General features: G+C 69.9%; 52 protein-coding genes, 2 tRNA genes and 1 riboswitch (1 of these 55 running past the window's edge). Of the genes, 22 read left to right on the top strand and 32 right to left on the bottom strand.

Annotated elements, in window-relative coordinates:
* The 3 genes from T398_RS13540 to T398_RS13530 form a co-directional block, all read right to left on the bottom strand.
* Window positions 1-404 carry the beginning of a HelD family protein gene (locus tag T398_RS13540; RefSeq protein ID WP_496447121.1) on the bottom strand. The gene continues 1,756 nt to the left of window position 1, outside the view, so only the first 404 of its 2,160 coding nucleotides appear in the window; it begins with the start codon at window positions 402-404; the stop codon falls past the left edge of the window.
* A gap of 279 nt (window positions 405-683) precedes the next feature.
* Window positions 684-1,937 carry a M23 family metallopeptidase gene (locus T398_RS13535; RefSeq protein ID WP_496447211.1) on the bottom strand — a complete coding sequence of 418 codons (1,254 nt, stop codon included), beginning with the start codon at window positions 1,935-1,937 and terminating at the stop codon, window positions 684-686.
* A gap of 58 nt (window positions 1,938-1,995) precedes the next feature.
* Window positions 1,996-2,154 carry a hypothetical protein gene (locus tag T398_RS13530; protein ID WP_496447119.1) on the bottom strand — a complete coding sequence of 53 codons (159 nt, stop codon included), beginning with the start codon at window positions 2,152-2,154 and terminating at the stop codon, window positions 1,996-1,998.
* A 291-nt stretch (window positions 2,155-2,445) separates the two neighbouring features.
* Here T398_RS13530 and T398_RS13525 point away from each other — a divergent pair, with 291 nt between their 5' ends.
* A complete protein-coding gene (locus T398_RS13525) occupies window positions 2,446-3,204 on the top strand; it encodes a VOC family protein (RefSeq protein ID WP_496447117.1) in 759 nt (252 codons plus the stop codon).
* Here the strand turns inward: T398_RS13525 and T398_RS13520 are convergent.
* The 7 genes from T398_RS13520 to mqnE form a co-directional block, all read right to left on the bottom strand.
* The gene (locus T398_RS13520; RefSeq protein ID WP_496447115.1) at window positions 3,191-4,006 is read right to left on the bottom strand and encodes an ABC transporter ATP-binding protein; all 816 of its coding nucleotides are present in this window, start codon (window positions 4,004-4,006) and stop codon (window positions 3,191-3,193) included. The two genes, T398_RS13525 and T398_RS13520, sit on opposite strands and share 14 nt — an antisense overlap.
* The gene (locus T398_RS13515; RefSeq protein WP_496447114.1) at window positions 4,003-5,112 is read right to left on the bottom strand and encodes a FecCD family ABC transporter permease; all 1,110 of its coding nucleotides are present in this window, start codon (window positions 5,110-5,112) and stop codon (window positions 4,003-4,005) included. The genes T398_RS13520 and T398_RS13515 overlap by 4 nt, the downstream gene beginning before the upstream one ends.
* Before the next feature lie 33 nt (window positions 5,113-5,145).
* Window positions 5,146-6,081: an ABC transporter substrate-binding protein gene (locus T398_RS13510; RefSeq protein WP_496447112.1), complete on the bottom strand. Its 936-nt coding sequence runs from the start codon at window positions 6,079-6,081 to the stop codon at window positions 5,146-5,148.
* 81 nt (window positions 6,082-6,162) lie between these two features.
* A riboswitch (cobalamin riboswitch) is annotated at window positions 6,163-6,286 on the bottom strand.
* Window positions 6,287-6,375: 89 nt separating this feature from the next.
* Window positions 6,376-8,256: a M14 family metallopeptidase gene (locus T398_RS13505; protein ID WP_496447110.1), complete on the bottom strand. Its 1,881-nt coding sequence runs from the start codon at window positions 8,254-8,256 to the stop codon at window positions 6,376-6,378.
* A 115-nt stretch (window positions 8,257-8,371) separates the two neighbouring features.
* Window positions 8,372-8,665: a DUF4229 domain-containing protein gene (locus T398_RS13500; RefSeq protein ID WP_496447108.1), complete on the bottom strand. Its 294-nt coding sequence runs from the start codon at window positions 8,663-8,665 to the stop codon at window positions 8,372-8,374.
* A gap of 35 nt (window positions 8,666-8,700) precedes the next feature.
* Window positions 8,701-9,123 carry a hypothetical protein gene (locus T398_RS13495; RefSeq protein ID WP_496447107.1) on the bottom strand — a complete coding sequence of 141 codons (423 nt, stop codon included), beginning with the start codon at window positions 9,121-9,123 and terminating at the stop codon, window positions 8,701-8,703.
* 37 nt (window positions 9,124-9,160) lie between these two features.
* Window positions 9,161-10,330, bottom strand: a complete 1,170-nt coding sequence (gene mqnE, locus T398_RS13490) for an aminofutalosine synthase MqnE (RefSeq protein ID WP_496447106.1) — start codon at window positions 10,328-10,330, stop codon at window positions 9,161-9,163.
* Window positions 10,331-10,595: 265 nt separating this feature from the next.
* On the opposite strand from mqnE, the gene T398_RS13485 reads away from it, so the two are divergent.
* The 3 genes from T398_RS13485 to T398_RS13475 all read left to right on the top strand — a co-directional run bounded on the left by T398_RS13485 (window position 10,596) and on the right by T398_RS13475 (window position 14,936).
* Window positions 10,596-12,176: a C40 family peptidase gene (locus T398_RS13485; protein WP_496447104.1), complete on the top strand. Its 1,581-nt coding sequence runs from the start codon at window positions 10,596-10,598 to the stop codon at window positions 12,174-12,176.
* A gap of 511 nt (window positions 12,177-12,687) precedes the next feature.
* Window positions 12,688-13,320: a hypothetical protein gene (locus tag T398_RS13480; RefSeq protein WP_496447102.1), complete on the top strand. Its 633-nt coding sequence runs from the start codon at window positions 12,688-12,690 to the stop codon at window positions 13,318-13,320.
* A 197-nt stretch (window positions 13,321-13,517) separates the two neighbouring features.
* On the top strand, window positions 13,518-14,936 hold the full coding sequence (locus T398_RS13475; protein WP_496447100.1) for a DEAD/DEAH box helicase: 1,419 nt from the start codon (window positions 13,518-13,520) through the stop codon (window positions 14,934-14,936).
* Between the two features lie 34 nt (window positions 14,937-14,970).
* On the opposite strand, the gene cds1 is transcribed toward T398_RS13475, so the two are convergent.
* Entirely contained in the window at window positions 14,971-16,071 is a 1,101-nt protein-coding gene (cds1, locus tag T398_RS13470; protein ID WP_496447098.1) for an L-cysteine desulfhydrase Cds1, read from the bottom strand.
* Between the two features lie 118 nt (window positions 16,072-16,189).
* Window positions 16,190-16,648: an Lrp/AsnC family transcriptional regulator gene (locus T398_RS13465; protein ID WP_018217205.1), complete on the bottom strand. Its 459-nt coding sequence runs from the start codon at window positions 16,646-16,648 to the stop codon at window positions 16,190-16,192.
* Window positions 16,649-16,917: 269 nt separating this feature from the next.
* On the opposite strand from T398_RS13465, the gene T398_RS13460 reads away from it, so the two are divergent.
* The gene (locus T398_RS13460; RefSeq protein WP_496447097.1) at window positions 16,918-17,190 is read left to right on the top strand and encodes a BldC family transcriptional regulator; all 273 of its coding nucleotides are present in this window, start codon (window positions 16,918-16,920) and stop codon (window positions 17,188-17,190) included.
* 102 nt (window positions 17,191-17,292) lie between these two features.
* Here T398_RS13460 and T398_RS13455 read toward each other — a convergent pair whose 3' ends face one another.
* From T398_RS13455 to T398_RS13440, 4 genes are all read right to left on the bottom strand, one after another.
* On the bottom strand, window positions 17,293-17,922 hold the full coding sequence (locus tag T398_RS13455; RefSeq protein ID WP_018217207.1) for a UbiX family flavin prenyltransferase: 630 nt from the start codon (window positions 17,920-17,922) through the stop codon (window positions 17,293-17,295).
* A gap of 55 nt (window positions 17,923-17,977) precedes the next feature.
* Window positions 17,978-18,958 (bottom strand): menaquinone biosynthesis prenyltransferase MqnP, encoded by a 981-nt coding sequence (mqnP, locus tag T398_RS13450; RefSeq protein WP_496447096.1) that lies wholly within the window; start codon window positions 18,956-18,958, stop codon window positions 17,978-17,980.
* Complete coding sequence (locus T398_RS13445; protein WP_496447094.1) at window positions 18,958-20,418, bottom strand: menaquinone biosynthesis decarboxylase; 1,461 nt, start codon at window positions 20,416-20,418, stop codon at window positions 18,958-18,960. Before T398_RS13445 ends, mqnP begins: the two co-directional genes overlap by 1 nt.
* A 98-nt stretch (window positions 20,419-20,516) precedes the next feature.
* Window positions 20,517-21,077 carry a carboxymuconolactone decarboxylase family protein gene (locus tag T398_RS13440; protein ID WP_496447092.1) on the bottom strand — a complete coding sequence of 187 codons (561 nt, stop codon included), beginning with the start codon at window positions 21,075-21,077 and terminating at the stop codon, window positions 20,517-20,519.
* A gap of 29 nt (window positions 21,078-21,106) precedes the next feature.
* On the opposite strand from T398_RS13440, the gene T398_RS13435 reads away from it, so the two are divergent.
* On the top strand, window positions 21,107-21,616 hold the full coding sequence (locus tag T398_RS13435; protein ID WP_496447091.1) for a MarR family winged helix-turn-helix transcriptional regulator: 510 nt from the start codon (window positions 21,107-21,109) through the stop codon (window positions 21,614-21,616).
* Window positions 21,617-21,650: 34 nt separating this feature from the next.
* Here the strand turns inward: T398_RS13435 and ccsB are convergent, their stop codons facing one another.
* From ccsB to hemL, 6 genes are read right to left on the bottom strand one after another with little or no spacing between them, the layout of a single operon-like run.
* Window positions 21,651-22,646, bottom strand: coding sequence for a c-type cytochrome biogenesis protein CcsB (gene ccsB, locus T398_RS13430; RefSeq protein ID WP_496447089.1), 996 nt, complete (start codon window positions 22,644-22,646; stop codon window positions 21,651-21,653).
* Window positions 22,646-24,283, bottom strand: a complete 1,638-nt coding sequence (gene resB, locus T398_RS13425; RefSeq protein WP_496447087.1) for a cytochrome c biogenesis protein ResB — start codon at window positions 24,281-24,283, stop codon at window positions 22,646-22,648. The genes ccsB and resB overlap by 1 nt, the downstream gene beginning before the upstream one ends.
* Entirely contained in the window at window positions 24,283-25,140 is an 858-nt protein-coding gene (locus tag T398_RS13420; RefSeq protein WP_496447085.1) for a cytochrome c biogenesis CcdA family protein, read from the bottom strand. Before T398_RS13420 ends, resB begins: the two co-directional genes overlap by 1 nt.
* The gene (locus T398_RS13415; protein WP_496447083.1) at window positions 25,140-25,715 is read right to left on the bottom strand and encodes a TlpA family protein disulfide reductase; all 576 of its coding nucleotides are present in this window, start codon (window positions 25,713-25,715) and stop codon (window positions 25,140-25,142) included. The genes T398_RS13420 and T398_RS13415 overlap by 1 nt, the downstream gene beginning before the upstream one ends.
* Window positions 25,715-26,368 (bottom strand): histidine phosphatase family protein, encoded by a 654-nt coding sequence (locus T398_RS13410; protein ID WP_496447081.1) that lies wholly within the window; start codon window positions 26,366-26,368, stop codon window positions 25,715-25,717. The genes T398_RS13415 and T398_RS13410 overlap by 1 nt, the downstream gene beginning before the upstream one ends.
* A complete protein-coding gene (gene hemL, locus T398_RS13405; RefSeq protein ID WP_496447079.1) occupies window positions 26,368-27,705 on the bottom strand; it encodes a glutamate-1-semialdehyde 2,1-aminomutase in 1,338 nt (445 codons plus the stop codon). The genes T398_RS13410 and hemL overlap by 1 nt, the downstream gene beginning before the upstream one ends.
* 137 nt (window positions 27,706-27,842) lie before the next feature.
* On the opposite strand from hemL, the gene T398_RS13400 reads away from it, so the two are divergent.
* Window positions 27,843-28,166, top strand: coding sequence for an STAS domain-containing protein (locus T398_RS13400; protein WP_496447077.1), 324 nt, complete (start codon window positions 27,843-27,845; stop codon window positions 28,164-28,166).
* A gap of 3 nt (window positions 28,167-28,169) precedes the next feature.
* On the opposite strand, the gene T398_RS13395 is transcribed toward T398_RS13400, so the two are convergent.
* Window positions 28,170-28,727, bottom strand: a complete 558-nt coding sequence (locus tag T398_RS13395) for a response regulator (RefSeq protein WP_180200694.1) — start codon at window positions 28,725-28,727, stop codon at window positions 28,170-28,172.
* Window positions 28,724-32,266, bottom strand: a complete 3,543-nt coding sequence (locus tag T398_RS13390) for a HAMP domain-containing protein (protein ID WP_496447075.1) — start codon at window positions 32,264-32,266, stop codon at window positions 28,724-28,726. Before T398_RS13390 ends, T398_RS13395 begins: the two co-directional genes overlap by 4 nt.
* A 181-nt stretch (window positions 32,267-32,447) precedes the next feature.
* Here T398_RS13390 and T398_RS13385 point away from each other — a divergent pair, with 181 nt between their 5' ends.
* Together T398_RS13385 and T398_RS13380 are read left to right on the top strand one after the other, a co-directional pair.
* Window positions 32,448-34,556 carry a SpoIIE family protein phosphatase gene (locus T398_RS13385; protein WP_496447073.1) on the top strand — a complete coding sequence of 703 codons (2,109 nt, stop codon included), beginning with the start codon at window positions 32,448-32,450 and terminating at the stop codon, window positions 34,554-34,556.
* Window positions 34,557-34,616: 60 nt separating this feature from the next.
* Complete coding sequence (locus T398_RS13380) at window positions 34,617-36,719, top strand: S9 family peptidase (protein WP_496447071.1); 2,103 nt, start codon at window positions 34,617-34,619, stop codon at window positions 36,717-36,719.
* Here T398_RS13380 and T398_RS13375 read toward each other — a convergent pair.
* Entirely contained in the window at window positions 36,716-37,660 is a 945-nt protein-coding gene (locus T398_RS13375) for a threonine ammonia-lyase (RefSeq protein WP_496447070.1), read from the bottom strand. The two genes, T398_RS13380 and T398_RS13375, sit on opposite strands and share 4 nt — an antisense overlap.
* 44 nt (window positions 37,661-37,704) lie before the next feature.
* Between T398_RS13375 and T398_RS13370 the strand changes: the two genes are divergently transcribed.
* Window positions 37,705-37,905, top strand: coding sequence for a hypothetical protein (locus T398_RS13370; RefSeq protein WP_496447068.1), 201 nt, complete (start codon window positions 37,705-37,707; stop codon window positions 37,903-37,905).
* Between the two features lie 242 nt (window positions 37,906-38,147).
* Here T398_RS13370 and T398_RS13365 read toward each other — a convergent pair whose 3' ends face one another.
* Complete coding sequence (locus T398_RS13365; protein WP_496447210.1) at window positions 38,148-39,410, bottom strand: MFS transporter; 1,263 nt, start codon at window positions 39,408-39,410, stop codon at window positions 38,148-38,150.
* A gap of 182 nt (window positions 39,411-39,592) precedes the next feature.
* Here T398_RS13365 and T398_RS13360 point away from each other — a divergent pair, with 182 nt between their 5' ends.
* From T398_RS13360 to T398_RS13345, 4 genes are all read left to right on the top strand, one after another.
* Window positions 39,593-40,276 carry a FadR/GntR family transcriptional regulator gene (locus T398_RS13360; RefSeq protein ID WP_496447066.1) on the top strand — a complete coding sequence of 228 codons (684 nt, stop codon included), beginning with the start codon at window positions 39,593-39,595 and terminating at the stop codon, window positions 40,274-40,276.
* Between the two features lie 82 nt (window positions 40,277-40,358).
* The gene (locus tag T398_RS13355; RefSeq protein WP_496447064.1) at window positions 40,359-40,604 is read left to right on the top strand and encodes a hypothetical protein; all 246 of its coding nucleotides are present in this window, start codon (window positions 40,359-40,361) and stop codon (window positions 40,602-40,604) included.
* A gap of 29 nt (window positions 40,605-40,633) precedes the next feature.
* A complete protein-coding gene (locus tag T398_RS13350) occupies window positions 40,634-40,990 on the top strand; it encodes a hypothetical protein (RefSeq protein WP_180200657.1) in 357 nt (118 codons plus the stop codon).
* 78 nt (window positions 40,991-41,068) lie between these two features.
* The gene (locus T398_RS13345; protein WP_496447063.1) at window positions 41,069-41,788 is read left to right on the top strand and encodes a PP2C family protein-serine/threonine phosphatase; all 720 of its coding nucleotides are present in this window, start codon (window positions 41,069-41,071) and stop codon (window positions 41,786-41,788) included.
* Between the two features lie 48 nt (window positions 41,789-41,836).
* Here T398_RS13345 and T398_RS13340 read toward each other — a convergent pair whose 3' ends face one another.
* On the bottom strand, window positions 41,837-43,279 hold the full coding sequence (locus T398_RS13340; RefSeq protein WP_496447208.1) for an MFS transporter: 1,443 nt from the start codon (window positions 43,277-43,279) through the stop codon (window positions 41,837-41,839).
* 140 nt (window positions 43,280-43,419) lie between these two features.
* Entirely contained in the window at window positions 43,420-44,895 is a 1,476-nt protein-coding gene (locus tag T398_RS13335; RefSeq protein ID WP_496447061.1) for an FAD-binding oxidoreductase, read from the bottom strand.
* Window positions 44,896-45,389: 494 nt separating this feature from the next.
* Between T398_RS13335 and T398_RS13330 the strand changes: the two genes are divergently transcribed.
* Entirely contained in the window at window positions 45,390-45,923 is a 534-nt protein-coding gene (locus T398_RS13330; RefSeq protein WP_496447059.1) for a YbhB/YbcL family Raf kinase inhibitor-like protein, read from the top strand.
* 99 nt (window positions 45,924-46,022) lie between these two features.
* Here T398_RS13330 and T398_RS13325 read toward each other — a convergent pair whose 3' ends face one another.
* Entirely contained in the window at window positions 46,023-46,736 is a 714-nt protein-coding gene (locus tag T398_RS13325; protein WP_496447057.1) for a class I SAM-dependent methyltransferase, read from the bottom strand.
* Between the two features lie 210 nt (window positions 46,737-46,946).
* Between T398_RS13325 and T398_RS13320 the strand changes: the two genes are divergently transcribed.
* On the top strand, window positions 46,947-48,758 hold the full coding sequence (locus T398_RS13320) for a DUF6311 domain-containing protein (protein WP_496447055.1): 1,812 nt from the start codon (window positions 46,947-46,949) through the stop codon (window positions 48,756-48,758).
* Window positions 48,759-48,806: 48 nt separating this feature from the next.
* Here T398_RS13320 and T398_RS13315 read toward each other — a convergent pair whose 3' ends face one another.
* Window positions 48,807-49,544 carry a hypothetical protein gene (locus T398_RS13315; protein ID WP_496447207.1) on the bottom strand — a complete coding sequence of 246 codons (738 nt, stop codon included), beginning with the start codon at window positions 49,542-49,544 and terminating at the stop codon, window positions 48,807-48,809.
* Window positions 49,545-49,893: 349 nt separating this feature from the next.
* Here T398_RS13315 and T398_RS13310 point away from each other — a divergent pair, with 349 nt between their 5' ends.
* Entirely contained in the window at window positions 49,894-51,414 is a 1,521-nt protein-coding gene (locus T398_RS13310) for a peptide deformylase (RefSeq protein ID WP_496447054.1), read from the top strand.
* 94 nt (window positions 51,415-51,508) lie between these two features.
* Here T398_RS13310 and T398_RS13305 read toward each other — a convergent pair whose 3' ends face one another.
* Window positions 51,509-52,627, bottom strand: coding sequence for a globin domain-containing protein (locus T398_RS13305; RefSeq protein WP_496447052.1), 1,119 nt, complete (start codon window positions 52,625-52,627; stop codon window positions 51,509-51,511).
* Between the two features lie 143 nt (window positions 52,628-52,770).
* Between T398_RS13305 and T398_RS13300 the strand changes: the two genes are divergently transcribed.
* From T398_RS13300 to T398_RS13285, 4 genes are all read left to right on the top strand, one after another.
* Window positions 52,771-53,541 (top strand): CPBP family intramembrane glutamic endopeptidase, encoded by a 771-nt coding sequence (locus T398_RS13300; RefSeq protein ID WP_496447050.1) that lies wholly within the window; start codon window positions 52,771-52,773, stop codon window positions 53,539-53,541.
* A gap of 218 nt (window positions 53,542-53,759) precedes the next feature.
* A tRNA-Ser gene (locus T398_RS13295) sits at window positions 53,760-53,850 on the top strand.
* 35 nt (window positions 53,851-53,885) lie between these two features.
* A tRNA-Arg gene (locus T398_RS13290) sits at window positions 53,886-53,958 on the top strand.
* A gap of 382 nt (window positions 53,959-54,340) precedes the next feature.
* Entirely contained in the window at window positions 54,341-55,786 is a 1,446-nt protein-coding gene (locus tag T398_RS13285; protein WP_496447049.1) for a helix-turn-helix domain-containing protein, read from the top strand.
* A 9-nt stretch (window positions 55,787-55,795) separates the two neighbouring features.
* On the opposite strand, the gene T398_RS13280 is transcribed toward T398_RS13285, so the two are convergent.
* Window positions 55,796-56,830, bottom strand: coding sequence for an NAD-dependent epimerase/dehydratase family protein (locus tag T398_RS13280; RefSeq protein WP_496447047.1), 1,035 nt, complete (start codon window positions 56,828-56,830; stop codon window positions 55,796-55,798).
* A gap of 492 nt (window positions 56,831-57,322) precedes the next feature.
* Between T398_RS13280 and T398_RS13275 the strand changes: the two genes are divergently transcribed.
* A partial coding sequence (locus tag T398_RS13275) for a transposase (protein WP_496447046.1) occupies window positions 57,323-57,671 on the top strand: 349 nt, incomplete at its 3' end.

The raw sequence follows: 57,671 nt of genomic DNA, 5'->3' as shown, positions 1-57,671 counted from the left end.
ACCAGCGGCTCACCGAGCTGGTCGGAAACGTGCCGCCGTCCGATGTGGTACCGGCCGGTCAACGACTCGCCTGCCGGCACCGCGACGCCGTCGAGGTCGAGGCGCCCGAAGAACAGTGGCGTACGGGGGTCGTCGGCGAGTTCGGCCACCCGCCGGGCCAACGCCACCCCGAGGGTCTCGGCGGAGAAGGGGTCCCCGGCGATCTTCGCGCCGACGGCGTACATGGCTTCGGCGTGCTCGCGCATCGCGTGCAGGGCGGCCCGCGACGCGGCCATGTGCGCGCGCTCGGTGTCGAGCTCAACAGTGAGGTCAGCGGTGCGGTCGGTAGTGCGGCCAGCGGTGCGGTCGGTAGTGCGGCCAGCGGTGCGGTCGGTAGTGCGGTCAACGGTGCGGTCGGCAGGCATGACGGCGGTTCCTCCGGGTCGACAGGGTGAGCTGGCCGCCCGGCCACCCACGTCGGGTACCGGCGTTGCCTCGGCGCGGCGCGGGAGCGCACGGATCGACCAGCCTAGCCCCTCCGACCGCTCCCATCGACAGGTTTCCGCCGGTGGTCGAGCCCGGCGAATCCGGCGAAAGCCCCGCTCGGGAGGTGCGGGTTGCGGCCCGATGCCCGCTGGTCAGGCGAGCACCGGGTCTCGTCTGGCAGCCGCCGTTGCCGATCGGAAGCCGCCGAAGCACATTCTTCAGAAGCCGAAGGGTTGGGCGGAGAGCAGGACCTCGGTCCAGCCGGAATCGGTCACCCCGCCCTGCCCGTACAGGTCGCTGCCGTTGTTGTCGTACGGGTTCCGGTCGCCGTATCGGTGCAGGGCACCATCGCTGGTACGGCCGTAGTAGATACCCGCGCCGGGAGACAGCAGGTGGGTGATGTTCTGCCGGGTGCTCGACTTGAGCTCGCCGGACTCCCAGCTACCCACTCCATTAATCTTGTACGACATCAATCGGCCATCCGAACCCGTACCGAGGATCCAGTCCGGCCCAGTCGTGGTCAGCGTTTTGAGGGTGAAACCACTGTCGATCGCCACCCAATTGACGATCTCACCACCAGTCGGCTTCGTCGCGGTCACTGCGTGGCGCTGCAACACCCCCGCCGAAGTGAGCCCATACAGACCCCCGGCACCGTCATAGGAAAGATGAGTGTGCGTCCATCCGCCACTGAGAATCTTCACCGGCGGATCGAACACCAACGACGCATTGTTCGCGACCACATCGACCCGATACAGGTCACCCTCCGTCGAGGTAAACAGAATCGTGTTGAAGTTCAGCGTCGCCATCGCCTGCGGCGTGAACCCCAGCGTCGCATCCGACGTCACATCCTTCAAGAACCGACCTGAACCCGACTCGACCAACGAATACGTAAGCCTACCATCCGGCAGGACCCCGTAGATGGAAATGTCGCCACAATTAGAACTAACGGCATTGACCGGTGGCGACAGCGGCTCCCCGGAGGGAAAACCGTCCGTCGTAATCTCCGAGCGGACGCCGTTGAAGTATGCCTCCACCGTGGCGCCGTCGCGCCGCTGCTCGTGATGCAGGTGAGGGGCGCTTGAGTTGCCGGTGCTGCCCACTGTGCCGAGCAGTTGCCCCTGCCGGACCCACTGTCCGGTGTAGACCAGCGGGGGTGACTCCATGTGCAGGTAGAGCGACTCCCAGCCCTCGCCGTGGTTGAGCCGGACGTGCCAGCCGCCGCCACTGTCCCAACCAGCATACGAGACGGTGCCGGCGGCGGCGGTCAGAATAGATCGGCCGGCCGTGTTGCCACTGTTCGCGAACATGTCGACGTCGTAGTCGTCATGACCGCGATAAGTGGAGATCTGCCATGATTCGCCACACGGGAATGGAAGCTGAAACGAAGGCCGCACACCGGCGGCCCGAGCCTCGGCCGGACGTACTGTCTCGACCATCACAGCACCGTTGACGGCGAGGGCCAGTGCGGCCAATGCCGCCGGGAGGGAGCGACGTATTCCAGTTTTCGAGGGCATGGGTCTCCTCGGGGGTTCACTGAGACGTGCTGGCATTGAAGCGGCCACGGTCATACACCCCCGCCGAAGTGATCCAATACAGACTCGCCGCCGCCCTCGGCGTCAGCCTGCCGTCTGACAACACCGACAACAGTGACGGCCAGCTGGCTTCAACGATGATCTCCGCGGCGCCCACCTACTTATGGTAGCGATCTGAGTACGCCGAGACCCTGCACAGCCTGACATAACTCACCCGACCGGGGCAGTCAGAGTTATTCGGAGACAGATTAAGCATTTTGCTCCGGAACACATTGGTGGCCCACGTGGGGTCCAGCCGCGGCGAAACCACCAGCAGCCAGGGCAGCGCGGAAGCCCGAGTCACCTCTTGGCGTTGACGTTTGCCCATTTCCCGCCGGATGGGCTGTGGCAGTGTCATCATGTCGTCCGGGGCGGGTCGCGGTGGCCGCCCCGGACGAGAGGGGTTGAGGTGGGCATCGTTCCGGCGGGCACCCCCTGCTGGGCTGACCTGGCCGCGCCGGACCTCGACGACGCGCGCCGCTTCTACCCGGAGCTGTTCGGCTGGACCGGCCGGATCGCGCCGGAGCCCGAGGCGAACGGTTACACCGACTTCCTCCGCCGCGGCCAGGCGGTGGCGGGTGCCGGGCTGCCGGCCATTCCCGAGCAGGTGCCGATCTGGTCGATCTACGTCGCCGCCGACGACGCCGACCTGGTGGCCGCGCGGGTCGAGGAGGCCGGCGGGCAGCTCGTGGTGCCCCCCTTCGACGTGTTCGACCGCGGTCGGATGGCGGTGTTGAGCGACCCGGCGGGCGCGACGCTGTGCGTGTGGCAGCCGTTCACGATGCCCGGCGGCGAGGTCTTCGGGGTGCCGGGGGCGATGAGCTGGACCGAACTGGTCACCCCCGACCCGGAGGGCGCGAAGGTCTTCTACGAGCTGGTCTTCGGCTGGCAGCCGGACGAGCCGCCAACCGGTCCGGCCGGGCACACCGGCTGGCGCCTCGGCAGCCAGATCGTCGCCGGGATGACCACACCGCTCGGCGACTACCCGGCCGGCGCGCCCGCGTACTGGTCGGTGTACTTCGGGGTGGCGGACGTGGACGCGACCGCAGCCCGGGCCGCCGCCCTGGGCGGGGCGATCCTCGTGCCGCCCCGCGAGACCGCGGCCGGTCGCTGCACGGCCCTGCGCGACCCACAGGGCGCGCTCTTCAACGCGATCACCCCGCCCTGATCTCCAGCATCCCGTCAGATGCGGAGGCGGGGCGGACGGGTACCACCAGCGGGCCGTGCTCGCCGTCGATCACCTTCACGGTGGCGCGGTAGTGGCGAGCCAGCAGCTCCGTCGTGAGCACCTCCCGAGGGCTGCCGGCAGCGGCCACGTGACCGTCTGCGAGGAGCACCATCCGGTCGGCGTACTCGCCGGCGATGGAGAGATCGTGCATGGTCGCCACCACGGTCAGGCCGTGCGCCCGGCGGAGCTGGTCGACCAGTTCGAGGACGTCCTGTTGGTGGCCGATGTCCAGCGCGCTGGTCGGTTCGTCGAGCAGCAGCAGGGTGGCGCCCTGGGCGAAGGCTCGGGCCAGGAAGACCCGCTGCCGCTCGCCACCGGAGAGGGTGGCCAGTTCCCGGGCGTGGAATCCGGTGAGGTCCAGCCGGTCCAGGACATCGTGCGCGGCGGCCAGGTCGGCGGTGGACTCCCGGCCCAGCGGCGCGATGTACGGGGTGCGGCCGAGCAGCACGTAGTCCAGGACCGACATCCCGGCGGGCACCACCGGCGACTGGGCGACCGTCGCCACCACCCGGGCCCGGTCCCGGCGACGCAGCTGCTGGATCGGCGTACCGAAGAGGGAGACCGCGCCCCCGGTGGGCAGCAGGCCGCCGACGGCGCGCAGCAGCGTCGACTTGCCGGCGCCGTTCGGGCCGATCACGGTCACCCACTCGCCGGCGGCGACGCTCAGGTCGACCCCGGTGAGGACGGGTACGCCGGCCAGCCGGACCCGCAGGTCGCGTACCGCCACCGCCGGTGCGCTCATCCCAGCACCCGCCGGGCGCTGCGCAGGACCAGGACGAAGAACGGGCCGCCGAGCAGGGCGGTCACCACGCCGATCGGGATCTCCTCGGGGGCGGCGGCGGTCCGGGCGACCACGTCGGTCAGCGCCAGGAACGCCCCGCCGAAGAGCATCGACAGCGGCAGGATCACCCGGTAGCTGGAGCCGGCGAGCAGTCGTACGGCGTGCGGCACGATGATCCCGACGAAGCCGATCAGCCCGGACGCGGAGACCGCGGCGGCGGTGCCGAGCGAGGCCGCGGCGATCAGCAGGTAGCGGGACCGTTGCGGGTGCAGGCCCAGGCTGGTCGCCTCGTCGTCACCGACCGAGAGGACGTCCAACTCCCGCCGGTGCAGCAGCACCACCACGGCGGTCAGCAGGAAGTACGGCAGGACCAGCCGTACGTCGTGCCAGCCGGCGGTGGCGAGCCGCCCGAGCAGCCAGGCGTAGACCTGTTGGATGCTGTCCGAGTTGCGTTGCAGCAGGTATGTCTGCCCGGCGGAGAGGAAGGCGGAGACCGCCACCCCGGCCAGGATCAGGGTCGCCGGTGATCGGCTTCGGCCGCCGGCGGAGCCGAGCAGGTAGGTCAGCGTGACCGCGCCGATCGCGCCGACGAACGCGGCCAGCGGGATGGTGACCGGCAGCCCGGTGACCGCCCCGCCGACCCCGCCAGCGGTGATCACCACGGTGACCGCGAACCCGGCGCCGGCCGCTACCCCGAGCAGGTACGGGTCGGCCAGCGGGTTGCGGAACACGCCCTGGTAGGCGCCGCCGGCCAGGGCGAGCAACCCGCCGACGAGCAGGCCGAGTACGGCCCGGGGCAGGCGCAGCTCGGTGATGATGGCGATCTCCCGCTCGGTGAGCCCGCTGTCGAGGCCGACCCCGGGGAGGAGGTTCAGCAGCTCGACCGCGACGCTGCCGGGTGGCAGGCTGACCGGGCCGAGGGAGACGCCCGCCACCAGGGCGACCAGGACCGCGGCCAGCCCGGCGACGAGCCAGCCGGGCCGCAGCCCGGCGGGCCGAGCCGCCGGCCCGCCGGAGGGGCGGCCGGAGGGGCGGCCGGAGGGGCGCTGGGTTACCACCTGCCGCATGGGGATGCCTCTGCTATCGCCACAGCTCCAACGTCACGCGGGGACCTTCGCGGTCGCCTCGATGATCGTGCGGAGCAGGTCGACGACGCGCGGGCCCCACCGGGAGGCGACGTCGTCGTCGAGCGCGACGACCTGGCCCTCCTGCACGGCGGTGATCGTCGCCCAGCCGGGTCGGGCCTGGACCGACGCGATGCTCTGCTGGCAGCACTTGGTGTCGGCGAGGAAGACGAAGTCCGGGTTGGCCTGGACGATGATCTCCTCGGAGAGCTGCGGGTAGCCACCGCTCGCGCCGTCCGCGTCGGCCGGGTCGGCGATGTTCTCGAGCCCGGCGAGCGCGTAGAGCGAGCCGATGAAGGTCTTGCTGGTGGCGGTGTACAGCTCGGGGCCGAGCTCGTGGAAGTAGGTGAGCTTCTCCGCCCGCTGGGGCAGGTCGGCGACCAACTCCGCGATGTCGTCCTGCATCTGGCTGACCACGTCGGCGGCCTCGGCGGGGTGCCCGGTCAGCGTGCCCACCTCGGTGAGCTGCCGATAGGTGTCGTCCAGCGTGGCCGCCGCCGGGGTGAGGAAAACCGGGATCTTCAGCGTGGTGAGCTGGTCCACGATCTTGTTCTGGTCGTCGGCGAGCAGGACCAGGTCGGGGTTCTGGGCGGCGATCGCCTCGGCGTTCGGCTGGAAGCCGGAGAGGTCGGTCCGCGGTGCCTCCGCCGGATAGTTGGAGTTGTCGTCGACCGCGACGACCTGCGGCCCCGCCCCGATCGCGAAGAGCACCTCGGTGGCGGTCGGCGACAGCGAGACGATCTTCTCCGGCTGCTCGTCCAGCGTGAGCGAGCCAACGGTTACCGGGAAGGTCGCGGCGCTGGACGCGCCGTCGTCAGCGGGGGAGTCCGTGGTCTTCTCGGCGCAGCCGGCGAGCGCGAGCGCGGCCACCGCGAGGGCCGCGGTGAAGAACCGGGGGGTACGTCTGGACATCGGGCCTCCTGTCGGTCGAGGAGTTGGTGCTTCGCCGACAGGGACCGAGGTGCCCGTCCACGAGGCACCCTTCCTCGAGAGCGCGTATCGCGACCGACCGCAGGCGACCTGACTCGTCCCCGGGACAAGCCCGGGGCATCACAGTTGCGGGACAGCGCCGGTTTCCCACCGGCTTCGCTGCGGGATGGTCGGTAGCACGGTAGCGCACGGTCGGGCCGGGGCCCGGAGTTGGCCGCAGACGTGTGACGAGGTGGGGAGGGGTGGGGGCCCCGGGAAAGGGCCCCCACCCCAGATTCAGGAGACGGTGATGGTGACGTTGTCGACTGCTGCCTCGACGAGGCTCCCGCCGGCGGCGTCCGCCGCCGCCACCTGGATCTGGATCGACTGGCCGGCGTACGGCGTCAGGTCGAGGTTGGCCACCGACCAGGAGGCGCTGCGGTTGGTCGCCGCGCCGGTCTGGTTGAGCAGGGTGGTGGTGCCGCCGCTGTGCACGACGCTGACCCGGAAGTAGTCGGCCGAGGAGGCGTTCGAGTAGTGCGCCAGGTACCAGGCCAACGAGAGCGTCAGCGTGCCGCTCGACGGCAGGGCCACCGCCGGGGAGCGGGCGCTGGTCGCGCCGCCGTCGATGTCGTGGGTGCCCACCGAGGAGCCGGCGAGCCGGCCGGTGACCAGGTCGTTACCGCCCGCGTACGGGGTGAGCTGCTTGGCGCCGGAGTAGCTGGTCGCCTGGGCGGCACCCCGCTCCCACTGGCCGGTGGTGGCGGTGTCGGTGCCGTTGGGGTTGATCGTCCAGCCGGTCGCGGTCTCGAAGGTGTCCGCCCAGACCGTCTCCCCGCCGCCGCCACCGCCGCAGTACTGGTCCTCCTTGCCGATCGCCCGGTACGGGCAGTCGGCGTACTCGGAGAGGAGCAGCACCGCTTCGCGGTTACGGGCGGTCTCCGCCGGGATGACCTCGTCGGGTGGGTAGAAGCCGCCGCCCGCGGCGGAGCCGGGGTACAGCTCGAAGGTGTACGCCCAGATCCCGTGCGCCCCCCACATCCAGTCGATGCTGCTGCCATCGGTGATGTAGAGGTCGCTGGACTGCTGCGGGGTGTAGCCGTTGGTGGCCGCCATCTCCCCGCCGATGGTGGCGAAGGTGTTGTACTGGTCGGCCGTCATCCCCGGGGCGGTGTTGCTGTACGTGTAGCCGAACGGCCAGAGCACCAGCTCGGAGTAGGTGTGGAAGTCGATGTTGGCCTTGATCTGCTGGACTCCGCCCACGACCCGGCTGTCCACGAAGTCGCGCACCGCATCGGTCTCCGGGGCGGAGAAGGGCGACGGGCCCCGGTAGGTGCTCGACGAGGTGGAGCCGGAGGAGCCGCCGCAGCAGCCCCAGAGGTAGTCCCAGTTGCGGTTCAGGTCGGTGCCGACCCAGGACGAGCCGCTGTTGGGCTGCCGATTCTTGCGCCACGACCGGTACGAGCCGGTGGCGATGTCGTACTCGCTGCCGTCCGGGTTCACGGTCGGGATGATCCACAGCTCCCGGCTGTTGACCACGTTGGTGACCCGGGAGTTACTGCCGTAGTTGTCGGTGAAGAGGTTTAGCAGGTAGATCGCCATCTCCACGGTCAGGTGCTCCCGAGCGTGCTGCTGGGAGTTGAAGAGGATTTCCGGCTCGTCCTCGTCGGTCCCGACGTTGTCGGAGATCTTCACCGCCATCAGGTCCCGGCCCTCGTGCGAGGTGCCGATGCTGATCTTCCGCGCGATGCTGGGGTGCTCCGCCACCACCTGGTTCACCACGGCCGTCAGTTCGGCGTAGTTGTGGTAGTCGGAGTCGGCGGGCGGGAAGTCGAAGATGCCGACGTCCCCGTGGTCGTGATCGTGGCCGGTGGGGGTTACCGGCACCTCCTCCAGCTCGAAGCCCAGCCGGGTGATCGCGGCGGCCTCGGCGGCGGTGGCGGTGACGTGCAGGACACCGTGCTCGGAGTAGTCGATCGCGGCGCCGGTGCTGGCGACCGCGCTGCGGTCGGTCACGGTACGCGGGCCGAGCACCCGGTACTGGACGGCGGCCGACTCACCGCTGGGCTCCGGCGTGGTGTTCGCGGAGACCGGGGACGCGGCGAAGGTGAGCAGGCCGAACCCCGCGGCGACGACGAGCGCGAGGCGGCGGCGAAGGGTGGGGGTGCGGAAGGCCATGGACAACCTCCTGACGAGCGCGGGAAACCTTTCCCGCCTGGTACCGCACACTCCACCACTCAACGCATGGTCATATCAATGTTCTTCCATGTGTAAATTTAATGGCGCCCGTGGATCAGGACTTCGGTGCGTCGCCGTCCCGCTCCGGCGAGTCCGTCCCGGCGTCGTCCTCGCCGGCCAGCGCCGAGCGCAGCCGCTCCTTCTCCGCGCGCCGCCGCTCGGTGGCGGCAGCCATCTCCTCGGCCATCTCCTCCCGCCACGGCCGCAGCAGGAAGAAGGAGAGCGCCGCCGAGAAGATCAACGCCACCATCAGTTTGATAAAGAGATTCAACTCCACGAACCAGAGGGCCGCCAGCACGACGACAAACAGCCCGATCCGGCCCAGCGTGTACTTGACCGCCGCGCTCATCTCCGTACTCCGTTCTCCGCCGTCGACGGGCGGCCTCAGCCCGTCCTCCGGGCGAGCCACCGCACCCCGTGGAACCACACCACCGCGTACCCGACGGTGAAGGCCGCCGCACCCAGCCCGCCGGAGACCACCGGCGGCAGGTCAGCGGTGAAACCGGCCACCACCAGGCCGAGGGTCAGCCCCACGGCTCCGGCCGCCAGGCCCGCCGCCACCCGGGCGGCGCCAAACCCCCAGGCGCGGAAGTCATCCCAGTAGAGCCAGGCCGGCAGGATCACTGCCAGCCACCCGTTGGCCTGGCCGAACTCCCCCGAACTGAGCGAGGTGAAGCCCAGGTCCAGGGTCGCCAACGCGAGCACCCCGACAACCCAGCCGGCCAGACTCACCCCGAGCAGGTCACCCAGGGTCAGTACCCGCCCCTCGGCATCTCGCCGGGGAATTCTGTTGCGCTGCTCGGTCATGGCCCTACGAGGGTACGCGAACCGCCGACCAGCACGATCAGGCCCACACCTGCTGCGGCTCGGCGCGACGCTCGGCGAGCGAGGGCGCGGCGTCGTACTCGCGCACGACGTCGTACCGGGTGTTGCGCTCGACCGGGCGGAACCCGGCGTCCCAGATCAGGTCCAGCAGGTCAGCCCGGTTCATGGTGCTCGGCGTGCCGTACGAGTCGGCGTCATGGGTGATCTTGTATTCCACCACCGAGCCGTCCAGGTCGTCCACGCCGAAGTTCAACGACAGCTGGGCGACCGACAGCCCGTGCATCACCCAGAAGCACTTCACGTGCGGGACGTTGTCGAAGAGCAGCCGGGAGACCGCGTACGTCTTCAGCGACTCCGCCGGCGAGGCCATCGTCGTCCGCGCCTGGATCTGGTTACGGATCTTGCCGTCCGCCGAGTCGACGAAGTCATGCTGGTAGCGCAGCGGAATGAAGACCACGAAGCCGTTGGTCTCGTCCTGCAGCTCCCGCAGCCGCAGCACGTGGTCAACCCGGTGCCGGGGTTCCTCGATGTGCCCGTACAGCATGGTTGCCGGGGTCTTCATGCCCTTGTTGTGCGCCAGCCGGTGGATCCGGGACCAGTCCTCCCAGTGGCAGGCGTGGTCCACGATGTGCTGCCGCACCTCCCAGTCGAAGATCTCCGCACCGCCGCCGGTCAGCGACTCCAGACCGGCGTCCATCAGCTCGTCCAGGATCTCGTCGGCGCTCAGGCCGCTGATCTTCTCGAACCACTGCACCTCGGTCGCGGTGAACGCCTTGAGCCGGACGTTCGGCAGCGCCGCCTTCAGCTCACGGAGCACCTTCGGGTAGTAGCGCCAGGGCAGGGTGGGGTGCAGCCCGTTGACGATGTGCAGCTCGGTGAGCTGCTCGTCCTCCATCTCCTTGGCCTTGCGGACCGCCTCGTCGATCCGCATCGTGTACGCGTCCTTCTCGCCCGGCTTGCGCTGGAACGAGCAGTACGCGCAGCTGGCGCTGCAGACGTTGGTCAGGTTCAGGTGCCGGTTGACGTTGAACATCACCCGGTCGCCGTTGCGCTCGGTCCGCCGGTGGTGGGCAAGCCGACCCAGCCAGGTCAGATCGTCGCTGTCGTAGAGGGCGATCCCGTCGGCGCGGGTCAGCCGCTCGCCGGCGTACACCTTCGCTTCGAGCTCGCGCTTGAGTCCGGCGTCCATCTCCAGCCCCGTCCCTTCCGCCTGCGGTCCCGGTCGAGCCTACGTGGGCCGGCGAACCAACGGTCAGCGCGGGCGGTGGGTCGCGACGAACCTCACCGCTCTCCACCGTCGCCGTTAGCCGAATTCTCAGCCACTCGTAACCCGGCCACACATCGACACTGCTGCCCGCATGCGATAAGACAGGGTAGGCCGGGCGCGACACACCACTGGTAGCGTCCGGGCACCGTGTGCACCCAATGCACGGATTGACCCAGACGGGAGCGGAATGGGCGACAGCGGCTACAGGCGGCGACCTCGACGAAACCCCGTGGTCTCGCCGGTGCTCCGTCCAAAGCTATGGTCCGCGTTGCTGGGCATCATCGCCGCCGGTGCGCTCAGCGCGCCGGTCTACGCCGATCCGCCACTGCCCAACACCGTGCCCGACAGCGGCGCCCGCCCCGTCCTGTCCGGCCCGCTCAGCCTGCCCGGCGGTGAACCACTCCCCCCGTCGGCCACAACGCCGGTCAACAACCTCATCAACGGGCCGCTCGCCGCCCAGATCTACGCGGCCGAGGCCCGCATCGGCCAGCTGAGCGACGAGCTACTTCTGCTGAAGCAGCAGCGCACCGAGGCGGAGGCACAGCTCGTCGCCGCCGAGCAGGAGCTGAACGTGGCCCTGACCGCGCTGGCCAAGGCCCAGTCGCGCGCCAATGCCGCAGCGGCCGACGCGCTCAAGGCGGCTGCGGCGCTGCCCTCCGCCCCCTTCGCCGACGATCTCCAGGATTTGAGCGAGATCTCCGGCCTCGCCCGGGGGAAGGACGTCGCCGGCGGGGAGACCACCGCGGCGACCCGAGAGCTCAACCGCGCCCGCACCGACGAGCAGGCCGCGCAGCAGGTGATGACGGCGGCGCAGTCGCGGCTACGTTCCGTCAACACCTCCTACGCCAGCACCGAGCAGGCGCTGCAGAGCGAGCAGGCGAAGCTCACCACTCTCCGCCAGGACAACGCCGCCCAGCTGCTGGAACTGGAGCGTCAGCAGGAGGCGGCGGAGCAGGCACTCGGCGCGCAGTGGGTCGCCAACGAAACCGCGAACGGGCTCGCGGCGCACCCCACCGCCCGCGCGGCGGTCAGCTACGCGCTGGACCAGCTCGGTGACCCGTACCTCTGGGCGGCCGAGGGACCGGACCGGTTCGACTGCTCGGGCCTGATCTGGGCCGCCTACCGCTCGGCCGGCTACCGCAACCTGCCCCGGGTCTCCCGCGACCAGTACTACGCGACCCGGCACCGCACCGTTCCCCGGACCGGCCTACTCCCCGGTGACCTTCTCTTCTTCGCCTCCGGCTCGAGCTGGACCAGCATCCACCACATCGGCATGTACATCGGCGGCGGGCGGATGGTCCACGCCCCGAGCAGCGGCGATGTGGTCAAGATCTCAACTGTGACCTGGTCGCGCCTCTATGCGGCGACACGAGTAGTCGACGGGGTCCCCGCGCCCACGCCAACCCCGAAGCCCACGCCGACCCCCTCGAAGCCGACACCGTCCCCCTCGGCCACGAGCACCCCATCGCCCACCACCAGCCCCAGCAACACCCCATCGCCCACCACCAGCCCCAGCGACACCCCGTCGCCCACCACCAGCCCCAGCAACACCCCATCGCCCACCACCAGCCCCAGCGACACCCCATCGCCCACCGCCTCGCCCTCGGCGTCTCCGACCACCACCTCGCCCTCGGCGTCTCCGACCACCACCTCATCCTCGGCATCCCCGTCCCCCACCGTCTCGTCCTCAGCGGTACCGAACAGCAGCTCATTCCTGCTGGGCTACGGCAGCCCATTCCGGCTGAGCTTCGGCTCCTTCCTGCCGTAGCCGACGCGACCGCGCCGCACAACCGGCCCTACGGTCAGCGCCGCACCCGTAGCCGGACACCCGGGGTGGCCCGGCAGACCGCCGGTAGCCCTGCTCCGGCTGTGCTCCCTGGACGGAATGTGGCACGGTGAGACCAGGCATTCCCGGCTCGGGTGGCACGAGTCCGGGTGCGAGCACGGCGCGGAGGGCGAACATGGCCGAGCAGAACGACCCGGTGGCCCCGTCCGCCGCCGACACGACGGTTATTCGGTCGGGGACGGGGCAGGCATGGGTTTACCACCAGGCTGGCCCTAGCGAGCCCGAGCCGGTGCAGCCACCCGAGCCGGTGCAACCACCCGAGCCCATGCAACCGCCCGAGCCCATGCAGCCACCCGAGCCGTCCGTTCCAGACCCGACTCCACCGGCACCCGAGCCGGCGCCGGTCCCCGGTCCCCACCCGCCGGGGCCGATCCGACCACAGCCGGCGCCACCTGCCCCGGCACCCCCCGCCCCGGCGCCACCTGGGCCGCCGGTGCCCGCGCCAACCGACCCGGCGCCGACCTCCCCGTTCCCGCCACCACCGGTCACCTCCGGCGGCAGTACCGGGCCGCTTGGGCGAGCCAATGCCCTCACGCCCGGCCCATTCCCCACCCCCCGTGCCGCGACGTCGCCGGTCTCCGAGATCCACCCGGAGTCACCACCGACGCCGGCCTCGGCCGCCAGCACCCAGGCCTTCCCCGCAACCGGCAACCAGCACCGCACCGCGGCCTCAGCCGCCACCCAGGCCTTCCCCGCAACCGGCAACCAGCACCCCACCGCGGCCTCAGCCGCCACCCAGGCCTTCCCCGCGACCGGCAACCAGCAACGGCCGGGCATCGGGCACCGAAAGCCGCACGAGGGTGACCTGAGCAGCCTCTACGCTGACGGGTCGGGCCTGTCCACCGTCGTCTTCCCGGTCAACCCGGTCGAGAACTCGGGATCCCTGACCGGGCACATCCTCGCCCAGGGCCGGACGGAGATATCGAACGAGCAACGTTCCAGCAATACCCGGGTGCTGGTCGCCCTAGCCGCCTCGCTCGCCCTGCTGGTGGCGATCGGTGTGCTGGTCGTCCTCATCGCCAACAATGCGTTGGACGGAGCGTTCCAGAACCTCTCCAACGGGTGAGCCCGCCCACTGTGCCGCGGCGGGTGTACGGCGCGGTGGGACATCGCCGTACACTGGCGCGGAAACTGACCTGGCGCGCCCCTTCGCGCGCCCATGGGCGATCTTGCGGGTGATCCGGCGGCATTCCGTCGCGGCGGCCATCGCGAAGATGCGCCCCACTCGAAAGGCCATTCTTGACCACGTCGATCGACCCTGGCATGCCCCCGTCCGCCCCCGAACTCGTCGACTTCGCCGCGCTCGGCCTGCCCCAACCCCTGGTCCGGACATTGGCCCGGCAGGGGATCACCACTCCGTTCGAAATCCAGCGCGCCACCATGCCGGATGCGCTCGCCGGCCGGGATGTTCTCGGCCGCGGCCAGACCGGCTCCGGAAAGACGCTGGCGTTCGGCCTCCCCCTGCTCGCCCGGATGGCGGACGGGGAACGGGCCCGCTCCCGACACCCGCGCGCGCTCGTGCTGGTACCGACTCGGGAGCTGGCTATGCAGGTCAGCGACGCTCTGTTCCCGCTCGGCCGGGCGGTCGGGGTATTCCTGCGGACCGCGGTCGGCGGAGTGCCCTACGACCGGCAGATCAGTGCCCTACGACGCGGCGTCGAGGTGCTGGTGGCCACACCTGGCCGGCTCGCTGACCTCATTGAGCGGGGCGTCTGCCGCCTCGACGACATTGAGGTCACCGTGCTGGACGAGGCGGACCAGATGGCCGACATGGGGTTCCTGCCCGAGGTCACCGAACTTCTGGCGAAGACCCCCGCCGACGCGCAGCGGCTCCTATTCTCGGCCACCCTGGACCGAGACGTGGACGCGCTGGTACGGCGCTTCATGACCGACCCGGTCACCCACTCGACCGCGCCACCGACGGCGGCGGTGGAAACGATGGATCATCACCTGCTGCTGATCCCACCGCAGGACAAGTTCTCGGTCGTCGCGTCGATCGCGGCCCGGGAAGGGCGGACGATGGTCTTCGCCCGGACCCAACTCGGCGTGGACCGACTCGTGGGGCAGCTCGCGGCAGTCGGGGTGCGCGCTGGCGGCCTGCACGGCGGCAAGACCCAGCGGATGCGTACCCGCACCCTGGCCGAGTTTCGGGAGGGCCGGACGAATGTCCTGGTCGCCACCGATGTGGCGGCCCGCGGCATCCACGTCGACGGCGTATCGCTGGTGCTGCACGTTGACCCGCCGAAGGATCCGAAGGACTACCTGCACCGAGCGGGGCGGACCGCACGGGCCGGCGAGACCGGCGCGGTGGCGACCCTGGCACTGCCGAAACAACGCCGCGGCACCCTCGCCATGCTGGAGAAGGCGGGTGTGGCCCCGGCACAGACCCGGGTACGAGCCGGCGACTCAGCGCTGGCCGAGCTGACCGGAGCGCGGGAACCGAGCGGCGTACCCATTCGGGACGAGCCCGAGCCCGAGCCGCGCCGACGCGCTGGCCGGCCAGACGGGGGTCGCCGGTTCCCGGACCGTCACCGCCGCGGCGAACCGGTACGTTCCGGCGATCGCCGCCACCCGGGCCGGTCGACGGAAGGCCGATCGGAGCGGCAGTCGACGGAAGGCCGATCGGAGCGGCGGTCGGGGGATCGGCGGTTCGGCGGCCGACCAGCCGCGAACACCTACTGACCCGGCCGGCGCCGGGCCGGCCGGAGGGCACTCCTCAGGCCGGCCAGGCGCCGCTGGCCAGGAACCGCTCGATGGTCGCCAGATGTGGGGCGAGATCCAGCCCTTGGGCGGCCACCCAGTCGTCGGCGTAGTAGGTGTCGGCGTAGCGGTCTCCAGCATCGCAGATCAAGGTGGCCACCGAGCCGGTCCTCCCCTCCGCGAGCATGCCGGCGATCAGGCCGAAGGCACCCCAGAGGTTGGTGCCGGTCGAGCCGCCGAGCCGGCGGCCGAGCACCGCGGAGCCGGCCCGCATCGCGGCCAGCGAGGCGGCGTCAGGCACCTGCACCATCCGGTCCACCACCGATGGCAGGAAGGATGCCTCCACCGTCGGCCGCCCGATGCCCTCGATTCGCGAGCCGCGGCCGGTGCACACCGACCAGTCGGATGCCTGCCAGGCCGGATAGAACGCCGAGTTCTCCGGGTCCACCACGCAGAGCTTCGTGGGCAGCCGCCGGAAGCGGGTGTACCGGCCGATGGTGGCGCTGGTGCCGCCGGTGCCGGCTCCGACCACGACCCACGCCGGCACCGGGTGCCGCTCCAACGCCAGCTGCGAAAAGATCGACTCGGCGATGTTGTTGTTGCCCCGCCAGTCAGTGGCCCGCTCGGCGTACGTGAACTGGTCCATGAAGTGGCCGCCCGTGTCCTCGGCCAGCCACCGTGCCTCGATGACCACCTTGGCCGGGTCGTCCACCAGGTGGCAGCGCCCCTCCTGGAACTCGATCTTCGCGATCTTCTCCGGCGAGGTGGACGCCGGCATCACCGCGATAAACGGCAGCCCCAGCATCCGGGCGAAGTATGCCTCGGAGACCGCCGTCGACCCCGAGGATGCCTCCACGATCGTGGTACCCGGGCCGATCCACCCGTTGCAGAGCCCGTAGAGGAACAGGGAACGGGCCAGCCGGTGCTTCAGGGAGCCGGTGGGATGCACCGACTCGTCCTTGAGGTAGAGGTCGATTCCCCACTGCCGGGGCAGGGGGAACGGCAGCAGATGGGTGTCGGCGGACCGGTTGGCGTCCGCCTCAACGGCGGCAATCGCCTCGGTCACCCACCCCCGGATTGCCTCGTCACACCGGTCCAGATGAGTCACGCCCAGCAACCTAGCAAGCCGGACCGGCGCGGCCTGATCCCGGCCCACGCGCAGTGGCCGAGCTTCGGGCGGGGGGTTCGACCGGGCCCGGCGGGCGGGTTTGACGTCGGCGGAGAGCCGGCCGGGGTCAGGCCGGCGGCGTACCGACGGGCTGGGGACGGTTCTCCCACTTGGTCGACAGGGCGATCCCGGTACGGGTGGAGGCGACACCGGGAGTACGGTTCAACCGTACGATCAGCGCCTCCAACTCCCCGATAGTGCCGACCCTCGCCTTGAGCAGGAACGACTCCACGCCGGCCATGAAGTAGCAGGACTCGATCTCCGGAATGGCGCGGAACGACTCCAGCACGTCGTCGGTGTCCGCGGCGGACTCCTCAATGATCTCGATCAGGGCGGTCACGCCCAGCCCGATGCTCTCCGGTTCAATCTCGGCTCGGTACGCACGGATGACTCCACTGGACTCCAGCTTGCCGACCCGCTCGTGCACTGCTGGTGCCGAGAGGCCCACCTGGCGGGCAAGCTCGGCGTACGAGAGGCGGGCGTTGCCCCGCAGCAGTTCGATAAGGTTCAGGTCGATCGCGTCCACGGACTGTAGACCCTAGTAGCACCGACCGGCCCTCGGGAGTCCGGTACCGAGGGTCGGCCCCGCGCCCTGTCATTGTTGACGAACCAACCGCAACAGGGCACAGCTGCGGGTACCATTGCCTACCTCCCGATCAGTGCTTTTCTCGCGTTCGGCGGACACGACTGGCTGCCGGTGCTGTAATTGCCATACGTCCCTCATGACGGCTCTGGGCTCGCACCGCCGGGGGCAGTGTGTTCAGCCGGGGGCTTCGTCGATGCGAGGAGGGGGCTGTGGACACTGGAGATCGCCTGCTGACACCGGGTGAGGTCGCCGCGCTGTTTCGGGTGGATCCGAAGACTGTCACCAGGTGGGCGGCGGCTGGCCGGATAGGCAGCATCCGAACTCCGGGCGGGCATCGCCGATTTCGAGAATCCGAAGTTCGGGCCCTGCTCGAGGGCGAGGGAATGCTGGACGAGGCGGAGGGGATGGAGCGACCGAACAACACTGGCCCCGCCGCCCCGACCGGCCCTGGACCTGGCCCGGCCAACGCCGGGATGTACTGAGGCGGTGGCCGGCGGCTGATCGCCGCCCGCTCCGGGACGCGCCACCGCCAGCTCGGGAACGCGCCGACACCGCCAGCTCGGGAACGCGCCGACACCGCCAGCTCAGGAACGCGCCGCTCCCAACTCACCCGCCCAGCGCCGGAAGAGCGTGTGCGGCACGCCCAGGGCGTCCAGCACCTTACCGGCGACGAAGTCGACCAGCTGGGCGGCCGAGGCATCCGCTCCCGCACCGTAGAAACCGGGGCTGGCGGGCAGCACCACCGCACCGGCGTCGTGCAACGCGATCAGGTGCTCCAGGTGGCTCCGAGTCACCGGTGTCTCCCGGGGCACGACGACCACCGGGCGGCGCTCCTTGAGGTTGACCTCGGCGGCGCGTTGCAACAGGTCCTTGGAGAGCCCGATGGAGATCCCGGCACAGGCCGCCGTGCTCGCCGGGACGACCGCCATCCCGCGCGCCCGGTAGGAGCCACTGCTCGGCCCGGCGGCGAGATCGCCGGCCGGCCAGTGCCGAAGATCGGCTCCGCTCAGGTCGCGCCCCAGCCAGGCGGCGAGGTCCTCCGCCCAGTGCCCGTCCCGAAACGACCGCCCGGTCTCGTCCAGGATGGTCAGCCGGGCCGCCCGGGACACGATCAGATCAACGGCTTCGCCCGCGTCAAGTAGGGCCCGCAGGACAGCAGCCGCGTACGGCGTGCCGGACGCTCCGGAGACACCAACCACCCATGGTTCACGCATGGTCCCAGCCTGCCTGGTCACCCGCGACCACCGACGGGCACCCCCGGTTCCCTGGTCAGGGCCGCAGCCCGAGGCGTACCACCAGGTCAAGCAGGGCGAAGCCGAAGAGCGCGATCCCGACGAAGCCGTTCGCGGTGAAGAAGGCCCGGTTGACCCGGCTCAGGTCGGTCGGGCTCACCACCACGTGTTGGTAGGCGAAGGCGACCGCGGTCAGCGCCAGCCCGATCCACCAGAGCCAGCCGAAGCCGATCAGGGCGCCGAACCAGACGAAGAGCACGAAGGTCACCACGTGCGCGACGGTGGACGCGTGCAACGCGAACCGCAGCCCGTACCGGGCCGGAACGCTGTGCACGCCGATCTCCCGGTCCACCTCGGCGTCCTGACAGGCGTAGATCAGGTCGAAACCGCCGATCCACAGCCCAACCGCCACCCCGAGCAGCCAGGCCGGCCCGGAGCCGGCGAAGGTGCCGGTCACCGCGAGCCACGCACCGACCGGGCCGACCGCCTGCGCCACCGCCAGGACCGCGTGTGGCCAGTTGGTGAACCGCTTCGCGTACGGGTAGCCGACCAGCGGTACGACCGCGAGCGGCGCCAGCACCAGACAGAGGGGGTTCAGCAGCGCGGCAGCGACCAGGAAGACCGCCAGGGCGACGCCCGCGCCAGCCCAGGCCGTACGCAGACTGACCGCCCCGGTCACCAGTTCCCGGTTGGCGGTGCGCGGGTTCAGCGCGTCGATCCGCCGGTCCAGGATCCGGTTGGCGGCCATCGCGAACGTCCGCGCCCCGACCATCGCCACGGTGATCAGCAACAGGTCGAGCCAGCGAACCTCACCGCCGTTGACCTGCATCGCGGTCAAGGCGGACAGGTAGGCGAAGGGCAGCGCGAAGACGGAGTGCTCGATCGCCACCAGGTCGAGGAACGCCCGGATCCGCCCGCGCGGTTCCGCGCTGGCCGATGCGGCGCTGGCCGATGCGGCACGGGCCGATGCGGCACGGGCCGAGACGGCGCGGTCCCGCGGATCGGAGGAGCCGGACATCAGATGCCGTACTCCTTCCAACGCTTGTCGACCAGCGACACCACCTCGGGGGACATGGTCATCTCCTCGGGCCAGCCCCGGGTGTAGCCCTCGCTGGGCAGCTTGCGGGTGGCGTCGACGCCGGCCTTGCCGCCCCAGAACTGCTGGTACGAGGCGTGGTCCAGGTGGTCCACCGGGCCTTCGGTGAGCAGCAGGTCCCGGGCGTAGTCCACGTTGCCGAAGGCCCGGAACGCGACCTCGTTGTAGTCGTGTACGTCGCAGTCCTCGTCCACGACCACGATCAGCTTGGTCATCGACATCAGGTGCGCACCCCAGATCGCGTTCATCACCTTCTGCGCGTGCTTCGGGTAGCGCTTCCGGATCGACACGATCGCGCAGTTGTGGAAGACCCCGGCGGCCGGCAGGTCGTAGTCGACGATGTCCGGGATGAGCAGCTTGAGCAGCGGCTGGAAGATCCGCTCGGTGGCCTTACCCAGGCCGTGGTCCTCCTGCGGCGGCTTCGAGGTGACGATCGAGTGGTAGACCGGGTTGCGCTGCATGGTCATCGTCTCGACGTGCAGGACCGGGAACGGCTCGACCGGCGTGTAGTAGCCGGTGTGGTCCCCGAACGGCCCCTCGGGCAGCCGCTCACCCGGCTCCAGGTAGCCCTCGAGCACCACCTGGGCGTGCGCTGGCACCTGGAGCGGGACGGTCAGGCAGTCGACCATCTCGACCCGCTCCCCACGCAGAAAGCCCGCGAACAGGTACTCGTCGATGTCGCCGGGGAGTGGGGCGCTCGCGGCGTACGAAATCACCGGGTCGCAGCCGATGGCGATGGCGACCGGCAGCCGCTGGCCGAGCCGCTCCGCGACCGCGTGATGGGCGGTGGAGTCCTTGTGGATCTGCCAGTGCATGCCGAGCGTGTTCCGGCTGTGTTGCTGCAGCCGGTATAGGCCGAGGTTACGGGCGCCGGTCTCGGGGTGCTTGGTGTGGGTCAACCCGAAGTTGTGGAAGACCCCGCCGTCGCCGGGCCACATCTGCAGGCCGGGCAGCCGGTTCAGGTCAACGTCGTCGCCCCGGTACACCACCTGCTGGCAGGGGGCGGTCTTCACCTTGCGCGGCGGCACCGACTTTAGCTGCATGACCTTGCCGAGGCCCTCCCGGATACCACTCCAGCCGACCGGCAGTTCCGGCCGCACCAGCGCACCGATCCGCGCCCCGATCTCGTCCAGCGACTCGACGCCGAGCGCCATCGCCATCCGCTTCTCGGTGCCGAACAGGTTGATCGCCACCGGCATCTCGCCTCGGGTCGGCTGCTCGAACAGCAGCGCCGGCCCTCCGGCGCGAACCGTGCGGGTGACGACCTCGCTCAACTCCAGCGACGGATCCACCGGGACGTCCACCCGCCGTAGCTCACCCGCGCGCTCCAGCGCCGCCAGGAAGTCCTTCAAGTCGGAGTACGGAAAGCCACGAGCCGCCATGCCCGCAAGTCTCCCCCACCCCCCGGCTCACCACCCCAGCCGGGGTGCGGGAACGGGTTTTGATCAACGCAACGGGCTGCGCGCATGGCGTCCCAACGTCAGGGAGCCGGCTTCCAGGCATACTGTGCTACCGGCGGGTCGAGCGGCGCGCGGGTGAGCCGGTTGGCGAAGGTGGAGATGGTGTAGGCCCCCACCCCGAGCACCACGTCGAGGGCATGCCGGGGCTGGTAACCAGCCGCCAGAAAGGCGGAGAGCTCCGCGTCGGGCACCGCGCCCTGATAGTCGAGCACGGCTTGGGCGAAGCACCGGAGCGCCTCCAGCCGACTGTCGGACAGCCGGGTGCCGGCCCGCAACGCGCTGATCAACTCGGGTGCGGCGCCGCTCTCGGTCAGGATGGCCGTGTGCATGGCGACGCAGAGATGACACTCGTTGCGGGTGGCGACGGTCAGCACGACCACCTCCCGCTCAACCGCGGTCAACCCACAGCTCTGGTAACTGCGGTTGACGGTCAGGAATCCGCTGAGCAGTTCCGGGGACTCGGCCATCAGACCTACAGCACCGGGCAGGTGGCCGAGGGCGCGGTGGACACCGGCCATGGTCGTCCGGGCGGCCGCGGGCGCGGTGTCGAGGGTGTGGGTGGTGAAAGCGGGGTGAGACACGACGATTCTCCTCGCGTACAATAGTCAACGTGGTTGACCAAACCGTAAACCAGGTTGTCGAACATGGCAACGATGATCCGGAACGGCCCGGCTTCCTGCTCCCCCTGCTACTCCTGGCCGGGTTCCGTACGCTCATCGATGACCTGCACGCCGAGCTGGCCCGGCAGGGGCACCCCGACCTGCGTCCGATCCACGGTTTCGCGCTCCAAGCCGTCGGCCCCGACGGCACCACCGCCTCCCAGCTGGGCCAGCGGCTGGGGGTCTCCAAGCAGGCAGCCGGCAAGACGGTGGACCGGCTGGTAGCCCTCGGCTATCTCGAACGCGCCGACGACGCCCGCGACGCCCGCCGAAAGCTGATTCGACTGACCCCACGCGGAGCCGACGGACTACGCCGGTCGGCGATCGTCCTCGACGAACTGCGACAGCGCTGGGTCGACAACCTCGGCGCGGAACGGGTGGCAGCCCTGGAAAACGATCTGCGTGCGGTCACGCCGAACAACTGGTGGCGGCTCGACGGGCCGGGCTGGTTCGCCGGCTAGAAAGAGCCACCCGTCGTCAGCACCGATCAGGTGATCAGTCGAGGCCGCCGTAGGAGTGCAGCCCCTCGAAGAAGATGTTCACGCCGAAGAGGTTCATCAGCACGGTGAGGAAGCCCAACACCGCGAGCCAGGTGGCCACGTTCCGCCGCACGCTCGGGGTGGCCCGGGCGTGCAGGTAGCCGGCGTAGACCACCCAGGAGATGAATGCCCAGGTCTCCTTCGGGTCCCAGCCCCACGCCCGACCCCACGCCGCCTCGGCCCAGATCGCGCCGGCGATCACCGCGAAGGTGAAGATCGGGAAGGAGAAGGCGTGCAGCACGAAGGTCAGCCGCTCCAGGGCCGCCGCGGCCGGCATGCGCTTCGCCAACAGGTAGGGGAAGCTGCGCCGGCCCTGCTCGTAGCCGGCCCGCATCAGGTAGGCGCAGGCCGGCACCACACCGAGCAGGAAAATGCCGGAGCTGAAGACGATCGTGGCGACGTGAATGATGAACCAGTACGAGTTGAGCGCCGGCACCAACGGCACGATCGGGGTGTAGAGCAGCAGCTCGGCGGTGGCCACCAGCAGCACCATCACCAGCGTCAGGAACAGCCCGAGCCGGCGCAGTGAGGGGCGCTTCCAGAGCACGACGAACCAGGCGGCGACCCCGATGAAGGAGACCGTCAGCACGAACTCGTACATGTTGCCCCAGGGCATCCGATCGGCGGCGATTCCGCGGGCGATCAGCGCACCGAGGTGCAGCAGGGCGGCCAGCACGGTCACCGCGACCGCGCCCACGCCGGCCGCGCGAGCCCGCGCGGCGGTGCGCTGAGCGGCGGTGTCAGCACGGGCGGCGGTGTCAGCACGGGCGGTCGACTTCGGCCCGGAATCCGCACCACCGGCTGATCCAACACCCGCGCCGACCAGCTCGCGGGCGGGCGGGCCGACGCGAACGCGGGCGTTGCCCAGCGCGTACTCGACGGCGTGCACGACCATCGCGACCAGGTAGGCCAGGATCGAGAAGGTCACCAGCTGGTCGGAGAGTTCGGACATCACTCGGCTCCTACTCGCGCTCCGGCCGGCCCGTCAGGATCGGCCCGCCGGCCGGCTCCGCTGACCGCCGCCACGAGCCGGGTGAACTCGTCGGCGAAGCCGGGATGGTCGACGCGCGGCAGACCACCGGCGTCGACCAAACTACTACCGGGCGTCGAAGATTCACCCGCGGGGTCAGCCGGGCGCACCCGGAAGAAGACCCGTCGGCGGCGGCCGAAGAGCGAGCCCATCAGGCCCAGCAGCAGCGTGCCGGAGCTGATTAGCAGCAGCGTCGAGCCCGGGTCGTGCCGCACCGACAGGACGATGTACGGCTCGGTGCCGAGGAACTCCAGCGTGGTGTCGTCGTCCAGGGTCCAAACCTCACCGACCTGAAGCAGCTTGGTGCCGACCTCCTTGACCCGGCCGGCGTCGACCTGCCGCTGGTCCAGCTCGTACACCGAGCCGGGGATACCAGCATCCAGCCCCAGATTGCCCCGGTACGCGACGAGATTGAGCAGTGGATTGCGCTCGGTCGGGAACTCCGACCGGACGAACGGAGCCTGCTGCGGGGCGGTCGGCAGGTACAGACCGGTGAAGGCCACCTGGAGCTCCGGGTCCCGCTCACCGGTGTCCGGGTCCACGTTCGCGTCCGGGAAGGCCGCCATTCCCTCGCTGGTCAAGCCAATGTCTCCGACATCCAGGAAGGGGTTCGGGCTGGTCTGGCTCCGCCCGAACCGGTCGGTGTAGCGGACCACCGGGGCGTACCCGTGGCCGAGCAGGTAGACGTTCGCCCCGTCCAGCCGCAGCGGCGAGTTCACCGAGAACTCCGCCGGGCGGGGGGTGCCGCCGTCCTCGTCCACGGTCACCTTCGCGTTGAAGAACTCCGGCTGGCCGTTGGACTCCAGGAACCTCGCCTCGAAGTCGTCCAGCTGCAGGCAGAACCGGGGCAGATCGGCGCCGGCCACCTGGGGGCCGAACGACGTCTCGGCGTACTGCTGCTGCGTGTTGCAGAAGGCGTTGTCCGCGCCGGCGACCAGGATGCGGTTACCACTCCAGCCGTACCAGGAGCCGAGGGCGACAGCGACGAGCACCACCACCAACGAGGCGTGGAAGAGCAGGTTGCCGGTCTCCTTCAGGTAGCCCTTCTCGGCCGACACCTCGTCGCCGCGTACCTCCACCCGCCAGCGGTGCCGGCGCAGCGCGGCGGCGATCGCCGCCGCGCCACCGGCCGGGGCCGCGAAGACGGTGTACTGGGGCAATCGGTCCAGCCGCTTCGGCGCCGCGGGGGGCTTGGACCGCAGGGCGCGGACGTGGTCCCGCAGCCGGGGCGTGATGCAACCGACCAGCGAGGTGAAGAGCAACAGGTAGATGGCGGAGAACCAGACCGAGCCGAACGCGTCGAAGGCGCCGAGCCGGTCCAGCACCGGCGCCAGATCGGGGTACGCGACGAAGTAGTCCCGGACGTCCTCGGGGTTGACGCCGCGCTGCGGCAGCACCGACCCGGGAATCGCGGCGATCGCCAGCAGGAAGAGCAGCACCAGCGCCGTACGCATGCTGGTGAGCTGCCGCCACGAGTTGCGCAGCAGCGCCAGTACCGGGTTGGGGCGGCGCCGGGAGGTCTCGCCCGGCGGCGCCGGCCGGTCGTCGGTGACCGTCATCAGATGCTTACCTGCCCCGTCCCGAAGGTGGTCTGCAGCAGGGTCACGAAGCTGGTCCACCCACCGGTGACCAGCGCGAGGCCGATCAGGACCAGCAGTCCGCCACCGATCCGGGTGACCCACCTGCTGTTACGACGTACCGCCTGGAAGACCCCGAGCAGGCGGTGGAACCCCAGCCCAAAGAGGACAAACGGCACCCCCAGCCCAAGGCAGTACGCCACGGCCAGTACCACCGCCCGGTTGGTCTGCCCCTCCACGAGGGCCATGCCCATCACCGCACCGAGGGTCGGGCCGGTGCAGGGCAGCCAGCTGAGTGCGAAGACCGCGCCGAGCACGGGCGCGCCGAGCAGTCCGGCGGCCGGCAGCCGTTGGATACGCAGCTCGCGCTGCAGCCCCGGGACCACGCCGAGGTAGCCCAGTCCGAGCAGCACCACCACGCCGCCGATGACGATCTCCAGCGTCCGCTCGTGGGCGAAGAGGACCTGGCCGACCGTGGTGACCAGGACCGCGGTGACGGTGAAGACGGCGGTGAAGCCGGCGATGAACAGCAGCGTGCCGGCGAGTACCCGGCCCTTGACGGCCGCGGTCCCCAACCGGGCGGTCCGTTCCCGCACCGCGACTGCCCCGGCGGTGGCACCCGGGTCTCCCCCGGCCACCGGCGGCGTGCGGCGGGAGTCGTCGCCCGCTCCCCGACCTTCCAGGTCGGCGCCGGCCAGGCCGGTCACGTAGGAGAGGTAGCCGGGCATCAGCGGCAGGACACACGGGGACAGAAAGCTGACCAGCCCGGCCAGCGCCGCCGTGCCGATGGCGAGCAGCAGTGGGCCGGACTGCGCGATCTCCCGGAACGTCTCGCCCATCAGTGGCCGCCGGTCGAGGCGGGCGACTCCGCGGCGACCCGCTCGACGATCGGTTGAAGCCCCTCCTGCCGGACGGCGGCCCGGATCACCGCCGCGATCCGCCCGTCCCGGTCCAGCACAACCGTCGCCGGGATGGTGTTCGGTGGGATGTCCAGCTCCAACGCCAGCCGGCTGCCGGGATCGAAGATGCTCGGGTAGGTGACCCGGCCCTCCTCGAAGGCGATCGCCTTGTCCCGGATGTCCTGCACGTTGATGCCGAGGAAGGTCACCCCGGAGTCCTTGGTGGCCTGGTAGGTGGCCTCCAGGTCATCGGCCTCCGCTCGGCAGGGCGCGCACCACGAGCCCCAGAAGTTGACCACCACGACCTGCCCGCGGTCCTGCGCCACGTCGTAGCTGCCCCCTTCGAGCAGCTCACCGGCGAGCTCGGGCGCGGCAGAACGCTGATCCGGAGCGCACTCGATCACGCCGTCGGAGTTGGTACCGCAGGCCTGCCCCCAGTCCGGGGTGGCGCAGGCGGCGAGCACCACCGCGACCAGGGTGGCGAGCAGACCGGCGGCCCACCTCCGGACAGTCATCAGGCCCCCTTGGCGGTCCGAGCCGTCGACGACATCGCGATCAGGTGGGCGGCCGGCTCGGAGTAGCCGATCCCGACCACCTTCGACCCCTCGAAGTGAAAGGTGGTGAGGCTGGCCAGCCCACACTGCCGCTTGCGCGGGTCGTGCCAGAGGCGCTTACGCTCGACAAACCGACGCAGCGTCCAGATCGGCAGCTGGTGGGAGACGAGCACCGCCTCCCGCCCCTGCGCAGCCTCCCGAGCGGCCTGCAGGGCGGCGAGCATTCGCTCCGCGATGGCGCGGTACGCCTCGCCCCAGGAGGGGGTGACCGGGTCCCGCAGCACCCACCAGTTACGCGGGTCGCGGAACGAACCGTCGCCCGGCGAGACCTTCTTACCCTCGAACCAGTTCGCGCTCTCGATCAACCGCTCGTCGACCCCGATCGGGATCCCGAACTGCGCGGCGATCGGCTCGGCGGTCTGCTGGGCACGCTCCAGCGGGCTGGCGACGACGTGCACCACCTCCCGCTCGGCGAGGCCCTGCGCGGCGGCCTTCGCCATCTGCACGCCCAGCTCCGACAGGCGGAAGCCCGGCAGCCGCCCGTACAGGATGCCCTCCGGGTTGTGCACCTCACCGTGCCGCAGCACGTGGACCACAGTCGTACTCACCGTCACTACCCCCCGTGACCTGCCGCGGCTGTCGCTGCCGCCGCCGCTGGCAGCGCCGCGGCGATCTGCTCCAGGGCGGCATCGTCAATCGCCGTCGAGACGAACCACGACTCGAAGGCGCTCGGCGGCAGGTAGACGCCGGCCGCCAGCATCGCGTGGAAGAACGCCCTGAACGCGGGCACCTGCTGGGCGCTCGCGGTGGCGTAGTCGAAGACGTCGGCGCCGGTGAAGAAAATGGAGAACATGCTGCCGGCGGAGGACAGCCGGTGCGGCACTCCGGCGGCGGCGAGCGCCTCGCTGGCGAGCCGGCCCACGACGGCGGCCGTCTCGTCCAGCCGGCGATAGCAGGCGTCGTCGGCGAGCCGCAGCGTGGCGAGCCCGGCCGCGCAGGCGAGCGGGTTACCGGAGAGGGTGCCGGCCTGGTAGACCGGACCGGCCGGAGCCAGCTGGGACATGATCTCCGCTCGGCCGCCGAAGGCGGCCGCGGGGAGGCCGCCCCCCATCACCTTGCCGTAGGTCCAGAGGTCGGCGGCGCAGGGGTCGAGGCCGTGCCACCCGGCGCGGGAGACCCGGAAGCCGGTCATGACCTCGTCCACGATCAGCAGCGCGCCGTTCGCGTGGGCGAGGGCGGCGAGGCGCTGGTTGAAGCTGTCACGGGGCGCGACCACGCCCATGTTGCCGGCGGCGGCCTCGGTGATCACCGCGGCGATCTGCGGGCCCTCGGCGGCGAAGACCGCCTCGACGGCGGCGAGGTCGTTGTACGGCAGCACGATGGTGTCCCCGGCCGCCGCGCCGGTCACGCCCGGTGAGTCGGGCAGGCCGAGGGTGGCCACACCGGAACCGGCGGCGGCGAGCAACGCGTCCGAATGCCCGTGGTAGCAGCCCGCGAACTTGATGATCCGGGTACGGCCGGTGTAGCCCCGGGCCAGCCGGATCGCCGACATGGTCGCCTCGGTCCCCGAATTGACCAGCCGTACCTGCTCGACGGGCGCGCGGTCAACGATCTCCGCTGCCAGCTCCACCTCACCCGGGGTGGGGGCGCCGAAGCTCGTGCCGAGCGCGGCGGCGGAGCGAAGGGCCTCCACCACCGCGGGGTGGGCGTGCCCGAGGATCATGGGGCCCCACGAGCAGACCAGGTCGACGTAGCGCCGCCCGTCGGCGTCGTAGAGCCACGGCCCCTCCCCCCGGACGATGAAGCGCGGGGTGCCGCCGACGGCACGGAACGCGCGGACAGGGGAGTTCACCCCGCCGGGCACCAGAGCGCAGGCGCGGTCGAACAGGGCCTCGGAGGCCGGCGCGGCGGCCGGGTAGCGGCCGGGTCCGGCAGGGAAAACGTCGGTCACGATGTCGCCATTGTGTCAGCGTCGGTGGGCAGACCGGCAGGCCCCCCGGGGACCCACGGGTTATCGCCACACCGCGGCCGGGGCCGCGGCAGCTCACCGTCATGGGCGGCGTCAGCCGGCCGCGTTAGGCTGACCGGGTGGATCGTGCCGAACTGTCCATCACGTTACACCGGTTGGGGGACGAGGTTGTCCTTCGCCTCGCCGGTGAGATCGACATGATGACGGCCGCGCAGCTCTCCACCATTGTCAACGAGGTGTTGACCGAACCGCCCCCACGGATTGTGCTGGACCTGGCGGCGGTCACCTTCTGCGACTCGCAGGGCCTGGGCACGCTGGTCGTGCTCAGCCGCAAGACGAGTCACTCCCAGAGCCTGCTGGTCCTCACCAACGTGGCCGAGTTCCTGCGCCGCGTCCTCGACGTCACCGGCCTGCGTAGCGCCCTGATGATTCGCGACGACTGATTCTCAGCCGGTGTTGCCCCAACGGGCCTGCTCCAACAGGCCGATCGCGCGCTGCACCGCCGCCGGGTCGGTCTCGGCGCGAAGCAGCGCGGTGGCCTCGTCAATGGCGTCGGTCAGCAGTCGCCGCTGGGTCTCCCGCTCCTGGAGCAGGGTCGACTGCGCGGTGAGCTGCCCGGTCTTCACCCACAGGTCGACGAAGACCGACACCTTGGCCCGCAGCACCCACGGGTCGAACGGCTTGGTGAGGTGGTCCACCGCGCCGGCGGCGTACCCGCGCATGGCCAGCTGGGCGTCCTGGTCCGCGGAGGTGAGGAAGATGATCGGCACGTGTCGGGTTCGTTCCCGCCGCTTGATGTGGCTCGCCGTCTCGAAGCCGTCCATCTCCGGCATCTGGGCATCCAGGAGGATCACCGCGAAGTCGTCAACGAGGAGCCGCTTCAGCGCCGCCTCGCCGCTCTCCACCGCCACCGACTGGACCTGGAGCCCCTGCAGGATCGCCTCCAGGGCCGTCAGGTTCTCCCGCCGATCGTCCACCAGCAGCGCCTTCGCCAGCTGCGTCATGGGCTCTCCTTGCTCCGACCTCCGCCGATCCAGGACGAGATGAGCTCGATCAACTCGTCCAGGTCAACGGGCTTGGTGATGTATCCGCTGCCCCCGGCCGCCAGCGCCGACTCCCGATCACCAGGCATCGCCTTCGCGGTCAGGAAGACGATCGGGAGGTCGGCGAAGCGATGGTTACGCCGGATCTGCCGCGTCGTCTCGTATCCGTCCTGATCGGGAATCATGGCATCCATCAGTACGATGTCCGCCTCTGGATGCTCGGCCAGCAGGCGTACGCCGTCGGCCCCGTTGTCCGCGTACAGCACGGTCATCCCGTGCAACTCCAAGGCGCTGGTCAGGGCGAACACCGTACGCACGTCGTCGTCCACGATCAGCACGGTGGCGCCGGCCAGCTGGCGGGTCACCGTCGCCTCGGCGGTGGTGGTGGGCAGCAACTCCACGGCGGGCATCAGTAGCGACGACGGGAGACCAGCCCGGCCAGGTGAGGGCGGTGCCGGCGCCACGACCGCATCCGGGGCCAGGACATCGGGGAGGAAGAGGGTGAAGGTCGAGCCCTGCCCGGGCACCGCTGAGACGCCGATCGCGCCACCCAGCAGCCGGGCCAGATCCCGACTGATCGACAGGCCCAGGCCGGTTCCCCCGTACCGGCGGCTGGTCGTGCCGTCGGCCTGCTGGAACGCCTCAAAGATGATCGACAGCTTGTCGTCGGAGATGCCGATCCCGGTGTCCATGACGGCGAAGGCGACCACCTGCCGCGCGTTGGTCAACGCCGGCACGTCGAAGACTGCCGACTCCGGCGCGGGGGCGATCCCCAACCGCACCGACCCGGTGTCGGTGAACTTCATCGCGTTGGCGAGCAGGTTCCGCAGGATCTGCTGCAGCAGCTGCACGTCGGTGACGATCTCCTTCGGCAGTTCCGGGCTGACCCGGACCTCGAAGTCGAGGCCCTTCTCCTCCGCCTGCGGGGCGAACGCCTGCTCGACATAGCCGCGGACCTCGGTGAACTGAAGCTCAGTCGGCTCGACGTCCGTCCGACCAGCTTCAATCTTGGACAGGTCCAGAATGTCGTCGATCAGCGTGAGCAGGTCGGTGCCGGCATTGTGGATGGTCCGGGCGAACTCGATCTGTTTCGGGCTGAGGTTCTGCTCCGGGTTCTGCATCAACAGCCGGGCCAGCAGCAGCAACGAGTTCAGTGGCGTACGCAGCTCGTGGCTCATGTTGGCCAGGAACTCCGACTTGTACGCCGAGGCGCGGGTGAGCTGCTGTGCCGTCTCCTCCAGGCCCAGCCGGGCCAGCTCGACCTCCCGGTTCTTGGTCTCGATGTTGCCCTTCTGCTCGGAGAGGAGCTTCGCCTTCTCCTCCAGCTCCGCATTCGTCCGCTGCAGTTCGGCCGACTGCTCCTGCAGCTCGTGGGCCAGCCGCTGCGACTGGGCCAGCAGCTCCTCGGTACGCCGGTTCGCCTGGATGGTGTTGACCGCGACGCCGATGGTGAGAACGAGCCGTTCCAGGAAGGAGAGGTGCAGGTCGGAGAGGGCGGTCACGCTGGCGAACTCGATCACGCCGAGCAGCTCGCCCTCGAAGATGACCGGTAGCACCACCAGATCAGCCGGTGGGGTGTCCGCGAGCCCGGAGCGGAGCCGGAGCGGGCTCTCCACCGACCCGCTGGCCCGGATCGTGCGCCGAGACAGCGCCACCTGACCGACCAGGCCCTCGCCGGGGCCGAACGTCACGTCCTGCCCACGAGCGACGTAGCCGTACGAGGCGGTAAGCCGAAGCCGGAAGTTCCCCTCGGCGTCATCCACCAGGAAGAACGCGCCGAGCTGCGCGTCCACCAGCGGCGTCACCTCCATCATGATCATGCGGCAGACCTCGCCGAGATCCCGCTGCCCCTGCAGCAATCCACCGATCCGGGCCAGGTTGGAGTCCAGCCAGCCCTGCTCGGCATTGACCGTGGTCGTCTCGCGGAGCGCCCCGATCATCTGGTTGATGCTGTCGGTAAGCTCGGCGACCTCCCCCTGCGCCTCGACCGCGATCTGCTGGGTCAGGTCGCCGCGGGTCACCGAGGTGGAAACCTCGGCGATGGCGCGCAGCTGAATGGTCAGGGTGGAGGCGAGCTGGTTGACGTTCTCGGTGAGGTCCCGCCAGGTCCCGGCGACGCCCTTCACCTGGGCCTGACCACCCAGCTTCCCCTCGGTACCCACCTCCCGGGCCACCCGGGTCACCTCATCGGCGAACGACGACAACTGATCCACCATCGTGTTGACGGTGTTCTTCAACTCCAGAACCTCGCCCTGCGCATCAACCGTGATCTTCTGCCCCAGATCACCCCGCGCGACCGCCGTCGACACCTGCGAGATGTTGCGGACCTGGCTGGTCAGATTGCCGGCGAGCTGGTTGACGTTCTCGGTGAGGTCCCGCCACGTTCCGGAGACCCCCTTCACCTGGGCCTGACCACCCAACTTCCCCTCGGTACCCACCTCCCGGGCCACCCGGGTCACCTCATCGGCGAACGACGACAACTGATCCACCATCGTGTTGACGGTGTTCTTCAACTCCAGAATCTCGCCCTGCGCGTCAACCGTGATCTTCTGCCCCAGGTCACCCCGCGCGACCGCCGTCGTGACCGAGGCGATGTTGCGCACCTGCGAGGTCAGGTTCGACGCCATCGAGTTCACGTTGTCCGTCAGGTCCCGCCAGGTCCCGGAGACCCCCTTCACCTGGGCCTGACCACCCAACTTCCCCTCGGTACCCACCTCCCGGGCCACCCGGGTCACCTCATCGGCGAACGACGACAACTGATCCACCATCGTGTTGACGGTGTTCTTCAACTCCAGAACCTCGCCCTGCGCATCAACCGTGATCTTCTGCCCCAGATCACCCGTCGCCACCGCGGTCGACACCTGCGAGATGTTGCGGACCTGTGCGGTCAGGTTCGACCCCATGGTGTTCACCGAGTCGACCAGGTCCTTCCAGGTGTCGGCAGCGCCCCGAACGTCGGCCTGACCGCCCAACTTCCCCTCGACGCCCACCTCCTGCGCCACCCGGGTCACCTCGTCGGCGACGGACGACAACTGATCCACCACGGTGTTCACCGTGCGCCCGATGCGCAGATACTCCCCACGCAGCGGTCGGTCGTCCAGCTCCAACGCGACGTGCTGGGAGAGATCGCCCCTGGCGACCGCCGCGATCACCCGCGCGATCTCGATGGTCGGGCGCCCGAGGTCCTCGATGAGCGAATTGACCGCCTGCTGCCCCTCCGCCCAGCAGCCATCCAGCTCCTCGTCGTCCAGGCGTTCGGCGAGTCGCCCGTCTCGGCCCACGATCCGGCTGATCCGGCGCAGGTCGTGGTACTGCCGTTCCTGGAGCGACACCACCTCGTTGAAGGCGTCCGCCAACTCGCCCGCCCGGCCCGACCGGTGCGGCAGCCGGACCTTGAGATCGCCGTGGCGAACGCGCTGCAGCGCCTCGGTCAGCTCGATGAGGACCGCATCGGGGTCCGCCGCGGACGGCTCAGTCGCCGGCTGCTTCGCCGTGGTCATCATTCCTCGCTCAGCTCGGGGCCGCCTGCTGCCGGCAGGCCGGACCTCCCACTATTGTGCCCAGCACCGGGTAGGCGCCAGACCGACGCGACGTGAGCTGGCACCGGCGGCAGGCTGACCAGCGTCGGCCCTCCGCCGGTTCCGGTTGGCGCCCATCACGGCAGCGGTGGAGGATACGGGGGTGTCAGCGGAGAGGGGGCCCGTGCCGACCGAGGACCGGGACGAGCACATCCGGCGGGTCCGGCTTCCCGCCGACCCCCGGACGCCCGCCGCGGCGCGCGCGCTCGTCCGGTCGCTACTCACCGAGGTGGACCTGGCGGAGCTGACCAACGAGGCGCTCCTGCTCACCACCGAGCTCTCCACCAACGCGGTGGAGCACGCCCGCACCGAACTGGACCTTGAGGTCATCGCCGACCGAAGCGGGCTCACCGTCACCGTCTCCGACTTCGCCCGCGGGCCGGTCGAGGAGCTGACCGTCGGCGTTCGCAACGAGAGCAGCGACGTCGCCGAACGGGGCCGGGGCCTGCTCCTGGTCGACCACTTCGCCAGCCGGTGGGGCACCACGTATCTGCCCGCCGGTAAGGGTGTCTGGTTCCGGCTCGACCGGTCCGACGCCCTCGATCACCCCGGCCGGCTCCCGGGCACCGCCGGGCCGACCACGGCGGTGACCGGTGACCAAGCCGCCAGCGAGGGCAGCTTCCCGCCGAGCGCCGCGGCGATTAGCGAGCTGATGCAGACCGCGCCCGACCCGTACGCGGAGGACTCCCTGCCGGAGTTCGCGACCAGCCTGTTGGCCCGGGTGGCCGAGATGGTGGGCGCGGCCGGCGGCCTGGTCCGGCTGGACCGGGGCGACGGGCAGGGACCGCAGCTACTGGCCCGCTACGGCCGGCAGCCCCGGGTCGACAACGATCTGGTCCGGGTGCCGCTGACCGTGCACCGGCCGTACGTCGGCGAGTTGGAGCTGGACGCGGCACCGTCCGCGTACGCCCAACCGCTGGCGGTGTTGATGGCCGAGCGGCTCTCGCTGCACCTGGAGAACGACCGACTACACCGGGCCGACCTGCGCCGGCAGGCCTGGCTGACCTTCCTCGCCGAGGCAAGTGAGCTGCTCGCCCAGTCGCTCGACGTCGAGTTGACCATGGCGCTCATCCCGCAGCTCGTGGTGCCCCGCCTGGGGCAGTGGTGCGCGGTACACACCAGCGATGGGTGGGGGCGGCTGCGCCTGGCGGCGGCCACCCACGCGGACGAGTCGATGCTGCCCCAACTGCACGCCGTACTGGCGGAGACCGGGCCGGACTCGGTCCAGTCCCGGCTGTGGGAGGCCTCCCGCAAGGGCACCCAGCTCCCGCTCGGCGCACCGACCGAGGGCTTCGCCGTCCCGCTGATCGCCCGCGGCCAGCGGCTCGGCACCCTCGCTGTTGGCCGACACCAGCGGCACCGGCACGACCCGGACGAGGTCGCCGTACTGGAGGATGTGGCCCGGCGGGCGGCGCTGGCGATCGAGAATGCGCGCATCCACGCCGAGCGTCGCGGGGTCGCCCAGGCACTCCAGCAGTCGCTGCTGCCGCCCGTGCTGCCGGTGGTGGCGGGGATCGGCTTCGCCGCGGAGTACGTCCCGACCGGGGACGACACGGACGTCGGCGGCGACTTCTACGACGTACTGCCGCTGCCGGACGGGCGGTGGCTGGTGGTGATCGGTGACGTCGCCGGTAAGGGAGTACAGGCGGCCGCCCTCACCGGCCTGGTCCGGGATGTCATCCGGACGCTGATCGGGGACGGCAAGCCACTGTCGGAGACGCTGATCCGGCTCAACGAGACACTGGTGGAGCGGGGCGGCGGGCGCTACTGCACTTTGGCCCTGGCCGCGGTCGGACCGGGCGCGGGTAACCAGCTGGAAGCGGGTAGCCAACTGGAAGCGGGTAGCCAACTGGAGGTCAGCCTGCACCTCGCCGGGCACGACCGGCCGGTGCTGCTGACCGCCGCCGGTGCGGCCCGGTTCGTCGGCACCGGCGGCACCGCGCTCGGGCTACTCGACTCGATCTCCTCGCCGGCCACCGAGCTCACCCTGGAGCCCGGCGAGGCACTGATCTTCTACACCGACGGGGTCACCGAGCGGCGGCGCGGGCGGGAGCTCTTCGGCGTGGACCGGCTCCGGGAGGCGACGGCGCCGCTCGCCGGCTACTCGGCGGATGTGGTGGCGGCACGGCTGCGCTCGACCGCGCTCGGGTTCTCCACCGAGACGCCCCGGGACGACATCGCGATCCTGGTCCTGCGCAACGACGCCAGCTAGCCGCGGCGGCGCGTGAGCAGGAGGGGTGGCGGGGGGCGGCCCGGCCGGTAACGTAACGCCGTGACCACCGAGACCCCAGCGCCCGTCGCCAAGCGGATGCCGACCGAGCGAACCCACCACGGCGATACCGTCACTGACGAGTACGCCTGGCTCGCCGACAAGGACGATCCCGCCACGATCGCCTACCTCACCACCGAGAACGCCTACACCGAGGCCCGGACCGCCCACCTCGCGGACCTGCGCGGGCAGCTGTTCGAGGAGATCCGCCGGCGGACCCAGGAGACCGACCTGTCGGTGCCCACCCGCAAGGGCGGCCACTGGTACTACACCCGCACGGTCGAGGGGCAGCAGTACGGGGTGCAGTGCCGCCGAGCCGTCCACGATGGCGAAACCGACCCGCCGGTCAGCCGCGCCGGTGCCCCCCTGGCCGGCGAGGAGGTGCTGCTCGACGGCAACGTGCTCGCCGCGGGGCACGACTTCTTCGCGCTCGGGGCCTTCGACGTGAGCCCGGACGGGCGTTGGCTGGCGTACTCGACCGACTTCTCCGGCGACGAGCGGTACACGCTCCGGGTGAAGGACCTCAGCACCGGGGAACTGCTGCCCGACGAGGTGCCCGGCACGTTCTACGGTACGGCCTGGTCCGCCGACGCCTCGGTGCTCTTCTACGTCACCGTTGACGACGCGTGGCGGCCGAACCGGGTCTGGCGGCACACGCTGGGCACCCCGGCCAGCGAGGACGTGGTGGTCTACCAGGAGGACGACGAGCGGTTCTGGGTCGGGGTCGAGCTGACCCGCTCGGAGAAGTTCCTCCTCATCGACATTCACAGCAAGGTGACCAGCGAGATCCTGGTCATCCCCGCCGGCAATCCGACCGGCGCCCCGGTCCCGGTGGCCCCCCGCCGCCAGGGCGTGGAGTACACGGTCGAGCACCACGGCCACCGGTTCCTGATCCTGCACAACGACGGCGCCGAGGACTTCGCTCTCGCGTACACCTCGGCTGATGCCCCCGGCGACTGGGTGCCGCTCGTCGAACACTGCCCCGGCACCCGCCTGGAGGCGGTTGACTCCTTCGAGAACCACCTGGTGGTCACGTTGCGCACCAACGGGCTGACCGGGCTGCGGGTGCTGCCGATCGGGGGCGGCGACCCGCACGACATCGACTTCCCCGAACCGCTGTACGCCGTCGGCCTGGACAGCAACCCGGAGTACCGCACGAGTCAGCTCCGGCTCCGCTACACCTCACTGGTCACCCCGGACTCGGTGTACGACTACGACCTGACCACCCGCCGGATGATTCAACGCCGGCAGCGGCCGGTGCTGCCCGGACCGGACGGCCGCCCGTACGACCCGGCCAGCTACGAGCAGCACCGGGACTGGGCGATCGCCGACGACGGCACCCGGGTGCCGATCTCGCTGGTCTGCCGGGCCGGCACCCCGCGCGACGGCTCCGCGCCGTGCGTCATCTACGGCTACGGCTCCTACGAGGCGAGCATGGACCCCTGGTTCTCGGTCGCCCGGCTCTCCCTGCTGGACCGGGGCGTCGTCTTCGCCGTGGCGCACATCCGCGGCGGCGGCGAGCTGGGCCGGCGCTGGTATGACCAGGGCAAGATGCTGGCCAAGAAGAACACCTTCACCGACTTCGTGGCCTGTGCGCGACATCTGGTCAAGGCGGGCTGGACCGCGACCGACCGGCTGGTCGCCCGGGGCGCCTCCGCCGGCGGGCTGCTGATGGGCGCGGTGACCAACCTCGCCCCGGACGCGTTCACCGGGATCGTCGCGCAGGTTCCCTTCGTTGACGCGCTGAGCTCGATCCTCGACCCGTCACTGCCGTTGACCGTCACCGAGTGGGAGGAGTGGGGCAACCCGCTGGACGACCCCGAGGTGTACGCGTACATGAAGTCGTACACGCCGTACGAGAACGTGCGGGCCGTGGACTATCCCGCGATCCTCGCGGTGACCAGCCTCAACGACACCCGGGTGCTCTACCACGAGCCGGCGAAGTGGATCGCGCGGCTGCGGGCCACCACGCCGCGGGGCGACTACCTGCTCAAGACCGAGATGGGCGCCGGGCACGGCGGGCCGAGCGGTCGGTACGACGCCTGGCGGGAGGAGGCGTTCATCAACGCCTGGCTGCTCGACCAGCTCGGCCGGGCCGGGAGCTAGTCGGCGAGCGCCGCGGCCAGCACGGCCGGCTCCACGTTGCCGCCGGTCACCACGGCAGCCGTACGCCCGGTGGGTAGCTCGGCGCGGCGGAACAGCCGGGCGGCGACCGCCACCGCGGCGCTCGGCTCCACGACGAGCCGCGCGTCGCGGACCAGCCGGCTCAGCGCCGCCCGAATCTCGTCCTCGGTGACGGTCACGATCCCGTCCAGCCGCGCCAGCAGGTGCGCGAGGGTCAGCTCGGACGGCGGCAGGCGCAGCCCGTCGGCGCAGGTCCGGTAGGTGCGCTCCTCGCCCCACGGCACCACCGACCCGGCCGCCAGCGAGTCCCGGGTGTCGGCGGCCAACTCCGGCTCCACGCCGATGACCGCCGCCGCCGGCCGCAACGCCCGGACCGCGGTCGCGACGCCGGACGACAACCCACCCCCGCCGACCGGTACCAGCACCACATCGACATCGGGCAGATCCGCCACGATCTCCAGGCCGATCGTGCCCTGGCCCGCGATGATCCGCCGGTCGTCGAAGGGCGGCACCAGCACCGCGCCGGTCTCCGTCGCGATCTGCTGCGCCGCCGGTGCCCGGCGCGGCGGTGGCACGGTCACCACCTCGACGCCGTACGCCCGGATCCGGTCGACCTTGGCCGCCGGCGCCCCCTCGGGTACAACGACCCGGCACGGCACACCGGCGGTGGTCGCCGCGTGCGCCAACGCCAGGCCGTGGTTGCCCGAGGAGTGGGTGACCACGCCGGCCGACCGCTGTTCCGCGGTGAGCCGGGCCACCGCGTGGGTCGCGCCCCGCAGCTTGAAGGAGCCGACCGGCTGCAGGCTCTCCGCCTTGAGCCACAGCTCCGCATCCCACGGAGCCCGCAGCAGCGGGGTACGGAGGACCTGGCCGGTGATATCGGCGGACGCACTCCAGATGTCGTCGACAGACACAAGCTCCATCACCTGATCCTGCCCGGTGCCGATTCCGCCTAGACTCCCGGGGCGTGAGCAGCGAACGTCCGGCCGCCAGGGGCGGGGAGGATCCGCCGACGGGCGACCGGCCCCGGCCCAGCCTGCGCATGATCGCCCGGGATCGGCGGGTCTGGGCAATCCTCGGTGTGGTCACCGCCGGGCTGGTCTGCTGCTGCGCGTCGGCCGCCGGCACCCTGTTCGCCCTCGCCGCCGGCCTCTTCACCGCCGGGTGAGCACGAGGCCGGCGGCGAGGGCCGGAATCAACCTCCTCCTGATCTGCGTAGCACCCCCTGGTGGCTACCGTTTTGCTGATGGCAGGCGCCGCCGGGCAGCACGGTGTGCTGCGCATCGTCGAGGTGCTGCATCGTCGAGGTGCTGCGGACGTACCCGTCGGTCGAGCAGGCCGTAACCCCACCGCGGCGTCACCGTGACGCCCGCGCCACCACCGTGACGCCCGCGCCGTCGCCCCGGGGCGCTACCCCTCGTCCTCGATGTAACGCGGACGGGCGATGACCAGGCCCGCGCTGGTCTGCACCGCAAGCGCCAAGATCAGAAATCCGACCGGCACGACCCAGCCACCGGTGGCCCCGTAGAGGACGCCGACGAGCAGCGGCCCCAGCGCCGCGATGAGGTAGCCGGTGCTCTGCGCGAACGCCGACAGCGCCACCGTTCCCTCCGCCGTACGCGCCCGCAGCCCGATGGTCGCGAGGACCAACGAGAAGGCACCCTGCCCGATGGCCAGCAGGGCCATCCAGAGCAGCGCGCCGCGGTACGGCGCCAGGGCCAGCCCCAGGTAGGCCAACGTTGACGCAGCGGCCAGCGACAGCACCAGCGGTCGCAGCGTTCGCAACCGGCCGGCCAGCGTCGGCATCAGGAGTGCGACCGGCACGCCAAGCGCGGTGACCCCGGCGAGCAGCAGGCCCGCAGTCGCCGGGCGGAACCCGGCGTCCCGGTACAGCTGCGCCAGCCAGCCCATGATCGCGTACCCGCTGAGGGACTGGGTGCCGAAGTACACGGCCATGGCCCAGCCGAGCCGGGTGCGCGCCGGGCGTACCCGAACGCCGGTGGTGGTCTCGGTCGGTGTCGATCGCCGCGCAACGGAGCGGGCCCGGCGGGCCAACGGCACCCATGGGAGTACGGCCAGCGCGGCCAGCCCGGCCCAGACCCCGAGCCCGATCCGCCAGGAGCCGAAGGCCTGCGCGGTCGGCACCGCCGCGGCGGCGGCCACCGTCATACCCGCGGTCATGGCCGTCGTGTACGCCCCGGTGGCAAGTCCGGTGCGGTGCGGAAAGTGCTGCTTGACCAGCAGGGGTAGGAGGATGTTCGCCACCGCGACCCCGGCCAGCGCCAACGCGCTGGTGAGGACGAAGACCAGCGCGGAGTCGGTGGCCACCCGAAGCACCTGGCCAGCGGCGAGCACCGCCATCGCCACGACCAGCACCCGAGCCGGTGCGACCCGACGAACCAGCCACGGGGTGATCGCCCCGAGCCCGGCGAACGCGATCGTCGGCAGCGTGGTTACCAGGCCGGCCATGGTTCCGGAGAGTCCGAGCCCGGTACTGACCTCGTCCAGCAGCGCACCGAGGCTGGTCACCGCGACCCGCAGGTTCGCACCGACCAGAATTATCCCGACGAGTACGAGTGCGGCTCGGCGCGCCACCTGGCGCTCTCCGACCGGCGCCGCGGCCGTGCCGTCCGGCGCCGCGGCCGTGCCGTCCGGCGCGCTCTTCGTGGCCACGTCGCCCGGAACGCCGGCCCGCGCTGTGGCAGCGCCCGGCGGGCGGGGACGGCCGGGCGCCTCCGGAAAGTTGCTCTCGCGGGGCGGGCGCGGCCTCGTCCTGGTGGAAGTCGCGGACGGTGGCGGGGTCATGCCCCCGAACCTACAATCATGGGATGAATTTTCGGCAGGAGATGTAACCAGTGCCACCCGGGGTCGAAACCACCGCCGTCCCACCGCGGGGTCAACGGGTCCAGGAGACAATCACCCAGCTCCGCGACCGGATCCTCGGCGGCGAGTGGCCGGTGGGCAACCGAATCCCGACCGAGCCGCAACTCGTCGCGGCCCTCGGTGTGGGGCGCAACACCGTTCGCGAGGCGGTCCGCGCCCTGGCGCACGCGGGGGTGCTGGAGATCCGGCAGGGCTCCGGCACCTACGTGGTGTCGGTTGATGAACTGGCCCCGGTGGTGGCCCGCCGACTCACCGACGACCGGATGACCGAGGTGGTCGAGGTTCGGCGTGCCCTCGAGGTGGAGGCCGCCCGACTCGCCGCGCTACGGCGCACCACCGCGGATCTGACGGCGCTCGCCGGCGCGCTCGCCGCCCGGGAGTCCGCGTGGCGCGGCGGACGGGTCGACGAGTTCGTGGCGGCCGATGCCATGCTGCACACCATTGTTGTCGCGGCGGCGCACAACGACATCCTCGCCGAGTTGCACGCCTCCATCGGCATCGCGATGCGCAGCACGGTCGCCGCGACGCTGGGCGAGACCCTGACACCCGATCGTTACGTGGACCACTCCCGGCTGGTCGACGCCATCCGGGCCGGCGATCCGGAGTGGGCGGCGATCGAAGCAGGCGCCTACCTGACGGCACCGCCGCCGACCTAGGTCATCCCGAAGCACACCGGCACTCGTGGAAATCCCACGGGTACCGACATCATTCGTACACCTGTTCGATAAAATCCTGGTCATGGAGCAACGAAAGCACTGGTGGAACGGGAACTGGGGACGCCTGGCCCGACGCGACGTCTTCCTCCGCGTCAACGCCGACCGGTGGCACGTCGAACAGCGCGCCGGCGGCTCGGAGGGGGTCTCCCAGTTCTACGAGTACAGCAGCATCGAGGAGGCCGAAGAGACGGTCCGGGCGCTACTCCACGGTACCGACACGTGGCGTGAGCTCTCCCCCCGCCCTCCGGGCGGCTGGGGCGGTGTTTAACGCACAGAACGGCCGGGAACGGCGCCAGCATGAACGAGCAACGTGTCCTCTCTCGGGTCACCACCGGGATGCGGGTGGTTGACGTCGCCGGTAGCGAGATCGGCACCGTGGACCTGGTCCAGCGAGACGACCCGAACGCGGTGACCGTGCAGGCACCGGCCACCGACCCGGGCAGCAGCCTGAACGAGCTGATCGAGGCCACCGCGGTGGAGGAGCCGGACGTCCCGGCCGACCTGGCGGCCCGGTTGCGCCACTCGGGCTACCTGAAGGTCTCCACCGACCGGGTCCGCACCGGGGCGGTCTACGTGCCCGCCGACCAGATCGCAGCGGTCACCGACGCGGTCCGCCTGGACGTGCCGCTGGCGGAGTTGCCCGCCGAGGAGTGACCCGCCGACCGAGACTTTCCCAACCCCCGCGCACCTGTGTAGAGACGAACGCAGGGTGTTCTTGGCAAGCTTGGTCCCATGACGTTGATCCTCCGTTCGGCCATCCGCAACGACATCGGCCTTGTCCGGAACAACAACGAGGACTCCGCCCTGGCCGGTGAGCGCCTCCTCGCAGTCGCGGACGGCATGGGCGGTCTGCCCGCCGGGGAGGTGGCGAGCGAGATCGTCATCCGAATCCTGGACGAACTGACTCCGCCAACCACCCCCGCTGCGGCCGCCGACGCGCTCCGCGCCGTGGTCAGCGCCGCCAACCAGCGCATCCACGCCGCGATCGTCGCGGATCCCGCCCGGGAAGGCATGGGGACGACGCTGACCGCCACGCTGCTCGCCGACGACACGCTGGTGCTGGCCCAGGTCGGCGACTCCCGCTGCTACCTGTCGCGCGATGGGGCGCTGAGCTTGATCACCCGGGACGACACGTTCGTACAGGCGCTGGTAGACCAGGGGGCGATCACCCCCGAACAGGCCCGGCACCATCCCCAGCGGTCGCTGGTGACCCGAGCGGTGCAGGGAGCCGGCGCTCCACCCACGATCGAGACCCTGACCGTGACCTCCGGCGACCGACTGCTGCTGTGCAGCGACGGGCTCTCCGACTATGTCGAGCACGAGGCGATCGCCGCCGCCCTGACCCAGTACGGTGACCGGCAGCTCTGCGGCGAGCAGTTGGTCAAGCTCGCCCACCAGGCCGGTGCACCGGACAACGTCACCGTCGTGGTTTCCGACGTGACCACAGCCTGAGCGATCAACCGGCGGGACGGGGCCACCCGGCGGATACCGGTGGCCCGTTCACCGCGCTGCCTCCTCCCCTCTGGTGAAGATGTCCAGCAGGGCGATCAAAAGGGCGACGAGAATGAACGCCGAGATGATCAACAAGGTAGTCCGGAAAGCCGTCAACCAGTCACCGCCGGTCCGGTCCAACGTCACGAACAGCGCGGAACTGACGCCGACAATCCCGGCGGAGATTCCCAGGCGGTGCCCGGTCTGCAACATCCCGGCCGCGCTGCCGGCCCGCGTGTTGGACACCTGTGACATGGTCACGGCCTGGTTGGGGATGTTGGTCAGCCCGCTACCCAGGCCGCTGAGGACAAAGCCCGCTCCGAGGCCGACGAGGAGCAGTGGCAGGGCCGCCGAGTGCGGGCTGTCGAAGGTCGGCAGCAAGAGGTCACCGACCATGACCGCCACTACTCCGACAAGAGAGGTCAGCAGTCCGAGGGCTACCACTCGACGGCCCGCTCGCCAGGCCAGCCGACCCCCGACGACCGCCCCCGCTGCCGTGCCCCCGGCGATCGGCACCATCACGAGACCGGTGGTGATCGGACTGTGACCCACCCCATCCTGCAGATACAGCGCGAGTACGAAGTACAGCGCGTCGTACGCGCCGAACAACACCGCGATGAGCGCGCCCAGACCGTAGGACCGGACCCGCAGGAGGCCCAGGTCAACCAGCGGCGACTCCCGGTGCGGACGCCGCTCCCAGAACACGAAGCCGGCGAGAATGAGCACGCCAACCGGCACCAGCACCCACAGGACAGGGGTCCGGGCCGTCTCCTCCACCATCGGAATCCAGAGCGCCACCATTCCGACGACGAACAGGACGACGCCCACCGGGTCCGTGCGTCGCCACCAGAATCGTTCCACGGGCACCCGCAACGCGGGAATCACGAGAAACCCCAGAGCAGCTGCCAGGAAAGCGATCGCGGCGTCCGCGACGAAAATCAGCCGCCAGCCGTGCTCCGGACTGACGTCAACCAACACCCCGCCCAGGACCGGACCGGACCCGAGGGCGACGGCGAACGCCACCCCGAGCAAACCGTACGGACGGCCCCGCTCCTCCTTGTGGAACAACTGCTGGAACAGCCCGAGGATCTGCGGGCTGACCGCCCCGAGCGCACCGCCCTGCACCAACACGGAGAGCACCAGCCAGACCGGTGTTTGGGCGAGGGCGGCGGAGGTGGCCGCCACCCCCGCGAGCACCAGGCCGGACACGAAGACCGCGCGCCGTCGCCACACGTCACCGAGCCGGCCACTGGGCACCAACATCAGGGCGTAGGCCAGCGCGTGGCCAGCGACCAGCCACTGCTGGCCGTCCTCGTCGAGGCCGATCGTCGCGGCGATCTGCGGCACTGCGATGACCAACATCGCGGTGGTGACCGTCCCGAGGAACACGACCACCTGACAGACCGCGACCACCAGCCACCGCCGGGCCCGCCCGCGGGATCCCTTCCCCACCGGCGTCCGCCCGGAACGGGGCTCGCGGGCCGTCATCGCGACCTCCCGGCACCCTCACGACTGGTCACGCGCCCCCCTCACCACCCACCCCGTACGGCGTCGTCTCCTCTCATCCGAACGACTCTCGTGGCTCCACCTCGTCAGTGCGGCCGGATGCTCTGCTCGTACTGGAAGAACTCATGCGGGTCGTACTTGGTCTTGATCTCACGCAGCCGGGCGTAGTTGTCGCCGTAGTACGCGGTGGCCCAGTCACCGATGCTGCTGTCCGGGACGTTGACGTAGGAGCCGTTGACGTAGGGCAGCAGCGCCTGGCGGAACTGCTCCGTCCACGCCATGACCGTCTTCTGCTCCTCGTCGTTCTCCCAGTTCCCGCTCCACTCCATGTAGTACCTCGGGCTGCGGTGGAAGAACGCGGTGGCGTCGGTCGGAACCCGGTCCACCGCACCGCCCCAGTTCAAACACCAGATCTCGCCGCCGAGACCGGGAAGTTCGGCCAGGTGCCGAACGATCGTGTCGATCCCCCGCTTCGGGAGCAGGTCATACACCCAGGACGAGGGGATGTGCGTCTTCCGCGGTGTGTCCGTCGTTCCGGCGAGCTGGTTCCAGGCGTCCAGGTAGGAGGTGGTCTCCGTGATGACCTGAGGGTTTCCGACCTCGATCAGCGGCTCAATTATTTTGCGCAGCCGGTACTCAGAACCGCGATATATACCGTTACAGTAGATGTGGCCGTCCGCTCGGGTCTTCGGGTTGAAGACCGAACCGAACCCGTCGTCGGCGAAGGGCGCAATTCGCTGCCAACGCTCGAACAGCTCCCCGACGTGCTCCCAATCATCCCAGGTAATCTGATACACGACGACGTCCGAAACCGGATGTACGTGGTATGTGTATTTGGTCGCGATGCCGAAATTGCCGCCGCCGCCCCCACGTGAGGCCCACAACAGATCGGCGTGCTGCGTCTCGTCCGCGTGGACGAGCCGGGCGCCCCGCTCTCCGTCAGGAATGACAATATCGAGACCCGCCAGGCTGTCGCTGGTCACGCCGAGACTCCGACTGAGCTGACCAATCCCGCCGCCCAACGTAACCCCGGCGACGCCGACGCCGACCTCCGCTCCGGTGGGAATGGCGAGACCCTGCTCCCCCAACGCCTCGACCACCTGGTCCTGGGTCGCTCCGGTCTGCACGGTCGCCTGGCGCCTATGCGTGTCCAGCTCGATCTCCTGCATATCGCTGACGTCGATGATGACGCCGCCGTCCACCGCCGACCACCCCTCCAGGGCGTGCCGACCACCGCGAGCGCGGAAAGCCACATCGTGTCGACGACACCAGGTGATCGCATTGATCACATCCTGGGGGTCCCGGCAGAAGACGATGACCAGCGGGTACGGATTGAACTGTCGGTTCCACCCGAGTCGCGCGGCGTCGTAGTCGGCGTCGTCGGGGAACACCAACCGCCCGGTCAGCCTTCCCGGGTCCGGGTGTGGACCTCGCCCCGCCATCGGCTCGCTTGGCGCACGGTCACCATAGGTCGCCAGAGCGGAGGGCGAGATGGCGGCAGCGCCGGCAACTCCCGCACCCACCGCCAGGACCCGTAGGACGTTTCGTCGAGTGGCTTCCATTTCTTTCTCCTTCAGCACCGGAACAACGATCTGAAATGACCCGGCCCGCGCGAATGCGACTATTCGTGGCAACAGCTCCGACCCCGCCGTAACTGACCTGGCACCGCCGGCCGCACCACGCACGCCACCAGTCGACTTGGGCCCGTACGGTACGGTGTCAATAAACACACCTTGCGTAACTTAAGGTGTGTTTTCATCCTGCAACACCGGGCCGTCGTTTTTGACCGTATCAGTCCGGTCTGCTACTCGAAGGCGCTTGGCGGGATCGCTAATGCAGTGTGATACGCCCGAGGCTGGTGGGAATTCAGTAACCTGATGGGAAACCACGGCAGGGTGGTGCGCCACGGCCTGATCGCGCCCGGGGCCCGGCAGGCATGCCGCCAGAGCGGGCCGGTCCCGCTGGCCCCGAGGAGGCGCTTCCGGTTCACCATCACGGCTCGACGGGGTATGAAGGTGCACAGGCGACAATCCGCGCACCGGAAGGACTTGGCTCGATGACCCTGAAACGACCGATCGCCCCGGACCCGTACGAACTGCTGCCGACGGTGCCATCGTTCACGCTCACCAGTGCCGATGTACGCAACGGCGAGCCGATGGACGCGACGTACGCTCATCCGAGCGTCGGCGGCAACGACCTCTCCCCGCACCTGGCCTGGTCGGGCTTCCCCGCCGAGACCAAGGGGTTCGTGGTGACCTGCTTCGACCCGGACGCGCCGACCGGCAGTGGCTTCTGGCACTGGGTGCTGGTCAACCTGCCGACGGGTGTGACAGAGCTGCCGCGGGGCGCGAGCGGCGCTGCCCTGGGCGGCGCCTTCGCGGTTCGCAATGACTACAGCCAGCAGGATTACGGGGGCGCCGCCCCGCCACCCGGTGATCACCCACACCGATACCTCTTCGCGGTGCACGCACTGGATGTGGAGCGCCTCGACGTCACCCCCGACGCCTCCCCGGCGTACGTGGGCTTCAACCTCGCCTTCCACACCCTGGCCCGCGCGGTGATCCGGCCGACCTACCAGGTCACGCAGTAGCCGCCCCGTGTTCCACGATCCGCGTCCGGCCTGGTGGCGCCGGCGGGCACGGCGGAGGCGACGAGCGCCGGATCGCGGAGAAGGCGGGCGGCCGTCGGGTCAGGAGGGCGTACGGGCCACCGCGAAGACGGACTGGCCGAACGGGGGGCGGACCAGCTGCTCGACGGTCTTGGTCAGCGGGAGCACCAGAGTGTCGTACACCTTGACCATCGGGCCCTCCTTCGGCATCAGCCGGAAGACCTTGGTCGCCATGAAGTAGCCGATCAGCCCGAGCGCATTCGCGTAGTGGATCTTTTCCACGGTCAGCCCGGCTTCGGTCATCGCCGCGGCCAGGGTCTTCGTCGTGTACCGCCGGACGTGGCCGGTGGCGATGTCGGCGGGGCTCATCGCGAACTCGAACGCCGGCACGATGATGATCACCGGGCTGCCCGGCCGGACCAGGTCCCGCATACCACGCAGGGCTCCGACGTGGTCCTCGATGTGCTCCAGGACGTTGTACGAGACGGCGGCGCTGTAGTCGCCGCGGTCGGTGTGCGGCAGCAGCATCTCACGCACCTCGATGCCCGGCTGCTCGACGGCGAGCCGTTCCTTCAGGGCGACCAGTCGCTCCGGGTCAGCCTCGGTGGCGGTGAAGTGGGGTACCCGCGCGGCCCACTCCAGCGCGTAGTCACCGAGGCCGCTGCCAATCTCGATCGGGTTCGCACCGAGGTACGGCAGGGCCAGCTCAACGAACCAACGGCGGTGGTTCACGGCGGTCGCAAGGCCTTCCAGCACCTCGGACTGGACGCGCTGATTACCGGTTATTTCTGCCATACGTCGATTCCTCACGGTGTGGACTGGCTTGACCCCGCCTGCACCGACAGAGTGAACCATCCACATAGAAGGCGGAACAAATCGGGGCATCGGGGTGACCGAAATGCGATCGGGCTAGGTGCATGATCAGCGGCCGGGAGCCGGCACATGCTACCAATCGCCTAAAACCTGGCCCAGCGCGGCCATCGCCTGACTACGCTCTGAATTGGTATGACTACCGCCGATTCGAGTCGCGCCGCCGACGCCTCCGACGAGGGAGCGTCGGCCCCCCAGCCTGACCAGCCCCGCACCCGGTGGCGGGTCGACCTGTTGGCAGTACTGAGCTTCGTCCTGCTCGCGTTCTGGGTGACCATCCGGCTCTGGCTGGATCCTGAAGACGGGCTCCGGGACAACCGCACCGATCAGTCCCAGTTCGAGTGGATGATGGCGCACGGTTCACGGGTGGTGACCGATTTCGCCTATCCGTTCACCTCGGAGCGAATGAATGTGCCGGAGGCCGTCAATTTGATGGCCAACACGTCAGTACTATCCGTGTCTATACCAATGACGCCGGTCACCCTCCTGGCCGGTCCCCGGATGTCCTTCCTGCTCTTCCTAACCCTGGGTATGGCAGCCACCGCGACATCGTGGTATTTCCTGCTCTCCCGGGTAGTGGTCCGCTCCCCCGGCCCGGCCTGGCTCGGCGCCACGTTCTGCGGCTTCGCGCCCGCGATGGTCTCGCACGCCAACGCCCACCCCAACATCGTCTCCCAGTTCGTCGTACCACTGATCATCTGGCGCACCCTGCGCCTCAGCGAGCCGGGCCGCTGGCCCCGCAACGGGATCCTGCTCGCCCTGGTCATCGTCTGGCAGGCCTTCCTCAACCTGGAAATCCTGCTGATGACCGCGATCGGCCTCGGCGTGGTCGTGGCCGCGCTCGCCCTCCACCGGCCCGACCTGCGCCAACGGGCACGCCCATTCCTCGCCGGGCTGGGCGTCGCCGCAGCCGTCGCGCTCCTCCTGCTGGCGTACCCGCTCTACGTGCAGTTCTTCGGTCCCGGCGCCTACCGGGGACTCTCCCCCCTCATCCGCGGCTACTCCACCGACCTCGCCTCGTACGTGGCGTACTCCCGGGAGTCGCTGGCCGGCGACGAACCGGGCGCGCGCGGGCTGACGCAGAACCCCACCGAAGAGAACGCCTTCTTTGGCTGGCCCCTGTTGGTGCTCGTCGCCGCACTCGTCTGGTGGCTGCGCCGCAATGTCGTCGTCCGGGCCCTGGCCCTGCTCGCGGTGCTCTTCGCGGTGCTCTCACTCGGCCGGGAGATCCTGTTCAACGGCGAGCTCACCGGCATCCCGGCCCCCTGGGCCGTGCTGGAGAACCTGCCCATCCTGCACTCGGTGGTACCCACCCGATGGGCGCTGGCCATCACCCCGCTGTTCGGGCTCCTGCTCGCCTACGGGGCGCAGCACGCCCAGACCCTCGCCAACCGAAATCCCGCCGCCCGGCCGCAAATCCGCTTCGCCACCGTCACCGTACTGGCGATGGCGCTCGTGCCGCTCCTGCCGACCCCGTTGCCGGCGGTCCGGCTGGAACCCACCCCCGCCTTCGTCGCCTCCGGCGCGTGGCGGCCCTACGTGACCGATGGACGCAGCATCGTCACCCTGCCGCTACCGAGCACCCACTTCGCCGACCCGCTGCGGTGGTCCGCCGAAACAGGACTGGACATGCCGATCGCCCGCGGATATTTCCTCGGCCCGGACACCCGCCCCGGTCGACACCGGGTCGCCCTGTTCACCGCGCCGGCCCGCCGGACCAGCGAATTCTTCGAGGAGATCCGGCGCACCGGCGCGGTGCCATCGATCAGCCAGCAGCAGCGGACGGCCGCCGAGGAGGACCTGCGGTACTGGCGGGCCGGCGCAGTCATCCTCGGTCCGCACGAGCACGCCGACGCGCTACGCAAGGGCATGACCGAACTGCTCGGGACAGCGCCGACCTACTCCGGGGGCGTCTGGCTCTGGGACGTGCGAAACCTCACCTCCTGACCGAAACCGGCCGATCTGGACCGGCGAAGCTGACCGAAGCCGGCCCGATCAGGACCGGCGGAGGCAGCAACCCGCGCACGTCTTCGGGCGAGGCAGGGTGAACGCGAGGCAGCAGGTGTACCGCTGCACCGTCGGTTCGCTGGTCGGACCCGGCACCAACTCGACCAGGTCCCGCAGGTCGAGCGTCTGGAGCAACGTGTCGATCGTGGCGACGGAGGAACCCGGCAGGCCATCGGCCGCACTCAGGATGGCGTGGGCGATCCCGGCGGCCACCGAGCCCAACAGCGTCCGGGTGCCGATCCGCACCTCCGCCTGGATTGCCGCGATCACCGGGGCGAGGTGAGCGTCGAGCAGCGTCGCCCGGAGCGCCGCGAGCAGCTCCACCTCGCCGGGCACCACCCGCACCTCGGGCCGCCCGGACAGCGCCAACGGGTCACCGGGCAGGACCGCCACCGCGGTGGACCGGCGCAGACCCAGGGTGAACAGCGATCGCTGATCCGCGAAGTGGATCAGCACATCGGCGGGAACAAGCAGGGGAACCCGCCGGACCGAGGCCCAGCCCAGTACCGCCGGCAGAGCCGCCCAGTAGCTGTATGCCTTCCAGGCCAGCGCCGCGCTGGCGTGCCGGGTGCCACCCCACTGGTCAGCGGCCGCGGCCAGGAGCTCGGGCAGCCGCGTCCCGTCCACCAAGCTGGTGGCGGGTGACCAACCAGCCTCATCGGTGACCAACAGGCCGCGGGCCAGGCCGGGCACGTCGTCGGTGCCGAAAAGCTGGCGCAGCGCCATGGTGACCGGCGCCAACGGCGCGGCAGCTGCCGTTCCGGGCGTAGCAGTTGTCACCCGACGCTCCTCCCGTCGTCCACCGCTCCGATAAGCCAAGGCTAGCCTAACTTTGGTGAGGCTCGACAACTCCGGCCCATCCCATGCCCCGTCGACTCCCGCCCATCACGCACCTCGGCGTACTACCCGCCCATCACGCACCTCGGCGTACTACCCGCCCGCCAGCCCGGGGAAACAACCGTCGCACTATCGACCCTCATCGCTGGATAGTCAAGCCTCATGTCGACAAGGTGGCACTTCTATATCCGACCAATGGCAGAACGTGAAACTAATAGTCCCGGCCCCAAGGAAGCTGATGACGACATCACCGCTCGATCGGGCGGCCGACGCCTTTGCCGTCGAACTCGCCCGCCACCGGACCGAGCGAGGGCTGACCAAGAAACAGTTGGCGGCGCTGATGGGATTCGACCCGTCGTACGTAAGCCACGTGGAGGGACGCCGGCACCGGCCCACCGAAGACTTCGCCCGGCGGGCAGAGGCCGTGCTGGAGGCCAGCGGAGCGATCTGGCAACGCTTCTGCGAATACGACGAACTCCGACACAACCGTAGCGACCGGACGGCGCACCGCGAGCCACCCGCCCCCGGGCAGTGGCTGCCCCCCGGCACCGGATTGATCGTCGAACGGGAACACGCCAGCCTCACCTACCGGGACGAGACGTACCACTGCGTGATCCGCCGGGAGCTACACAACGCCGGGACCGAGCCGATCACCCGCTACCTCGTCCGCGTCGCCGTTGACCGCTACCCGGGCGACCCCGGCCGCTCCAACCGGCACCACCGGACGCACCCACTCACCTTCGCCGAGTTGCAGCTTCGCGCATGCCGGCTGGACGGGCCGGAGCGCGAGGCGATGCACTGGCGAACCAAGCACGACCGGGACGCCTTCAAGGAGATCTGGCTGCTCTTCGAGAACGCCGACCGGCGCTTTCCGCTCTACCCGGGCGACCGCGCCACCATCGAGTACGCCTACCACGTCGGGGCGGACAAGTGGGGCCCCTGGTTCCAGCGAGCCGTCCGGGTACCCACCCGGCACCTCGCCGTCCGGCTCGACCTACCCACCGCCCTCGACCCACAGGTCTGGGGTGCCCAGACCTCGCTCTCCGCGGCGGAAGGCCCACTGCGTACCCCGGTGGCCCGCCAGGAGGAGGGCGACCGGACAATCTTCGACTGGGCGGCGGACGAGCCGCCGCTGAACGGCCGCTACCGGATGCAGTGGCGATTCCGGTCCCGACCCGAAGGGGAGCCGACAGAGCCCGGCTGGCTGCGCCCAAGCGACCGGATGCGGAGCCTCGGCATCCTCCAACACGATGCCGATCTACTCCGCCAGCCCACCCGGCCGTTCGACCTACCCCGCGAAGTAGGAGCAGCCCAGGAGACCGTGGAGCAGCTCACCGCAGCCCTGCTCCGCCTGGACGAGCTACACCCGTTCAGCAAGGGGATCGGCGTCGCCGCTCCGCAAATCGGCATCGACCGCGCCGCCGCCGTCGTCCGCCCCCCGGACCGCGGCGGCGAACCCGTCGTCCTGCTCAACCCGCGGGTGGTCGACACCGCACCCGACACCGACGAACAGTACGAGGGGTGCCTCTCCTTCTTCGACCAGCGCGGTCTCGTGCCCCGCCCGCTGCGGATCGACGTCGAGCACACCCACCTCGACGGCAGTCGGGTCATCACCTCCTACGAGTACGCCATGGCACGCCTCGTGGCACACGAAATCGACCACCTCGAGGGGAGCCTCTACATCGACCGGATGGCCCCCGGCGTACCCCTGGTGCCGGTCGAGGAGTACCGGCACACCGGACAGCCCTGGCGCTACTGACAGCGTCGGTACGGCCACGTCCGCCCGGGGGAAGGAGGGCCGGGCGGACGTGGCCGTCGTGGGCGGTGCCGGTCCGCCCGATGGGTAAAGTCCGTTACAACTCACCGTAGGTGTCGTACCGAATGTGCTCCGGTGGCACCTCATCGCTGGAGAGCACCCGCAGCGTGGCCCGGACCATCGACGCCGACCCCGAGACGTAGCAGTCATGCGCCGTCCACGGGCCGTACCGGCCGACCACCTCGGAGATTTCGCCCAGCTCACCTTCGAAGCCCGCATCCCCGCTACACGCGGGCGTCACCGACAGCCACGGATGCCGGGCTACCAGCTCCTGAAGCCCGGCCAGGCCATAGAGATCAAGGGGCGTACGGGCGCCGTAGAAGACGTGCACCCAGCGGGTCCGGTTATAGCCCGCCAACTCCTCGACCAGCGCCTTCACCGGAGCCAGGCCCACGCCGCCGGCGACACAGAGGATGTCCCGGTCCGACCTCCGATTCAGGGTCATCGACCCCATCGGCGCCGCCAACCGCAGCAGGTCACCCGGCTTCACCCGACGAACCAACGCACCGGACAACCATCCCGCACCCGGCGGCGTCCGAACGTGGAACTCCAGCACGTTGTCGTCGTTCGGCGCATTCGCCACCGAATAGGTCCGCCACACCCGCGGGTGGTAGCGGGGCGCCTCGATACTGACGTACTGGCCAGCCTGCCACCGCAGCGGATGCTGGAGGGCGCGGACCGTCAACACCGCCGTGTCCGGCCCGTATCGAACGTGGGTCAGCACCTCGGCGTGCCAGAACGGCGGGTTGTCGTCTGCCGCCGCCCCCGCGAGCATCTTGCCCGAGATGGCCGCGTACGCGTCCCGCCATGCCTGGTCGAAGGCCAGATTCCACCCGTCGCCGGCGGTGCTGCGCAGGGCGTCCAGCAGGGCGACGCCCATGGTCTCGTAGTTCGTCGCCTCGACGTGGTACTTCCGGTGGTCCCGACCCAGCGAGCGGAGGAACTCGTCGAAACCCTCCGGGTCGTCCACGGTGTGGGCGGCGGTGATGATCGCCTCCAACAGCCGATCACCCTGGCCCGCCATCTGCGCCGGAAAGAGCGAACGCAGCTCGGGGTCGAGCAGGAACAGCCGGGCGTAGAAGTGCTCGCTCAGCCGGACCCGGTGCTCTTCAACCAGGGTCCAACTCTCCTTGAGTAGCCGCGCGACGTCGTCCACGGGAGCGGGCTCCTTCTCCGTACGGGGTTCGGGCAACCCAAGAATGGACACGGAGCGTGCCAACCGGTCGCACAGAATGTGCGACCGGTTCATGAGGTCTCCTCGGTGCCACGATCAGGAGTCGGGTCAGGCACAGTGGTGCGGTGATCCTCGATCCGGACCGACCGGTGACTCGCCGGACGCTGAGCACCGAGACGTGGCTGGTCCTCGGCTTGTCACTCGGCCAGTCAGCCGTCTACGCCCTGACCTCGATCGTCGCCAAACTCACCGCCGAGGGACCGCTGTCGGCGCAGACCGCCGCCCTGAACACCTCCCGGTCCGAGCGGCCCTACCTCGATCTCACGTACCAGTTGCTCGGGATCAGTTTCGCCCTGCTACCGGTGCTGCTCGCCGTACACCTGCTGGCGCGCAACCCCGGCGATCCGGCCCGGACGCTCGGCCTGGACGCCCGCCGGCCCGGCCAGGATCTCGTCCGTGGTGCTGGCCTGGCCGCGCTGATCGGCCTGCCCGGCCTGGCCCTGTTCTGGGCGGCGGCGCAACTCGGACTCAACGCGACGCTGGTGCCCGCCGCGCTGCCGGATGTCTGGTGGGCAGCACCAGTGTTGATCTTCGCTGCCGTGCAGAACGCCGTACTGGAAGAAGTGATCGTGGTCGGCTATCTCGTCACCCGACTGCGACAGCTCCAGTGGCGACTCGGTGTGGTCGTCGCCACCAGCGCGCTACTCCGGGGCTCCTACCACCTCTACCAGGGCTTCGGCGCGTTCGTCGGCAACGCGATCATGGGTGTCATCTTCAGCCTGTACTTCCTCCGAACCCGGCGGGTGATGCCACTGGTGGTGGCGCACACACTCCTGGACATCGTGGCCTTTGTTGGCTACGCGGCGCTGCCGAAGGAGTGGTTCGACTGGCTCTGACGTCCGCGGCGATGCCGACCTCCTGGCGGTCAACACCCGCCTCGCGCCCCTCCCCGGACCCACGACGACTCGTGTCGACCCGAACCCCACTGCCGGACGGGGCCCAGGGCCGGCCAGCCGGTGACGGCAGGCGGTCCGACCTGCCCGCGGGTAGTCGCTTTGCTCCCGGCGGCCGGGGCCCTGTATTCTCAACCCCCGGTGGCCTGCGAGGCCGCCAGGGAGACTTCGCCTAGTCTGGTCTATGGCGCCGCACTGCTAATGCGGTTGGGGTTTTAAAGCCCCTCCCGGGTTCGAATCCCGGAGTCTCCGCGCGAAAGTCGGTCGTGTAGGCTGACCAAGCACCAGCGCCCGTAGCTCAACGGATAGAGCATCTGACTACGGATCAGAAGGTTAGGGGTTCGAATCCCTTCGGGCGCGCAAGATCGTAAGGCGCTTGACCTGCAAGAACATGGGTCAGGCGCCTTTGCTTTTCCGTCCCTGGTGGACGGTTGGGTGCTCGGTGGGTGCTCGTGCGACGAGCATCCCCTCCGTCCCGCTCCGTCCCGGTGGCAGCCCGTCCTGTCCCAATGGGTTTTGATCATGGTTTCCCTCTCGCCCTACGAGCCCAGAAACGAGACGGCGAGACGGGCCGGGCTTCCTGGTCGGGGATCGCGGCGCTGGCGGTACGTCTTCGTCAATCTCTCCGGCTTGCGGGCGCCGGTATGTCCCTGTCGCTGACATCCGTTAATGTCAACGTGCCGTTAGGGAAATATAGAAAGCGGTAACCGTCTTCCTCCGATCGTGATGGAGGTCCTCCCCCTTGGACCCGCAGCAACTCAAGGATGTGAAGCGGGCGCTTGGACGGCGGCTGGCCGCGTGGCGCAAGACGCGTGGTCTGATTCAGGATGACGTGGCGCGGCTGGTGAACAGCACTCGAAGCACGGTGGCCGGGGTCGAACGCGGCGAGCAGGTGGTCGACCGGGTCTTCTGGGTGCAGTGCGAGTCACTTCTCCAGGCCGGCGGCGAGCTGATCGCCGGCTACGACGAGTACCGGTCGTTCGAGATCAGGCATCGGGAGGAGAAGGCCGACGCGGCACTCCAGGCCCGCTGGGGCACAGTCCTCGATCACCAGACGATCACCGAGGCCAGCTCCCCCAGCCGGCTTCCCGATCCCGACAGGCTGTTGCCGACCACAGGTGCTTCCACTGGTGACTCAGTATTGGTGCAGGATCCGGGTGAAGCGTACGTTGGAGTGCGGCAGGCGATCATGATCGTCGCGCGGGAGACCAGCAAGCACGCGATGGACGCAGGGGCTAGGGCCGTGTCGGACCTGACGATTGAGCAGCTACGCGATGACGCGATCGGGATCGCACGGGGTTTCGGGCAGCTGACACCCGCCGCCACGATCAACGAGGCGCTGCGGGTGCGTGGGCTCGCCGTCGAGGCACTGGAGCGAACCCGACGGCCCGGCCAGCAGCACGAGTTGTATCTGATCACCGCGCAGGCGGCGGCTTTGTTGGCCAGTGCGGCTGCTGACCTGGGTTTGTGGTCGCCGGCGATGCAGTACGCCCGGGCTGCCGACACCTACGGTGAGATCATCGGCCACCCAGGAGTTCGTGCCTACGCCCGGGGGATGCAGGCCACGATCGCGTACTGGACTGGCCGGTACGAGGAGGCGGTGCGGTACGCCGCTGCGGCGGTAGATATCGCCCCGCCCGGCGTTGCTCACGTGCGCGCCCAGTGCGTGCTAGCGCGGGCGTGGGCCCACCGCGGAGCCGTGAACGAGGTCCGTGCCGCGCTTACCTCGGCCGACGACGCCCGCTCGCAGGACGGCAACGACGTACTCCACGACATCATCGGCGGCGAGTTCGGGTTCACCGCTTCGCAGCAGGCGCGATGCGCGAGTACCGCGTGGCTACGGGTCAACAGGCCCGAGGAGGCCACAACAGCGGCGACGCAAGCACTGCGATTGGCGGCGACGCCCCGCGGCACGCCCTGGTCGACGGTCGAGGGCGAGGCCCGAATCGACCTGGCCATGTGCCACTTGTCCACCAGGCAGTTGGACGCCGCGCAGGACACGCTGACACCGTTGTGGTCCACGCCGCCCGAGTGGCGACGAACCGGCCTGCTGGGACGGCTGGACCGGATGCGGGAGCTGCTAACCACGGACCCGTGGTACCAGGTGCCCCAGGCGCGCCAACTCGCCGAACGAGCGGAATCCTTCGTCGCGGCCCGGCCGACGCCTCCCGCACTGCCCACTGTGTGACTCTCTCGTTCAGCTTTCCTGTAGCCAGGCCTGCAACAGCTCGCGTTCCTGGGCGGCGGAGATGCCGTGGTCGGCGGCCCGACCCGCCTCGCCCTCCCCGGTAATGGGGCTGCCGCCGCCGTTCATCCACGCCCACGTCTGGCTGACAGTGTCACGCAGGGGCCTGCACGCCAGCCCCGCCGCAGCCGCGCGAGAACTATCGACGGTCCAGACACCGCGATGGGTACGCCACAGAGGCAGTTCCGTCCATTGCTGCACACCCCGCGCGACAAGCCAGTCGGGATCAGCCCAAACGGGCATGGTGTCAGCGCCGGTCACCGCGACGCAGGTATCGACGAGTTCAGCGAAGGTGGCATGGCCGATCGGGGCGGTGACGTTGAACGAGCCGTGGACCTCCCCATCCTCCGCGCAGGCCAGTGCGAACGCGGCGACGTCGCGTACGTCGACCGGCTGGATAGGCCGCTGCGCTGGGCCGGGCGCCAGGAGCTGGCCGCCACGGGCGGCGCGGGTCAGCCACCAGGTCAGGCGGCCAACGTATTCGCTCGGGCCGAGAATCACGCCGGGACGCAGGACGACAGCCCGCTCCTGGCCGACGGCTTGAACGACAGCGTTCTCGCATCCAGCCTTGAGCGCCCCGTACTGACCGGCGTAACCAAGATCGGCCCCGAACGTCGCATCAGCGTCCGGTGGGCAGTCGAACAACGGTGATTCGTCGTCCAGGGGCTCGTCCGGCCAGCCGGTGTAGACGTTGACCGAGGACACGTACACGTAGCGGCCGACGACCGGGGCCAGCGCGGTCGCAGCGGTCAGGACCTGAGACGGAACGTAGCCGATCGTGTCGATAACGGCGTCCCACGGACCATGCTCGGCCAACCGCTTCAGGTCTTCGGGCCGTTCCCGATCACCATGCACGACCTGCACCCCGGACAAGTCAGCGGCAGAAACGCCCCGGTTGAAGGTGGTCACCGACCAGCCAGCGGACAGCGCAAGCTCGCCGAGAGCACGCCCAAGAAACCAAGTTCCACCAAGGATAAGCAGCCGCATGCCTGCCATCATCGCCTACGACAGGAACACCAGCACCCCCGCACGATCCAACGCACTGCGGTGGGTCGGGCATCCGCCGGATCATCCGGATCAACGTCATCCGCGACACCGACACCGCCAGACGGTGAGCCAACCTGCTGCCCGCCCGACCACCCAACGCCACCGCGACGGCTTCCAGATCACCCGCCGCCAGGACCGTGTGACAGGCATGCCTGCGGGTTAGCCCTGGCACCTGCTCGTCGAACATTCGCCGCCGGCAGTTGCCGTTGACGCAGGCGAACTGGCGAACCGGCGGACCGGCGGACCGCCAACGCGACCAGCACCCGATGGCCGCCCAACCTGAGAGGGTGGTCCGCAGACGTTCGAGCTGATCTATTCCGTGTGCCCGGTTGAAGATATTTTGGCGGGGTTCGCTATTGGTAGGTATCGGCCAATGCGGGAGAATGTGAATCCTGGTCGTGACCGTTGGGTGGTAGCAGCGTTAGGCCGGTCATGGGTGACCGGAAGCCATACCCCAGTGACGTCACCGACGAGCAGTGGGCGCTGATCGGACCGTTCCTGGACGCGTGGAAGGCCAAGCGGGTCGCGGTGTCGGTCTCGGGCCGTCATGGTGACTACGACCTGCGGGAAATCGTGAACGCGATCTTCTACCAGAACCGGACCGGCTGCCAGTGGGCGTACCTGCCGCATGATCTGCCGCCGAAGTCGGCCACCTACTACTACTTCGCCCTGTGGCGTGACGACGGCACCGACCAGACGATCCACGATCTGCTGCGCTGCCAGGCGAGGGAGAAAGCCGGCCGTCGGGAGGATCCGACCGCGGTGGTGTTGGACACCCAGT

This window comes from Salinispora goodfellowii (assembly GCF_059570675.1).
Note: the sequence above shows the minus strand (reverse complement) of the source record. Positions and strands in the feature narration are given on the sequence as shown.

Coding starts and splice junctions, on each gene's coding strand:
- T398_RS13520 (WP_496447115.1), bottom strand. CDS start 4,006: ATGAGCGCACCGGCGGTGGCGGTACGCGACCTGCGGGTCCGGCTGGCC.
- T398_RS13515 (WP_496447114.1), bottom strand. CDS start 5,112: ATGCGGCAGGTGGTAACCCAGCGCCCCTCCGGCCGCCCCTCCGGCCGC.
- T398_RS13510 (WP_496447112.1), bottom strand. CDS start 6,081: ATGTCCAGACGTACCCCCCGGTTCTTCACCGCGGCCCTCGCGGTGGCC.
- T398_RS13505 (WP_496447110.1), bottom strand. CDS start 8,256: ATGGCCTTCCGCACCCCCACCCTTCGCCGCCGCCTCGCGCTCGTCGTC.
- T398_RS13500 (WP_496447108.1), bottom strand. CDS start 8,665: ATGAGCGCGGCGGTCAAGTACACGCTGGGCCGGATCGGGCTGTTTGTC.
- T398_RS13495 (WP_496447107.1), bottom strand. CDS start 9,123: ATGACCGAGCAGCGCAACAGAATTCCCCGGCGAGATGCCGAGGGGCGG.
- mqnE (WP_496447106.1), bottom strand. CDS start 10,330: ATGGACGCCGGACTCAAGCGCGAGCTCGAAGCGAAGGTGTACGCCGGC.
- T398_RS13485 (WP_496447104.1), top strand. CDS start 10,596: ATGGGCGACAGCGGCTACAGGCGGCGACCTCGACGAAACCCCGTGGTC.
- T398_RS13475 (WP_496447100.1), top strand. CDS start 13,518: ATGCCCCCGTCCGCCCCCGAACTCGTCGACTTCGCCGCGCTCGGCCTG.
- T398_RS13455 (WP_018217207.1), bottom strand. CDS start 17,922: ATGCGTGAACCATGGGTGGTTGGTGTCTCCGGAGCGTCCGGCACGCCG.
- mqnP (WP_496447096.1), bottom strand. CDS start 18,958: ATGTCCGGCTCCTCCGATCCGCGGGACCGCGCCGTCTCGGCCCGTGCC.
- T398_RS13445 (WP_496447094.1), bottom strand. CDS start 20,418: ATGGCGGCTCGTGGCTTTCCGTACTCCGACTTGAAGGACTTCCTGGCG.
- ccsB (WP_496447089.1), bottom strand. CDS start 22,646: ATGTCCGAACTCTCCGACCAGCTGGTGACCTTCTCGATCCTGGCCTAC.
- resB (WP_496447087.1), bottom strand. CDS start 24,283: ATGACGGTCACCGACGACCGGCCGGCGCCGCCGGGCGAGACCTCCCGG.
- T398_RS13420 (WP_496447085.1), bottom strand. CDS start 25,140: ATGGGCGAGACGTTCCGGGAGATCGCGCAGTCCGGCCCACTGCTGCTC.
- T398_RS13415 (WP_496447083.1), bottom strand. CDS start 25,715: ATGACTGTCCGGAGGTGGGCCGCCGGTCTGCTCGCCACCCTGGTCGCG.
- T398_RS13395 (WP_180200694.1), bottom strand. CDS start 28,727: ATGACGCAGCTGGCGAAGGCGCTGCTGGTGGACGATCGGCGGGAGAAC.
- T398_RS13390 (WP_496447075.1), bottom strand. CDS start 32,266: ATGACCACGGCGAAGCAGCCGGCGACTGAGCCGTCCGCGGCGGACCCC.
- T398_RS13375 (WP_496447070.1), bottom strand. CDS start 37,660: ATGGAGCTTGTGTCTGTCGACGACATCTGGAGTGCGTCCGCCGATATC.
- T398_RS13355 (WP_496447064.1), top strand. CDS start 40,359: ATGGAGCAACGAAAGCACTGGTGGAACGGGAACTGGGGACGCCTGGCC.
- T398_RS13350 (WP_180200657.1), top strand. CDS start 40,634: ATGAACGAGCAACGTGTCCTCTCTCGGGTCACCACCGGGATGCGGGTG.
- T398_RS13345 (WP_496447063.1), top strand. CDS start 41,069: ATGACGTTGATCCTCCGTTCGGCCATCCGCAACGACATCGGCCTTGTC.
- T398_RS13335 (WP_496447061.1), bottom strand. CDS start 44,895: ATGGAAGCCACTCGACGAAACGTCCTACGGGTCCTGGCGGTGGGTGCG.
- T398_RS13330 (WP_496447059.1), top strand. CDS start 45,390: ATGACCCTGAAACGACCGATCGCCCCGGACCCGTACGAACTGCTGCCG.
- T398_RS13325 (WP_496447057.1), bottom strand. CDS start 46,736: ATGGCAGAAATAACCGGTAATCAGCGCGTCCAGTCCGAGGTGCTGGAA.
- T398_RS13320 (WP_496447055.1), top strand. CDS start 46,947: ATGACTACCGCCGATTCGAGTCGCGCCGCCGACGCCTCCGACGAGGGA.
- T398_RS13315 (WP_496447207.1), bottom strand. CDS start 49,544: ATGGCGCTGCGCCAGCTTTTCGGCACCGACGACGTGCCCGGCCTGGCC.
- T398_RS13310 (WP_496447054.1), top strand. CDS start 49,894: ATGACGACATCACCGCTCGATCGGGCGGCCGACGCCTTTGCCGTCGAA.
- T398_RS13280 (WP_496447047.1), bottom strand. CDS start 56,830: ATGCGGCTGCTTATCCTTGGTGGAACTTGGTTTCTTGGGCGTGCTCTC.